Source organism: Umezawaea sp. NPDC059074 (assembly GCF_042738955.1).
Lineage (GTDB): Bacteria > Actinomycetota > Actinomycetes > Mycobacteriales > Pseudonocardiaceae > Umezawaea.
Genome location: NZ_JBHYHC010000017.1, coordinates 1 through 57,671, shown reverse-complemented (window position 1 = coordinate 57,671; position 57,671 = coordinate 1). Strand labels below are relative to the sequence as shown.

Genomic DNA, 57,671 nt, shown 5'->3' with positions numbered 1-57,671 from the left:
TGGTGGGCCACGCGGGGCGCGTCCGCCGACCCGGCGCAGGCGATGCTCTGGGGTCTCGGCGTCGTGGCGGGGGTGGAGCACCCGAGCCGCTGGGCGGGGCTGGTCGACCTGCCGTCCGAAGTGGACGGACGAGCGGCCGACCGGGTCGCGGGCGTGCTCGCCGACGCCGGTGGCGAGGACCAGGTCGCCGTGCGCGCGTCCGGCGTGTTCGGCCGACGCCTGCACCGCGCCCCGGCACCGACCGGCGAGGGCACGCCGTGGCGGACCGACGGCACCGTGCTGGTCACCGGCGGCACGGGGGCGCTCGGCGGCCACGTCGCCCGCTGGCTCGCCGGGCTCGGCGCCCGGCACCTGCTGCTGGCGAGCCGGAGCGGCCACGCCCCGGAGGACCTGCTGCGGGACCTGGACGACCTCGGCGCGCGGGTCACGGTCGTGGCCTGCGACGCCGCCGACCGCGACCGGCTGGCCGAGGTGCTCGCCGCCGTTCCGGCCGACGCCCCGCTGACCGCCGTGTTCCACCTGGCCGGGGTCCTGGACGACTCCGTCATCGGCGCGATCACCCCCGACCGGGCCCGCGGCGTGCTGCGGCCCAAGGTGGTCGGCGCCCGCAACCTGCACGAGCTGACCCGTGACCTCGACCTGTCGGCGTTCGTGCTGTTCTCCTCCCTGGCCGCCACGCTCGGCGGCGCGGGCCAGGCCGTCTACGCGGCGGCCAACGCCTACCTCGACGGCCTCGCCGAGCAGCGGCGCGCGGAAGGCCTGGCCGCCACCTCGGCCGGCTGGGGCCTCTGGGCGGCGGACGGCCTGGCCGGTGGCGCGGTCGGTGAGCGGATCGCCCGCGACGGCCTGCCCGCCATGCCGCCGGAACGGGCGCTCGCCGCGTTGCGGCGGTCCCTCACCCTGGGCGACACGAGGGTGGTGATCGGCGACTTCGACTGGCAGCGCTACGCCCACGTCTACACCACGGCCCGCCCGACGCGGATGTTCGCCGACCTGCCCGAGGCGGTCGTGCCGGACGCCGTGAAGCCCGCGCTGACCGCCGTGGCCGCGGCCGAACGGGACCGGCTGCTGCTGGACCTGGTGCGGAGCACCGTGGCCGACGTCCTCGGGCACGCCGACGCCACCGCGGTCGACGTGCACCGCGCGTTCCAGGACCTCGGGTTCGACTCCGTCACGGCCGTGGAACTGCGCAACCGCCTGGCCGAACGCACCGGCCTCGCGCTGTCGGTGACGCTGGTGTTCGACCACCCGTCCGTCGAAGCGCTCGTCACGCACCTGCGGACCGGGCTGGCGGGCGACGACGAGCCCGCCGCCGCCCCGGTGGCGCGGGAGGCCGCGACCGACGACCCGATCGCCATCGTCGCGATGAGCTGCCGCTTCCCCGGCGGCGTCAGCACCCCGGAGCAGTTCTGGGACCTGCTCGACAGCGGCACCGACGCCATCTCCGACTTCCCGACCGACCGCGGCTGGGACCTGACCGGCCTGTTCGGCGACCGCGCGGGCCAGACGTCCGCGCGGCAGGGTGGGTTCCTGCACGACGCCGCCGACTTCGACCCCGCGTTCTTCGGCATCTCCCCGCGCGAAGCGCTCACCATCGACCCGCAGCAACGCCTGCTGCTGGAGACCGCGTGGGAGGCACTGGAACGCGCGGGCATCGACCCGGAGTCGTTGCGCGGCAGCGACACCGGCGTCTACATCGGCTCCAGCCACCACGAGTACGGCTCGCGGCTGACCGAACCGGCCGAGGAGTACGAGGGCTACCTGGGCATCGGCAGCGCGGGCAGCGTCTCGTCGGGCCGCATCTCCTACGTGCTGGGCCTGGAGGGACCGGCCGTCACGGTGGACACCGCGTGCTCGTCGTCGCTGGTCGCACTGCACATGGCCGTCCGCTCGCTGCGGACCGGCGAGTCGTCGCTGGCCCTGGTCGGCGGGGCGACGATCATGGCCACGCCCACCACGTTCGTCGAGTTCAGCAGGCAGGCCGGGCTCGCCACCGACAGCCGGTGCAAGCCGTTCTCCGCGAGCGCCGACGGCACCGCGTGGGGCGAGGGCATCGGCATGGTGCTGGTGGAACGGCTGTCCGACGCGCGCCGCAACGGCCACCCCGTGCTCGCCGTCGTCAAGGGCACCGCCGTGAACCAGGACGGCGCGTCGAACGGCCTCACCGCGCCGAACGGGCCGTCGCAGCAGCGGGTCATCCGCGCCGCGCTGGCCGACGCCGGGATCACCGCGGGCGACGTGGACGTGGTGGAGGCGCACGGCACCGGCACGAAGCTGGGCGACCCCATCGAGGCGCAGGCCCTGCTGTCCACCTACGGCCGCGACCGCGAGACACCCGTGCTGCTCGGCTCGGTGAAGTCCAACATCGGCCACACCCAGGCCGCCGCGGGCATGGCGGGCGTCTTCAAGGTCGTGCTGGCGCTGCGCCACGGCGTCGTGCCCGCGACGCTGCACTTCGACGCGCCCAGCCCGCACATCGACTGGACCGCCGGGGCGGTGCGCGTCGTCGCCGAACGCACGCCGTGGCCCGCCGTCGACCGACCGCGCCGAGCGGGCGTGTCCGGCTTCGGCGTGAGCGGCACCAACGCGCACACCATCATCGAGCAAGCCCCGGACCTGCCCGGCGTCGTGGAGGCACCGGTCGGCTCCGGGACGGTCGCGTGGCCGCTGTCGGCGCACAGCCCGGAAGCCCTGCGGGCCCAGGCCGCCCGCTTGCTGGACGCGCTGGCGGGTCAGGACCTCGACCCGGCCGACGTCGGGTTCTCGCTGGCCACGACCCGTGCCGCGCTGGAGCACCGGGCGGTGGTCGTCGGCGGCGACCGTGACGAACTGGTCGAGCAGGTGGCCGCGCTCGCCGAGCACGGCGAGGCGTGGGACGGCGTGCGGGCCGTGGCGTCCCGCACGGGCCGCACCGCGTTCCTGTTCCCCGGCCAGGGCAGCCAGCGGTCGGGCATGGGCGTCGGGCTGCACGCGGCGTTCCCCGTCTACGCCGACGCGTTCGACACCGTCTGCGCCGCGTTCGAGCCGCTGCTGGACCGGCCGCTGCGGGACGTCGTGTTCGACCCGGACCCCACGTCCCTCGACCGCACCGAGTACACCCAGCCCGCGCTGTTCGCCGTGGAGGTCGCCCTCTTCCGGCTGCTGGAGCACTGGGGTGTGCGACCGGACTTCCTGCTGGGCCACTCGATCGGCGAACTGGCCGCCGCGCACGTGGCGGGCGTGTTCTCGCTCGCCGACGCGGCCGTGCTGGTCGCCGCGCGCGGGCGGCTGATGCAGTCCGCTCGCGAGGACGGGCTGATGGTGTCGGTGCGGGCAGGCGAGGCCGAGGTGGTCGCTTTCGGTGCCGCCGTCGACATCGCCGCCGTCAACGGCCCCACCGCGACCGTCGTGTCCGGCGACGAGACCGAGGTGCTGGCCGTCGCCGCGCACTTCAGCGGGCTCGGCCGCCGGGTCAAGCGGCTGCGCACCAGCCACGCCTTCCACTCGGCGCACCTGGACCCGGTGCTCGCCGCGTTCCGCGAGGTCGCCGAAGGCCTCGCGCTGCACGCGCCGACCGTGCCGATCGTGTCCAACGTGACCGGCGCCCTGGCCGAGGACATCGCGACCCCCGGCTACTGGGTCGAGCACGTCCGCCGGGCCGTCCGGTTCGCCGACGGCGTCACGACCCTGGTCGGCCACGGCGTCACGACGTTCCTCGAACTCGGCCCGGACGCCCAGCTCACGGCGCTCGTGCCGGAATCGCTGCCCGCCGACGACACCGACCGCGCCGCGATCGCCGTGCTGGACCGGCGGCGGTCCGAGGAGCGCTCGGCGATCACCGCGCTGGCCCACGCCCACGCCAGGGGAATCCGGGTCGACTGGGCCGTGCTGCCCGGTCGCCGGGTCGACCTGCCCACCTACGCGTTCCAGCGCCGCCGCTACTGGCTGGACGCGCCGCCCGGTTCGGGTGGCGCGGTCGCGGTCGGGCTCGACGCCGTGGCGCACCCGTTGCTGGGCGCGGGAGCCGAACTGCCCGAGACCGGCGGGCACCTGTTCTCCGCCCGCGTCGGCACGGCCACGCAGCCGTGGCTCGCCGACCACGGGGTGTTCGGCACCGCCGTGTTCCCGGCGACGGCGTTCCTGGAACTGGCCGTCCGCGCGGGTGACGAGACCGGCTGCCCCCGCGTGGTGGAGCTGACCCTGGAAGCGCCGCTGACCCTGCCGCCGTCCGGTGGGGCCGACCTGCGGCTGACCGTGGCCGCGCCCGACCAGGCGGGGCACCGCACGCTCACCGTGCACGCCCGCACCACGCCCGGTGGACCGTGGACGCGGCACGCGCGCGCGGTGCTCGGCGGGCCGGTGCCCGTGGCGGACGTCGACCTCGCCGAGTGGCCGCCGTCCGGCGCCGAACCGGTGGACGTCTCCGACCTCTACGACCGGCTCGACGCGGGCGGGTTCGCCTACGGGCCCGCCTTCCGCGGCCTGAACGCCGTGTGGCGGCGGGGCGACGAGGTGTTCGCCGAGGCCCGGCTGCCCGAGGACCGGCTGCCGGAGGCCTCGACGTTCGCGCTGCACCCGGCGCTGCTGGACAGCGCGCTGCACTCGCTCTCGTTCAGCGTCCTCGCGGGTCGGGACGGCGGCTGGCTGCCGTTCGCGCTCGGCGGTGTCCAGGTGCACGCGTCCGGAGCGGGGTCGGTGCGGCTGCGGCTGGTGCCGAACGGCCGGGAGTCCGTGGCGGTGCACGTGGCCGACGCGGCCGGTCTGCCGGTCGCCACCATCGACTCCCTGGTCCTGCGGCCGGTGTCGGCCGACCGGGTGCGACCCGCGGTCGTGCTCGACCCGCTGTACCGGATGGTGTGGCAGGACCTGCCGACCGGTGCGCAGGACGTGGCGGACGCGGAAGTCGTGGACCTGCCCCGGATCGCGGACCCCGACGACCTGCCCGCCGCCGTGCACGCCGCGACCACCAGGACGTTGGCGCTGCTGCGGAACCGGCTGGCCGACCGGACGACGACCCGGCTGGTGCTCGTCACGCACGGCGCGATCCCGGCCGAGGTGGGCGACGACGTGCCGGACCTCGTGCACGCCGCCGTCTGGGGCCTGGTGCGCACCGCGCAGACCGAGCACCCCGGCCGGTTCGTGCTCGTGGACACCGACGACGACCCGGCCTCGGACGCCGTGCTGGCCGACGCGGTGGCCTCCGGTGAACCGCAACTGGTGCTGCGCGGCGGAGTCGCGCGGGCGGGCCGCTGGATCCGCTCCGAGGACCCGGCGGGCGACGCGGGCTGGGACACCTCCGGCACCGTGCTCGTCACCGGCGGCACGGGTGGCATCGGCGCCGAGGTGGCCCGTCACCTCGTGACGGCGCACGGTGTTCGGCACCTGGTGCTGGTGAGCCGGAGCGGTCCGGACGCCGAGGGGGCGGCCGAGGTGGCCGCGCTCGACGCGGACGTGCGGATCGTCGCCTGCGACATCGCCGACCGGGAAGCGTTGGCCGCGTTGGTGGACAGCCTGCCCGACGGGCCGCTGGCCGGGGTCGTGCACTGCGCGGGCGTGGTCGCGGACGGGCTGCTGGAGACCCTGACGGACGAGCAGGTGGCGACCGCGTTGCGCCCGAAGGTCGACGCCGCCGCGCTCCTGCACGAGCTGACCGCGTCCCGACGGCCCGCCCGGTTCGTGCTGTTCTCCTCGATCGCCGCGGCGTTCGGCGGGGCGGCGCAGGCCAACTACGCGGCGGGCAACGCGTTCCTGGACGGGCTCGCCCACCGGCGTCGGGCCGTCGGGCTGCCCGCCCTGTCGATCCAGTGGGGCCTGTGGGCCACCAAGCGCGGGATGAGCGGTCAGCTGACCGACGGAGACCTGCGCCGGATCGCCCGCGGCGGCATCGTGCCGTTCACCGTGGCCGAGGGGCTGGCGCTGTTCGACCGGGCCGTCGCCGCGGACCTGCCGGTCGTGGCGCCACTGCGGCTGGACACCGCCGCGCTGGCCGGGCAGGACGTGCCCGCGTTCCTGCGGGGGCTCGTCCCGGCCGTGCGGCGCACCGCCTCCGCCGTGCGGGAGGACACCACCGACCTGGCCGACCGGTTGCGGTCGTTGACGCCCGAACGCCGTCGCCGCGCGGTGCTGGACCTGGTGCGCGTCCAGGTCGGCACGGTGCTGGGCGCACCGGGCGTGACCGTCCCGGCGGGCAAGGGCCTGCTGGACCTCGGGTTCGACTCGCTGACGGCGGTCGAGCTGCGCAACCGGCTCGCCTCGGCCACCGGCCTGCGGCTGCCCGCGACGCTGCTGTTCGACCACCCGACGGCGGGCGCGATCGCCGATCACCTGGTGGCCGAACTCGTGCCAGCCGACGTGGCCGAACCGCTGCCCGCAGACGTGGACGAGCTGGTCAGCGCGCTGGACGTGACCAGCGACGACGAGCTGTTCGAGCTGATCGACAACGAACTCGGCACCTCGTGACGGGTGCCCGCGAAGTGCCGACCGTGAGGACTCCCGTGAACGAGAACAAGCTCCGCGACTACCTCAAGCGCGTGACGGCGGACCTCCAGCGCGCCAAGGCCCGGCTGCGCGAGGTCGAGGACGGCACCGGCGAGCCGATCGCGATCGTCGCGATGGGCTGCCGCTACCCCGGCGGCGTGACCAGCCCCGAGGAGCTGTGGGACCTGGTCGCGGGCGAGGTCGACGCGGTGACCCCGTTCCCCGCCGAACGCGGGTGGGCGATCGAGGGCACGGGCGCGTTCGTCGACGACGTCGCCGGGTTCGACGCGGACCTGTTCGGCATCTCGCCGCACGAGGCGCTGGCGATGGACCCGCAGCAACGGCTGCTGCTGGAGACCGCGTGGGAGGTGTTCGAGCGGGCCGGGATCGACCCGACCTCGTTGAAGACCAGCAAGACCGGCGTGTTCGCGGGCGTGCAGTACCAGGACTACGCGTCCCGGCCGCTGGCCGTGGCCGACGAGGTCCGGCCGTACCTGGGGCAGGGCGGCTCGGACAACATCGTGTCCGGCCGCGTCGCCTACGCGTTCGGGCTGGAGGGCCCGGCGGTCTCCATCGACACGGCGTGCTCGTCGTCGCTGGTCGGCATCCACCTGGCCGCGCAATCGCTGCGGTCGCGCGAGAGCGACCTGGCGCTCGCGGGCGGTGTCATGGTGATGTCGACCGACGCCGCGTTCGCCGAGATGTCCATCCAGGGCGGTCTGGCCGCCGACGGCCGGTGCAAGTCGTTCTCCTCCGGCGCCGACGGCACGGGCTGGGGCGAGGGCGTCGGCCTGCTGCTGCTGGAACGGCTGTCCGACGCGCGCCGCAACGGGCACCCGGTGCTCGCGGTGATCCGCGGGTCCGCGGTGAACTCCGACGGCGCGTCGAGCAGGCTCACCGCGCCGAACGGTCCCGCGCAGCAGCGGCTGATCCGCACGGCGCTGGCCGGGGCCGGGCTCGCACCGGCCGACGTGGACGTGGTGGAGGCGCACGGCACCGGAACGCCGCTGGGCGACCCGATCGAGGCCCAGGCGTTGATCGCCACCTACGGCAAGGACCGCGAACGGCCGTTGCTGCTGGGATCGCTGAAGTCCAACATCGCCCACACCCAGGCGGCGGCCGGGGTCGGCGGCGTGATCAAGATGGTCCTCTCCATGCGGGCCGGGATCGTGCCCGCGACCCTGCACGTCGACGAGCCCACGCCGTCCGTGGACTGGTCCGACGGCACCGTGCGGCTGGTGACGTCGGCCGAGCCGTGGCCCGAGACCGGTCGTCCGCGCCGGTCCGCCGTGTCGTCGTTCGGCGTGAGCGGCACGAACAGCCACGTCATCCTCGAACAGGCACCGGAGGTCGACCCGGAACCCGGTGGCGCCGTGGACGGTTCCCCGGTCGCCTGGGTGCTGTCCGGTCGCACGGAGGCCGCGTTGCGCGGTCAGGCGGGGCGGCTCGCGGAGTTCCTGGGCGACTCGACCGCGCGGGTCGTCGACATCGCGCACTCGCTGGCCTCCACGCGTGCCGCGCTGGAGCACCGGGCGGTGCTGGTCGGCGCCGACCCGGCCGAGTTCCTGGCCAAGCTGACCGACCTGGCGGCGGACTCGCCGTCGGCCGACGCGGTTCGCGGGGTGGCGGCGGGTGACGCGCCGGACGTCCTGTTCGCGTTCCCCGGCCAGGGGACGCAGTGGGCGGGCATGGCGGTCGAACTGCTGGACACGTCCCCGGTGTTCCGCGACCGGCTGGTGGAGTGCGCCGACGCGCTGGCCCCGCACGTGGACTGGTCGCTGCCGGAGGTGCTGCGCGGCGAAGGCCCCGGCCTGGAGCGGGTGGACGTCGTGCAGCCCGTGCTGTTCGCCGTGATGGTGTCGCTGGCGGCGCTGTGGGAGTCCTGCGGGATCACCCCGGCCGCCGTGATCGGCCACTCGCAGGGCGAGATCGCCGCCGCCGTGGTGGCGGGCGCACTGTCCCTTGAGGACGGTGCGAGGGTGGTCGCGTTGCGCAGCAAGGCCTTGACGGCGCTGAGCGGCGCGGGCGGGATGATGTCCGTCGCCCTGCCCGCGGACGAGGTGCCGCTGACGGGAGACCTGTCGCTGGCGGCGGTGAACGGTCCGTCGTCGGTGGTCGTGTCGGGTGACCCGGCCGACCTGGTGGCGCTGCGGGACCGGCTGCACGGCCGGGACGTCCGCGCCACGATCCTGCCGGTCGACTACGCGTCCCACTCCGCGCACGTCGAGCGGATCGAACGCGACCTGCTCGACGCGTTGGACGGCGTGGCCCCGGTGTCGTCGGACATCGCGTTCTACTCGTCGGTGACCGGCGGCCTGCTCGACACCGCCGGGCTCGACGCCGCCTACTGGTACCGGAACCTGCGGCAGACCGTGGAGTTCGAGCGGGCCACACGGGCCGCGCTGGCCGACGGCCACGGCGTCGTGCTGGAGGTCGGCCCGCACCCGGTGCTCACCAACGCGGTGCAGGAGACCGCCGAGGCGGTCGGGTCGGCGGTGGCCCTCGGCTCGCTGCGCCGCGACGACGGCGGCCCGCGCCGGGTGCTCACGACGCTCGGCGAACTGCACGCCGCAGGCGTGGTCGTGGACTGGGCCGCGGTGCACGCCCCGCACGCGCCGCGGGTGATCGCCCTGCCCACGTACGCCTTCCAGCGCAAGCACTACTGGCTGGAGACCGCGCCCGCGACCGGCGACCTCCGCGCCGCGGGGCTGGGCACGCCGGACCACCCGCTGCTCGGAGCCGTCGTGTCCGTCGCGGACGGCGACGGCGTGCTGTTCACCGGGCGGCTGTCCCGCCGCACGCACCCGTGGCTGGCCGACCACGCCGTCGGCGACGCGGTCCTCCTGCCGGGGGCCGCGCTGCTGGAACTCGCGATCCGCGCGGGCGACCAGGTCGGCTGCGGCCGGGTCGAGGAGCTGACGCTCGAAGCGCCGCTGCTGCTGCCCGACGACGGGCCGGTGACCATCCAGGTGGCCGTCGGCACGCCCGACGAGCAGGGTCGTCGACCGCTGACCGTGTTCGGCCGCACCGGCGACGACGACTGGACCCGGCACGCGGGCGGCGTCCTCGCCCCGACCCCCGCCGTCGCACCAGCCACCGCCACGGCGTGGCCGCCCGCCGGGGCCGAGCCGATCGACGTGTCCACGCTCTACGACGACTTCGCGGCCGTGGGGTTCCACTACGGGCCCGCGTTCCAGGGCCTGCGGGCCGCGTGGCGACTGGGCGCGGAGGTGTTCGCCGAGGTCGAACTGCCCGAGGACCACCGCGGCACGGCCACCGCCTACGGCCTGCACCCGCTGCTGCTCGACGCCTCCCTGCACGCCTCCGGCGCCGGGTCGACGCCCGCGGGCTGGCTGCCGTTCTCGTGGTCCGGCGTCACGCTGCACGCCTCGGGCGCGGCGGCCCTGCGGATGCGCCTGACCCCGGCCGGTCCGTACGGCTTCGCGCTCGACGCCCGTGACGGCGCGGGCGCCCCCGTGCTGACCGTCGACTCGCTGCTGCTCCGCCCGACCCCGGCCGGTGGCCTGAAGACCGGCCGCGACCCGGTGCGCGACGCGCTGTTCCGGTTGGACTGGGTGCGGCTGCCCGGCACCGCCCCGGCCGCCGGGTGGGCCGACCTGCCCGACGTGGCACCGATCGTGGTCGCCCGGATCGCCCGACCGGACGCGACCGACGTCGTCGCCGCGACCCACGACGCCGTGCGAGAAGCCCTGGAGCTGGTGCGGACCTGGCTGGCCGACGAGCGGTTCCGCGACTCGCGGCTCGTGGTCGTCACGCACCGGGCCGTCGCCGCGCACGACGACGAGGACGTGCTCGACCTGCCCGCCGCGGCGGCTCGCGGCCTCATCCGCTCCGCCCAGTCCGAACACCCCGACCGGTTCGGGCTGCTCGACCTCGACCGCGACACCGACCTGGCCGTGGGACTCGGCGCGTTCGGCGCGGACGAGGACCAGGTCGCCGTGCGCGGGGGAGAGGTCCTCGTGCCGCGCCTGACCCGCACCCCGGCGGGCGCGCGGGCCGCGTGGGACCCGGACGGCACGGTGCTGATCACCGGCGGCACGGGCGTCCTCGGCGGCATCGTCGCCCGGCACCTGGTCGTCGAGCACGGCGTCCGCCACCTCGTGCTGACCGGACGCTCCGGCGGCGCGGCCGACCTGGTGGCCGAGTTGGCCGAACTCGGTGCCACGGCCACGGTCGTCGCCTGCGACGTCGCCGACCGGGCCGCGCTCGCCGACCTGGTCGACCGGTACCCGCCGACCGCCGTCGTGCACGCGGCGGGCGTGCTGGACGACGGCGTGGTCACCTCGCTCACCGCGGATCGGCTCGGGCCCGTGCTGCGGCCGAAGGTCGACGCCCTGGCGCACCTGGACGAGCTGACCCGCGACCTGGACCTGTCGGCGTTCGTCCTGTTCTCCTCCGGCGCGGGCGTGCTCGGCGGCGCGGGCCAGGGCGCCTACGCCGCCGCCAACGCGTTCGTGGACGGCTTCGCGCGGCACCGCCGGGCCCGCGGTCTGCCCGCGGTGTCCGTGGCGTGGGGGCTGTGGGAGACGCGCACCGGCCTCACCGGCCACCTCGACGACGCCGACCTGCGGCGGATCGCCGCCTCCGGCCTGCCGCCGCTCTCCACCGACCTCGGCCTCGCGCTCTTCGACTCCATTGTGGATGGTCCCGCGTTCGTCGCCGCTATGCCGGTCGACGTGGCCGCGCTGCGCGACCAGCCGGTCGCCCCCGTGCTGCGGGCCCTGGTCCGCACGCCGGTCCGCCGCCCGCTCGCGGCGTTGGCGGGCGACACCGCGTCCGGCCTGGTGCGCGACCTCGCCGCGCTGCCCGTCGACGGACGCGTCCGGCAGCTCTCCGAGACCCTGCGCGGGCACGTCGCCGCCGTCCTCGGCCACGGCTCCGCGGACGACGTCGACGCCCGCCGCGCCTTCCGCGACCTCGGGTTCGACTCGCTGGCCGCCGTGGCGCTGCGCAACCGACTGGCCGCGGCCACCGGCCTGCGGCTGCCCGCGACGCTGGTGTTCGACCACCCGTCCCCGGCCGAACTCGCCGTCCACCTGCTGGAGCGGCTGTTCGAGGACGCGGCCGACGCCCCGGCCGTCCCGACCACCGCCGTGACGGCCGTCGACGGCGACCCGATCGTCGTCGTGGCGATGGGCTGCCGCCTGCCCGGAGGCGCCGACACCCCGGAACGGTTCTGGGGCCTGCTGTCCGACGAGGCCGACGCGGTGTCGGAGTTCCCGCGCGACCGCGGCTGGGACGTCGACGGGCTCTACCACCCCGATCCCGACCACCCCGGCACGACCTACACCCGTGAAGGCGGGTTCCTGGTCGACCCGGCCGACTTCGACCCCGCGTTCTTCGGCATCTCGCCGCGCGAGGCCATGGCCACCGACCCGCAGCACCGGCTGCTCCTCGAAGTCACGTGGGAGGCGTTCGAACGCGGCGGCATCGACCCGGACTCGTTGCGCGGCAGCGACACCGGCGTGTTCGCGGGCGTGATGTCCAACGACTACACGCTCCGCCTCGACCGCGTCCCCGAGGAGGCGGTGGACTTCGTCGGCCTCGGCAACTCCCCGAGTGTGCTGTCCGGCCGCGTCTCCTACACGTTCGGCTTCCAGGGCCCGGCGATCACCGTGGACACGGCGTGCTCGTCGTCGCTGGTGGCCATCCACCTCGCCGCGCAGGCCCTGCGCAACGGCGAGTGCTCGCTGGCCGTCGCCGGTGGCGTCACGGTCATGTCCACGCCGCTGCTGTTCGTGGACTCCAGCCGGACCCGCGGCCTGGCCTCCAACGGTCGGAGCAAGGCGTTCGCCGCGTCGGCCGACGGCGTCGGCATGGCCGAGGGCGCGGGCGTCGTGCTGCTGGAACGGCTGTCCGACGCGGTCCGCCGCGGCCACCCGGTGCTCGCCGTCCTCAAGGGCAGCGCGGTCAACCAGGACGGCGCGTCCAACGGTCTGGCCGCCCCCAACGGCGCCGCGCAGCGCCGGGTCATCCAGCAGGCGCTCGCCTCGGCGGGCCTCTCTGCCGACGACGTGGACGCGGTCGAGGCGCACGGCACCGGCACCCGGCTCGGCGACCCGATCGAGGCGGGTGCGCTGCTGGCCACCTACGGCCGCGGCCGCACGGGCGACCCGCTGTGGCTGGGGTCGGTGAAGTCGAACATCGGCCACTCCCAGGCCGCCGCGGGCGTGTCGGGCGTGATCAAGATGGTGCTCGCCCTGCGCCACGCCACGCTGCCGCGCACCCTGCACGTCGACGCCCCGACGCCTGAGGTGGACTGGACGTCCGGGGCCGTGGAGCTGCTGACCGAGGCCCGTGCCTGGCCACCGAACGGGCGTCCTCGCCGAGCGGGCGTGTCGTCGTTCGGGGTGAGCGGCACCAACGCGCACGTGATCATCGAGGAGTTCCCCGAACCCGCGCGCGTCCCGGCCGCTGCCCCGGACCTGCTGGCGTTCCCGCTGTCGGCCCGCGGTCCCGAGGCGTTGCTGGCGCAGGCCGACGCCCTGCGCGAACACGTCGAACGGCACCCGGACCTGGCTCCGGTCGACGTCGCGTTCACCCTCGCCACCGGACGGGCGCTGTTCGACCACCGCGCCGTCGTGATCGGCGCGAACCGCGACGACCTGCTCCGCGGCCTCGCCGAGGTCGCCGGTCAGGGTCCCGCCACCACCACGACGGGCAGGCCGGTGTTCGTGTTCCCCGGCCAGGGGTCCGAGTGGGCGGGCATGGGGCGTGACCTGGCCGCGGCGCACCCCGTGTTCGCGGCACGGCTGCGCGAGTGCGATGAGGCGTTCCGCCCGCACACCGGCTGGTCGGTGCTGGACGTGCTGACCGAGGTCGACGGTGCGCCGAAACTGGACCACACGACCGTGGTGCAGCCGGTGCTGTTCTCGGTGATGGTGTCGCTGGCCGCGCTGTGGCGCTCGTACGGCGTCGAGCCCGCCGGGGTGGTCGGCCACTCGCAGGGCGAGGTCGCCGCGGCCGTGGTCGCGGGTGTGCTGCCGTTGGCCGACGCGGCCCGGATGCTGGTGCTGCGCAGCACGTTGCTCGCCGCGGAACTGGTCGGCAAGGGTGTCATCGCCGTTGTCGCGTTGCCCGCCGAACGGGTGCGCGAAGACCTGGCGCCGTGGGGTGATCGTGTCGTGGTGTCCGGCATCAACGGGCCGACTGCCACGTCCGTCTCCGGCGACACCGAGGCCGTCACCGCCCTGGTCGCCGGGTGGAAGGCCGCGGGGGAGCGGGCGAGGGTCGTCCCGGCCAGCGGCGCCACCCACAGCCCGCAGGTCGAACCCGTGCGCGGACCGCTGCTCGACGCCCTGTCGTCCCTGCGCCCCACCGACGGCGAGGTGCCGTTCTACTCCACGGTCACCACCGAACCCATGCCCGGCACCGCGCTGGACGCCGGCTACTGGTTCGAGAACGCCCGCCGCCCGGTCGACTTCGTCGGCACCGTCCGGCGGCTGCTCGCCGACGGGCACGACCTGTTCATCGAGTGCAGCCCGCACCCCACGCTGGTCTCGGCGCTCGTCGAGATCGCCGAGGACGCCGGGAGCGACGCGGTCGCCCTCGGCTCGCTGCGCCGGGACGACGGAGCGGCGGACCGGTTCCTGACGTCGTTGGCGGAGCTGCACGTGCGCCGCGGCCCGGTCGACTGGACGCGGGTCGTCACCGGCGGCAGGCACGTGGAGCTGCCGACCTACCCGTTCCAGCGCCGCCGCTACTGGCTCGAATCCGCCCGCACCTCCGGTGATGTCCGGTCGGTCGGGCAGGCCACGGCCGACCACCCGCTGCTCGGCGCGTCGCTCGCGCTCGCCGAGCAGGACGGCCTGCTGCTCACCGGACGGCTGTCCACCGGCACCCACGAGTGGCTCGCCGACCACGCCCTGGGCGGCACGGTGTTGTTGCCCGGCACCGCTTTCCTGGAACTGGCCGTCCGCGCGGGCGACCAGGTCGGCTGCGGCCGGGTCGACGAACTCGTGCTGGAAGCGCCGCTGCTGCTGCCCGAGCGCGGCGGCATGGCCGTGCAGGTCGTGGCAGGCGCACCGGACGGCACGGGCGCTCGCACGGTCCACGTCCACGCCCGCCCCGACGACGCTCCCGACGACTTCCCGTGGACCCGGTACGCCTCCGGCGTCCTGATCCCCGACGAGCCCACGCCGACGGCCCCGTTCAGCGCGTGGCCGCCGCCGGGCGCGGAACCGGTGGACGTGGCCGCCCACTACACCGCCGCCGAAGGCACCGACCACGCCTACGGGCCCGCGTTCCGGGGTCTGCGAGCGGCGTGGCGGTCCGGCGACGAGGTGTTCGCCGAGGTCGCGCTGCCCGAAGGCCTGGTCGGTGAGGCCGAGGAGTTCGGCCTGCACCCGGCGCTGCTGGACGCCGCCGTCCAGGCGACCGCGTTCGGCGACTTCTTCGACGGCGACGACCGGTTCCGGCTGCCGTTCTCGTGGTCCGGCGTGTCCCTGCACGCCGTCGGCGCGACCGCCCTGCGGGTGCGGATCCGCGCGGCAGGCTCGGAGGCCGTCGCCCTCGACGCCGTGGACGAGTCCGGCGCGCCCGTCGTGTCCGTGGACTCCCTGGTGGCGCGGCCGTTCTCGGCCGACCAGCTGAGCGCGGACGACTCGGCACTGCGGGACTCGCTGTTCCGCGTCGAGTGGTCGTCGGCGTCCACAGAGGACACACGGCCGGTCGTGGTCGTCGGCACCGGGCTCGCCGTGCCAGGCGCTCGGGTGCACGCCGCGCTTGCCGAGGTCGTGGACGTGCCCGAGGTGGTCCTGTTGGCCCCGACCGGCGGTGACGTCCGCGACGGCCGGGTGCTCGTGGCGTTGCGGGAGTGGCTGGCCGACGAGCGGTTCGCCGCCGCCCGGCTGGTCGTGGTGACCCGCCAGGCCGTGGCGACCGCCGAAGGCGACGACGTGGACCTCGCCCAGGCCCCGCTGTGGGGGCTGGTCCGGTCCGCGCAGTCGGAGCACCCCGGCCGATTCGGCCTGCTGGACGTCGACGGCGTCGAGGTGCCCGCCGCCGTGGCGGGCTCGGCGGAACCCCAGCTCGCGCTGCGCGGAGGCACCGCGCTCGTGCCACGGCTGGTGCGCGCTGCGTCCGGTGGACGGCTCGTGCCGCCCGGACAGCGGCGGACGTGGCGGATCGAGCACACCGGTCGCGGCACGCTGGAGAGCCTGGCCGTCACGACGTACGCCGAGATCACGCCCGCCGAGGGCGAGGTGCGGATCTCCGTGCGGGCCGCGGGCGTGAACTTCCGCGACGCCCTCAACGCGCTGGGCATGATGCCCGCCGAAGCGGCCGGTCCGCTGGGCGTCGAGGGCTCGGGTGTGGTCGTCGAGACCGGGCCCGGTGTCACGGACCTGCGGCCCGGCGACCGGGTGTTCGGCATCTTCCACGCGTTCGGCACGTCCGCCGTGATCGACCGGCGACTTGTCGCGCCGATGCCGGACGGGTGGACGTTCGAGCAGGCGGCGGTGGTCCCGGCGGTGTTCCTCACGGCCTACTACGGCCTGGTGGACGTCGCCGACCTGCGTGCGGGCGAGTCGGTGCTGGTGCACGCCGCCGCGGGCGGTGTCGGCATGGCCGCCGTGCAACTGGCCCGCCACCTCGGCGCCGAGGTCTACGGCACGGCGAGCCCGGCGAAGTGGGACGCGACCGGCCTGGACGAGGCGCACCTGGCGTCGTCGCGGACCCTGGAGTTCGAGCAGCGGTTCGGGACCGGTGTCGACGTCGTGCTCAACGCGCTGGCCGGGGACTTCGTGGACGCGTCGCTGCGGCTGCTGCCGCGCGGCGGCCGGTTCGTCGAACTGGGCATGACCGACGTCCGCGACGCCGCCGAGGTCGCCGCGACCCACCCCGGCGTCCGGTACCGCGGGTTCGGGCTCAGCGAGGCCGGTCCCGAGCGGACCCAGGAGATGCTGCGGGAACTCCTGTCCCTGTTCGAGTCGGGCGCGCTGCGGCCGTTGCCGCTGCGCACCTGGGACGTCACCCGGCTGCCGGAGGCGTTGCGGCACATCAGCCAGGCCCGGCACGTCGGCAAGGTGGCCGTGCGGCTGCCGCGGCCGTGGGACCCCGACGGCACGGTGCTGATCACCGGGGCCACGGGCGCCCTCGCCGGGCAGGTCGCCCGGCACCTGGTCGCCGACCGCGGGGTGCGGCACCTGCTTCTGCTCTCGCGCACGGCGTCCGCCGCGACGGACCTGCGGGACGACCTGGTCGCGCTGGGCGCGGACGTCGTGCTGGCGGACTGCGACGTGGCCGACCGCGACGCGCTCGCCCGCGTGCTGGCGGACGTCGACCACCCGTTGACCGCCGTCGTGCACACCGCCGCCGTCCTCGACGACGGCCTGCTCGCCGACCTCACGCCGGACCGGCTGGACGTCGTCCTGCGGGCGAAGGCGGACGGCGCTCGACACCTGCACGACCTCACGGCGCACCTGGACCTGGCCGACTTCGTGCTGTTCTCCTCCGGGGCGTCGGTGTTCGGCAGCCCCGGCCAGGCGAACTACGCCGCCGCCAACGCGTTCCTCGACGGCCTGGCCCAGCACCGCCGCGCACGGGGGCTGCCCGCGCGGTCGATCGCGTGGGGCCTCTGGCGGGACAGCGGCGCGGCGACCGGTCTCGACCGGACGCACCGCTCCGGCGTCCGAGCCCTGTCCACGGCCGACGGCCTCGCCCTGTTCGACGCCGTGGTGGACGAGGCGCTGGTCGTCGCCGTGGGACTGGACACCTCCGGGCGGGCCGAGGCCGACGTGCCGCCGTTGCTGCGCGGGCTGGTCGTCGCGAAGCGCCGCCGCAGCACGGGGGCCGCCGCGACGGACCTGTCCGCGTTCGCGCGGAAGCTGGCCGCGTTGACCACCCCCGAGGCCGACCGGCTGCTGACCGACCTGGTGCGGTCCACCGTCGCCGTGGTGCTCGGGCACCCGTCCGCCGACTCGGTGCCGGTCGACACGGCGTTCCGCGACCTCGGCGTCGACTCGCTGACCGCCGTGGAACTGCGCAACCGGCTGTCCGCGGCCACCGGTCTGCGGCTGCCCGCGACACTGGTGTTCGACCACCCGTCGGCCCTCCGGCTCGCCGCGCACCTGCACACGACCGTTCTGGGCAAGACCGCGCTGGGCACGGCCGACCGCGTCGCGCCGCCCACCGCGACCGTCGTCACCGGCGACGACCCGGTCGTCATCGTCGGCATGGGCTGCCGCTACCCCGGCGGCGTGAGCACCCCCGCCGAGCTGTGGGACCTGCTGCGCGCGGGCGGCGACGCCGTCGGCCCGCCGCCCGCCGACCGCGACTGGGACCTCGACGCGCTCTACTCGGGCTCCGACCTGGAACACCGAATCGCCGAAGGCGCGTTCCTGCACGACGCCGCGGGTTTCGACGCGGACTTCTTCGGCATCTCACCGCGTGAAGCGCTCACCATGGACCCGCAGCAGCGGCTCCTGCTGGAGACCACCTGGGAGGCGCTGGAACGCGCGGGCATCGACCCGTCGAGCCTGCGCGGCTCCTCGACCGGCGTGTTCGTCGGCCTGAGCAGCCACGACTACCTGATGCTGGTGGCCAGGTCCGACGAGGCCGCCGCCGGGTTCGTCGCCACCGGCAACTCCGGCAGCGTCGCGTCCGGCCGCATCGCCTACGCGCTCGGCCTTGAAGGTCCGGCGGTCACCGTGGACACGGCGTGCTCGTCGTCGCTGGTTGCGATCCACCTCGCGGCGCAGGCGTTGCGCTCCGGTGAGTGCGTGCTGGCCCTCGCGGGCGGCTCGACGGTCATGGCCGCGCCGGACGGCCTGCTGGAGTTCGGCGAGAAGGGCGGGCTGGCCGCCGACGGGCGGAGCAAGGCGTTCAGCGACCGGGCGGACGGGTTCGGCGTCGCCGAGGGCGTCGGCGTGGTGCTGCTGGAACGGCTGTCCGACGCGAAGCGCCTGGGCCACGACGTCCTCGCGGTGGTGCGGGGGTCGGCGGTCAACTCCGACGGGGCGTCCAACGGGCTGACCGCGCCGAACGGGCCGTCGCAGGAACGGGTGATCCGGCAGGCCCTGGCCGTCGCCGGGCTCACGCCCGCGGACGTGGACGTCGTGGAGGCGCACGGCACCGGCACCCGGCTCGGTGACCCGATCGAGGCAGGCGCGCTGCTGGCCACCTACGGCCAGGACCGCGACGGCGACCCGCTGTGGCTGGGATCGGTCAAGTCGAACATCGGGCACACGCAGGCCGCCGCCGGTGTGGCGGGCGTGCTGAAGATGGTGCTGGCCCTGCGGCACGAGGAACTGCCGCGGACGCTGCACGTGGACGAGCCCTCGTCCGAAGTGGACTGGACGGCAGGCGCGGTGTCGCTGCTGGCCGAGCCGGTGGCGTGGCCGCGGTCGGCACGCCCTCGCCGCGCGGGGGTGTCGTCGTTCGGCATCAGCGGCACCAACGCGCACGTGATCATCGAGGAACCACCCGTCGCGGACGAACCCGCCGTGGTGTCCGGAGTGCTGCCGTGGGTGCTGTCCGCCCGCAGCGCCGAGGGGCTGCGGCAGCAGGCACGGCAGCTGGCCGACTGGTCCGGTGAGGCGAGCACCGCCGACATCGGCCTGTCGCTGGCGGCCGGTCGGACGGCGTTCGAGCACCGGGCCGTGGTGGTCGGCCGCGACCGGGACGAGCTGCTGGCCGGGGTCGAGTCGATCGCGAGCGGTGGACTCGGGCCCGGTGTCGTGAGCGGAACGGCGTCCTCGCACGGCCGGGTGGTGTTCGTGTTCCCCGGTCAGGGGTCGCAGTGGGTCGGCATGGGTGTGGAGCTGCTGGAGTCGTCGGCGGTGTTCGCGGAGCGGATGGCGGTGTGCGAGCGGGCGTTGGCGCCGTTCGTGGACTGGTCGCTGCGCGACGCGCTGGCCGACGAGGTGCTGCTGCTGCGGGTGGACGTGGTGCAGCCGGTGCTGTGGGCGGTGATGGTGTCGCTGGCCGCGGTGTGGCGTTCGGTCGGAGTCGAGCCGTCGGTCGTCGTCGGCCACTCGCAGGGCGAGATCGCGGCGGCCGTCGTCGCCGGGGCGTTGTCGTTGGACGACGGCGCACGGGTGGTCGCGTTGCGGAGCAAGGCGATCGGGCGGTTGGCGGGTCGGGGCGGAATGGTCTCGGTGGCGGCTTCGCTCGGCGAGGTCGAGACGCTGCTCGGTGAAGGCGTGTCGGTCGCGGCGGTCAACGGGCCGACGTCCGTCGTGGTGTCGGGCGAGACGGCCGCGTTGGAGGAGTTCGTCGGCCGGTGCGGGTCGTCGCGAGTGCGGCGGATCGCCGTGGACTACGCCTCGCATTCCGCCGTGGTGGAGGAGATCCGCGACGAGCTGGCCGAACTGCTGCGGGACGTGACGCCTCGCGCGCCGGAGGTCGCGTGGCGGTCCACGGTCACCGGCGACTGGGTGCGCGGCGCCGTCGCCGACGGCGACTACTGGTACCGCAACCTGCGCGACCGGGTGCGGCTCGACCACGTGGTCCAGAGCCTCGTCGGTGACGGGTTCGGCGTGTTCGTGGAGCCGAGTCCGCACCCGGTGCTGGTGCCCGGCATCGAGGAGACGGCGTTCGGGCTGGGGCGTGAGGTCGCGGTCACCGGCACGCTCCGGCGCGACGAAGGCGGCCGGGACCGGCTGCTGGAAGCCGCCGCGCAGGCCTGGGTACGCGGCGTCGCGGTGGACTGGACGAGCGTGTTCGGCGGCCAGGGCAGGCGCGTCGAACTGCCGACGTACCCGTTCCGGCACAAGCACTTCTGGCTGCGGGCGATCCCCGTAGCCGACCCGGTCGACGACGCCTTCTGGCACGCCGTCGACCGCGAGGATCTCGCCGAGCTGACCGACACCCTCGACACCCCCGCCGAGACTTTGGCCCCAGCGCTGAAAGCGCTGTCGACGTGGCGGCGGAGGAGCAAGCAGTCCTCCACAGTGGACGGCTGGCGCTACCGCGAAGCGTGGCGCCCCTTGCCCTCCAGGGCCGCCACCCGCGTCACCGGCACGTGGCTGGTCGTGGTGCCCGCCGGGCTCGACGCCTCCTGGGCGCTCGCGGCCTTCGACACCCCGGTCGTCGTGGAGGTCCCCGGCGTCCCCGACCGGGCCGCGCTCGCCGCGCTCCTGCCCGACGAGCCGGTCACGGGCGTGCTGTCCCTGCTCGCGTTCGCCGACGGCCACCACCCGGAGCACCCGGCCCTGCCGTCCGGGCTCGCGCTGACCGCCGTCCTGCTGCAAGCACTGCTGGACTCCGGCATCGAAGGTCCACTGTGGACCGTGACGCGGGACGCCGTGGCGCGGGGTTCGGAGGACGTCGACCCGGCGGCAGCCGCTGTGTGGGGCATCGGCCGTGTCGCGGCGTTGGAACACCCGCGGCTGTGGGGCGGTCTGGTCGACGTGCCCGCGGACTGCGACCCAGCGCTCCTCGCCCACGCCCTCACGGCGGGGGGCGACGAGGACCAGCTGGCCGTGCGCGACGGGGGAGTGCTGGTCCGGCGGCTGGTGAGGGCGTCCGCGTCCCCGAAGCGCCGGAAGTGGCGCCCGTCCGGCACGGTCCTGGTCACGGGTGGCACCGGCGCGGTCGGCCCGCACGTCGTGCGCTGGCTGGCGGACGCCGGGGCCGACCACGTGGTGCTGCCCAGCCGTCGCGGTACGACCTCCGACCTCGACGTGCCCGTCCGGATCACCACCGCGGCCTGCGACGTCGCCGACCCGGTCGCGGTGAAGGCGCTGGTGCGCCGCCTGGCCGACGAAGGCACGCCGGTTCGCGCGGTCGTGCACGCCGCCGCCGCGATGGAACTCGGCTCGCTGGCCACCACTCCGCTCGGCGACCTCGCCCGCGTCTTCGACGCCAAGGCGAGGGGCGCGGAGCACCTCGCCGACGCGCTGGCCGACACCGACCTCGACGCGTTCGTGCTGTTCTCGTCCATCGCGGGCGTCTGGGGCAGCGGTGACCACGGCGCTTACGCCGCCGCGAACGCCTACCTGGACGCCTTCGCCCGCCGCCGCCGCGCTCGCGGGCAGGTGGCCACGTCCATCGCCTGGGGCGTCTGGGACTCGCCGGGTTTCACCGACGACCTCGTCCTGCCCGGTGGACTGGACCTGGCCCGCCTGCGCGGCCAGGGTCTGCCGTTCCTCGACCCCGACGTGGCCGTCGGCGCGCTGGCACGGTGCCTGGACGACGACGAGACCACCATCGCGGTCGCCGACGTGGACTGGGCGCGGTTCCACGACGTGTTCACCTCCGCCCGCCCGTCGCCGCTGTTGGCCGAGATCCCCGAGGTCGCGACCGAGGTGGCCGAACCGCCGGTCGTCGAATCGGAGCTGCTGCGCCGACTGGCCGGGCTGAGCACCGCCGAGGCCGACCGCGTGCTGCACGACCTGGTCCGCGCGCAGGCGGCCGAGGTGCTGGGCCACACCGACGGCGACCTCGACCCGTCCCGCGCGTTCCGGGACCTCGGGTTCGAGTCGCTCACGGCTGTGGACCTGCGCAACCGCCTCACCGCGCTCACCGGCCTGCGGCTGCCCGCCGCCGTGGTGTTCGACTACCCCACGGTCACCGGGCTGGCGCGGCACCTGCGGGAGCTGCTGCGCGGCGACCAGGCCGCGGCGGAGGTCCAGGCCGCCCCGGTGTCCGTGGACGAGCCGATCGCCATCGTCGGCATCAGCGGTCGCTTCCCCGGCGGTGTGCGGACGCCCGACGACCTGTGGGCCGTGCTGGCCGAGGGCCGGGACGTCATCACCGACTGGCCGACCGACCGCGGCTGGGCCCTGGACGGGCTCTACGACCCCGAACCCGGCCTGCCGGGCAAGTCGTCCACGCGGCGCGGCGGGTTCCTGCGCGACGCGGGCGACTTCGACGCGGACTTCTTCGGCATCTCGCCGCGCGAGGCGTTCGCGACCGACCCGCAGCAACGGCTGCTGCTGGAGACGTCGTGGGAGGTCATCGAGAGCGCGGGCATCGACCCGACGTCCTGCCGCGGCACGCGCACCGGCGTGTTCGTCGGCTGCGCGGTCAACGGCTACACCCCGCGTCCCGGCGACACGTCCGGTGTCGTGGACGGCCACTCCGTGACGGGCGGCTCCGGCAGCGTCGCGTCCGGCCGCATCGCCTACGCGCTCGGCCTCGAAGGCCCGGCGATGACCGTGGACACGGCGTGCTCGTCGTCGCTGGTGGCGATCCACCTCGCGGCACAAGCCCTGCGCAGCGGCGAGTGCACGCTGGCGCTCGCCGGTGGTGTCACGGTGATGGCGAACCTGGCCGGGTTCGTCGGGTTCAGCCAGCAGCGCGGACTGGCGCCGGACGGCGTGTGCAAGCCGTTCGCCAACGCCGCCGACGGCATGAGCATGTCCGAGGGCGCCGGGATGGTGCTGCTCGAACGGCTGTCCGACGCGCACCGCCTGGGGCACACCGTCCTGGCCGTGGTGCGCGGCTCCGCGGTGAACTCCGACGGCGCGTCCAACGGGCTGACCGCGCCGAACGGCCTCGCGCAGCGCCGGGTCATCGGCCAGGCCCTGGCCGCCGCCGGGCTGACCGCGGACGACGTGGACGCGGTCGAGGCGCACGGCACCGGCACGACCCTGGGCGACCCGATCGAGGCCGACGCGCTGCTCGCCGCCTACGGCCGCGGGCGCGACCCGGAACGGCCGCTGTGGCTGGGGTCGGTGAAGTCGAACATCGGCCACGCCCAGCTCGCGGCCGGTGTCGCCGGTGTGCTGAAGGTGGTGCTGTCGCTGAAGCACGGCCTGCTGCCGCGCACGCTGCACGTGGACGAGCCGACGTCCGAGGTGGACTGGTCGACCGGCGCGGTCTCGCTGCTGACCGAGCCGGTGGCGTGGCCGCGCACCGGACGTCCGCGCCGGGCGGGCGTGTCGGCGTTCGGGATCAGCGGCACCAACGCGCACCTGGTCATCGAGGAGGCTCCCGCCGCGGCGGTCGTGCCGCCGGTGCCGGTGCCCGCCGTGCTGCCCTGGGTGTTGTCGGCCAAGACCGCACCCGCGCTGCGGGCCCAGGCCGCTCGACTGGCGGACCTCGACGCCGATCCGGCCGACGTCGGCCTGTCGCTGGCCGGGCGGACGGCGTTCGCCCACCGCGCGGTCGTGATCGGCCGCAAGCGCGACGAGCTGCTGGCCGGGCTGGACGACGCCGTGAGCGGCACGGCCGCGTCCGACGGCCGGGTGGTGTTCGTGTTCCCCGGCCAGGGGTCGCAGTGGGTCGGAATGGGCGTGGAACTGCTGGAGTCGTCGGTGTTCGCGGAGCGGATGGACGAGTGCGAGCGGGCGTTGGCGCCGTTCGTGGACTGGTCGCTGCGCGAAGCCCTGGCCGACGAAACCCTGCTGCTGCGGGTGGACGTGGTGCAGCCCGTGCTCTGGGCGATGATGGTGTCGCTGGCCCACGTGTGGCGTTCGGTCGGGGTCGAGCCGTCGGCCGTGGTGGGGCATTCGCAGGGTGAGATCGCCGCCGCCGTGGTCGCCGGGGCGTTGTCGTTGGACGACGGCGCACGCGTGGTCGCGTTGCGCAGCAAGGCGATCGGTCACCTCGCCGGTCGAGGTGGGATGGTGTCGGTCGCGGCCCCGGTCGCCGACGTCGAGGCGCTGCTCGCCGACGGGGTGTCCATCGCGGCGGTCAACGGACCGGCGTCCGTGGTGGTGTCGGGCGAGACGGCCGCGTTGGAGGAGTTCGTCGGCCGGTGCGGGGCGTTGCGCGTGCGGCGGATCGCCGTGGACTACGCCTCGCACTCCGCCGTGGTGGAGGAGATCCGCGACGAGCTGGCCGAGCTGCTGCGGGACGTGACGCCGCTCGTGCCCGTGATCCCGTGGCGGTCGACGGTGTCCGGGGAGTGGGTGCGCGAGGCGGACGCCGATGGTGGCTACTGGTTCCGCAACCTGCGGGAACGCGTGCGGCTCGCGGACGTCGTGGATGGCCTGGTCGGTGACGGATACGGCGTGTTCGTGGAGCCGAGCCCGCACCCGGTGCTGGTGCCCGGCATCGAGGAGAGCGCGTTCGGGCTGGGCCGCGAGGTCGCGGTGACCGGCACGCTCCGGCGCGACGAGGGCGGTCTGGAGCGGGTGCTCGAATCCGTGGCGCGCGCCTGGGTGAACGGGGTCGCGGTCGACTGGACGAGCCTGTCCGGCGGCACCCGGATCGACCTGCCCACCTACCCGTTCCAGCACGAGCGGTACTGGCCGGACGGCCCGGTCACGACGACCGGCGACGTGTCCGGGGCGGGCCTGCTCGACCTCGACCACCCGCTGCTCGGCGCCGGGGTCTCGCTGGCGGGTGACGACGGGTACCTGTTCACCGCCCGGCTGTCCCTGGCCGCGCAGCCGTGGCTGGCCGAACACACCCTGCTGGGCGTGGTCGTCGTGCCGGGCGCGGCGCTGGCCGAGACCGCGATCCGGGTCGGTGACCAGGTCGGGTGCCCGCACGTCGAGGAACTCACCCTCCAAGTGCCGGTGGTGGTGCCGGAGTCCGGTGGGCTCACGCTGCAGGTGCGGGTGGACGAGCCCGGTCCCGACGGGACCCGGCAGGCGCGGATCTTCTCCCAGGCCGCCAACGACGGCCCGTGGCAGCCGCACGCGACCTGCGTGCTGGCCCCGGACGAACCGCCGCTACCGCACGAGTACCGCACGCTGGCGGGGGAGTGGCCGCCTGCGGGGTCGTCCACCGTGGACATCACGCGGCTGTACGACGACTTCGCCGCCACCGGGTACGACTACGGGCCGCTGTTCCGCGGGCTCACGGCCGCGTGGCGTCGTGACGACGAGGTGTTCGCCGAGGTCGTGCTGCCCGGCGAGCCCGGCGCGTTCGGCATCCACCCCGCGCTGCTGGACGCCGCGCTGCACGCGTCCTGGTTGGACGCGGCGGGGTCCGGGGGCACGAAGGTGTCCATGCCGTTCTCCTGGACCGGTCTGCGGCTGCACTCGACCGCCGCGACGGCGGTCCGGGTGCGGCTGGCCCCGACGCCGGACGGCGGAACGCGGGTGCTGCTGGCCGATCCCACCGGAGCGCCGGTCGCGTCGGTGGACTCCCTGGTGGCCCGGCCGCTGCCCGACCCGAGGTCCGGGTCCGCGCTGGACGCCCTGTTCGTGCTCGACTGGCCGGAGGTGCCGCCCGCCGCGGCGCACACCGAGCCCGTCGTGGTCCGGTTCGACCCGGCCGACACCGACGTGCGCGCTGCCGTCCGGCGGGCGTTGGAGGCGGTGCGGGAACGGCTGGAACGGGACGAGACCGACGAGTCGCCGCTGGTCGTCGTGACCCGGCGGGCCGTCGGCGTGGACGACGAGGACGTGCTCGACCTCGCGGGTGCCGCGGTGTGGGGGCTGGTCCGCACCGCGCAGGCCGAACACCCCGGCAGGTTCGTGCTCGTCGACACCGACGGGACCTCGGAGGACGTCCTCGCCGCGGCCGTTGCCACCGGCGAACCCCAGATCGCCTTGCGCGACGGGAAGATCCGCGTGCCACGACTGGCGCGGGCCGGGGAACCCGGCGTGACCGGGGCACCGCGGATCGCGGGCGGGACCGTGCTGGTCACGGGCGCGGGCGGGGTGCTCGGCGGAGCCGTCGGCAGGCACCTGGTCACGGCGTGCGGGGTGACCAGCCTGCTGCTGGTCGGCCGGAACGACCCGGCGGGCGACCTGGTGGCCGACCTGCGGGCTCTCGGCGCCGACGTCACGTTCGCCGCGTGCGACGTGGCCGACCGGACGGCGTTGGCCGCCGTTCTGGCCGCCATCCCGGCCGATCGACCGCTGTCCGGGGTGGTGCACTGCGCCGGGGTGATCGACGACGCCCTGGTCACCGCGTTGACCGCCGACCAGGTCGACCGCGTGCTGCGGCCCAAGGTCGACGGCGCGCTGAACCTGCACGAGCTGACCGCGCACCTCCCGCTGCCGGTGTTCGCGCTGTTCTCCTCGGCGTCCGGCACGACCGGCTCGCCGGGGCAGGCGGCCTACACCGCCGCGAACGCGTTCCTCGACGCCCTGGCCCGACGCCGTCGAGCAGGCGGCCTGCCCGCGCAGTCGCTCGGGTGGGGCCTGTGGGCCCGACGCGGCGCGATGACCGGCGGTCTCGGTGAGGCGCGGGTCGCTCGCGGGCGGCGGGACGGCGTCGGCGAGCTGTCCGACGCCGAAGGGCTCGCCCTGTTCGACGCGGCGCTCGCCCGGCCCGAGCGGGCGTTGCTGCTGCCGGTGCGGATCGACTTGCGCGGCGTCCGACCCGGCGACGAGCCGCCGCTGCTGCGCGGACTCGTCACCGGCAGGCGGCCCCGGCGGAGCGCGGCGGGAGCCGTTCCCGCCGATGGCGGAACGGATCTGCGGCGGAGGCTGGCCGCGCTCGACGCTGAGGGTGTCGAGTTGCTGCTGGACGAGCTGGTGCGGACCCAGGTGGCCGCCGTGCTCGGCCACGCCGGACCGGCGGCGGTCGACCCCGGCCGGGCGTTCGGCGAGACCGGGTTCGACTCGATCACGGCCGTGGAGCTGCGCAACCGGCTCGGCGCGGCCACCGGGTTGCGGCTCCCGCCGACGCTGGTGTTCGACCACCCGACCCCCGCCGCCGTGGCCGCGCACCTCGCCGTCCGGTTGGCCCCGGCCGTTCCGGTGGCGGCGGTGGCCGCGGTGGGCGACGGGGAGGTCCGGGACCTGCTGCGCACGATCCCGGTGGACCGCCTGCGGGCCGCCGGGCTGCTGGACGGCCTCCTGCGGCTGGCGGACGACCCCGTGCCGACCGGCGCGCCGAAGGACCTCAGCGAACTGGACGCCGACGAACTGGTCCGGCTGGCCCTGGGCGGCCCCGGTCTCCCCGACGACGAGTGACGGAGCGACCGATGGCTGTGCCTGACAAGATCGTCGAAGCGTTGCGGAAGTCGTTGCAGGACAACGAACACCTCCGCGTGGAGAACCGGGCGCTGGTCGAGGCCGCGCACGCCCCGGTGGCGATCGTCGCCGCGGCGTGCAGGCTGCCGGGCGGGATCGACACGCCCGAGGCGCTGTGGCGGCTGCTGGACGAGGGCGGTGACGCCGTCGGACCGCTGCCGACCGACCGCGAACGGCCGGTCCTCGACCACTTCCGCGGCGGGTTCCTGCGCGACGCCGGGCACTTCGACGCCGCGTTCTTCGGCATCTCGCCCAACGAGGCCCTGGCGATGGACCCGCAGCAGCGGTTGCTGCTGGAGACGTCGTGGGAGGCGTTCGAACGCGGCGGCTTCACGATGGCGGCGCTCAAGGGCAGCCGCACCGGCGTCTACGCGGGCGTCATGGGCACCCACTACGCCCACGCGTCCGCCTACGACCTGCCGGAGGGCGTGGCGAACTTCGTCACCATGGGCACGCAGCCCAACGTGGCGTCCGGACGGCTGGCCTACGCGTTCGGGCTGGAGGGCCCGACGGTCACGGTGGACACGGCGTGCTCGTCGTCGCTGGTGGCGCTGCACCTGGCCGCGGGCGCCCTGCGCGCGGGCGAGTGCGACCTCGCGCTGGCGGCCGGGGCCACCGTGCTGCCCGACCCGTCGGAATACCTGAGCGCGGCGGCAGCGGCGGGCGCGCTCGCCCCCGACGGTCGCTGCCGGTCGTTCGCGGACTCCGCCGACGGCACCGGGTTCAGCGAGGGCGTGGTGGTGCTGCTGGTCGAACGGCTGGCCGACGCGCGACGCCTGGGCCACCCCGTCCTGGCCGTGGTGCGCGGCTCCGCGGTGAACTCCGACGGGGCCAGCAACGGCCTCAGCGCGCCCAACGGCCCGTCGCAGCAACGGGTCATCGCGAGCGCGCTGGCCGACGCCCGGCTGCGACCGTCCGACGTGGACCTGGTGGAGGCGCACGGCACCGGCACCACCCTCGGCGACCCGATCGAGGCCCAGGCCGTGCTGGCGGCCTACGGCCAGGACCGCGTCGACCGGCTGTGGCTCGGCTCGCTGAAGTCGAACATCGGCCACACCCAGGCCGCCGCCGGTGGCGCCGGGGTGCTGAAGGTCCTGCTGGCCCTGCGGCACGAGACCATGCCGCGCACGCTGCACGTCGACCGGCCCACCAGCCGGGTCGACTGGACCGAGGGCGCCGTCTCCCTGCTCACGGCCGGTCGCCCGTGGCCGCGGGGTGGCCGTCCCCGCCGGGCCGGTGTGTCGTCGTTCGGGGCCAGCGGCACCAACGCGCACGTGGTCCTGGAGGAACCGCCCGCCGAGGAGCCGGTCGAGGACGGGCCGCGTCCCGCCGTGGTGCCGTGGCCGTTGTCGGCCCGCACCGAAGGCGGCCTGGCCGACCAGGCGGCACGGCTGGCCCCGCACACGACCGGGGACGCCGTCGCCGTCGGGTCCGCGCTCGCCCTGACCAGGACCCACTTCGAGCACCGCGCCGTCGTGCTCGGCCCGGACCACGCGGGCGGTCTGGCGGCGCTGGCGGCGGGCGGCCGGGCCGCGAACCTCGTCACCGGACGCGTCCGGCGAGGTGGGCGGACGGTGTTCGTGTTCCCCGGCCAGGGGTCGCAGTGGGCCGGGATGGGCGCCGACCTGCTCGCCACCTCACCCGTGTTCGCCGCTCGCCTGGCCGAGTGCGAGGCGGCGTTCGTGCCGCACCTGGACTGGTCGCTGACCGACGCGCTGCGCGACGGCCGACCGCTCGACGTCGACGGCGTGATCCAGCCCGTGCTGTTCGCGGTCATGGTGTCGCTGGCCGAGGTGTGGCGCTCGCACGGGCTGCGGCCCGCCGCGGTCGTCGGGCACTCGCAGGGCGAGATCGCCGCCGCCTGCTTCGCGGGCGCGCTGACCCTGGAGGACGCCGCCCTGGTCGTGGCCCGCCGGGGTCGCGAGCTGACCGCGTTGGCCGGTCTGGAGGGGATGCTGTCGGTGTCGGCCACGCCGGACGAGGTGGCCCGACGCCTGACGGGCAGGCCCGAGCTGTCCGTCGCGGCCCTCAACGGTCCCGAGGCCGTCGCGGTGTCCGGGCCGTTGGCGGAACTGGGGAACCTGGCCGCCGAACTGGCCTCCGACGGCGTCCGCACCCGTCGCATCCCGATCGGGTACGCCTCGCACTCCCCGCAGGTGGACCAGATCCGCGACCGGCTGCTCGCCGTGCTGGCCGACATCCGGCCCCGCACCCCGCGGATCCCGTTGCGCTCCACCGCGACCGGGCAGTGGGTGCGCGCCGCCGACCTGACCCCGGACTACTGGTTCGCCAACGCCCGTCAGCCGGTCGACTTCCTCGGCGCGACCAGGGACCTGCTGGACTCGGGCCACCGGACGTTCGTGGAGTGCAGCCCGCACCCGCTGCTGGTGCCCGCCGTGCTCGCCACCGCCGAGGACGCGGGCGAGGACGTCGTGGTCGTCGGCTCGCTGCGCCGCGACGACGGCGGCGAGGCGCGGATGACCCGCTCGCTGGCCGAAGCCCACGTGCGGGGCGCGCCGGTCGACTGGACGCCGATCTACCCGACCGCCCACCGGGTCCCGTTGCCCACCTACGCCTTCCAGCGCGAGCGCTACTGGCTCGGCCCGGTCACGACCGGACCCGCCGACCTCACCGCCGCCGGACTCGACCCGTCCGGGCACCCGCTGCTCGGTGCGCGGGTGGACCTGGCGGGTGGTGGCACGGTGCTGACCGGCGTCCTCTCCCCGGCCACCAGCCCGTGGCTGGCCGACCACGCCTTCGGCGCCACCGCCGTGCTGCCCGGCGCGGCGTTCGTCGACCTGGCCGTCCACGCGGGCGACGGCGCCGTGCTGGACGACCTGACCGTGCGGACACCGCTGGTGCTGCCCGCGTCCGGCGACGTGACCGTGCAGGTGCGCGTCGGGACGCCCGACGCCGACGGCGTCCGCGACGTCGAGATCGACTCCCGCCGCGACACCGCCGTCGGCTGGACCCGGCACGCCACCGGCACCCTGTCCACGGCCACCCGAACGCCGGAACCCGCGGGGGAGTGGCCGCCCGCGGGGGCGGAGCCGATCGACCTGGCCGGGCGGTACGAGGACTTCGCCGCGAGCGGGGTCCACTACGGTCCGGCGTTCCGCGGCCTGCGGTCCGCGTGGCGGCTCGGTGACGACGTGGTCGCCGAGGTCGCGCTCCCCGAGGACCAGTACCGCCACGCCGCCGGGTGCGCCGTGCACCCGGCGCTGCTGGACGCGGCGCTCCAGACCGTGGGCCTGCTGCCGCCCGGCGCGGTCGAGGACGGCGCGCTGCCGTTCGGCTTCGGCGGCGTCGCCGTGCACGCGACCGGAGCGACCGCGCTCCGCGTCCGCACCCGGTCCACCGGCCGGGACGAGGTGAGCATCGAGGCGACCGACGTCCACGGCGACCCGGTGCTCACCGTCGAGTCCCTGGTGGTCCGCAAGTCCGGGGCACCGTCCACGACGGACTCCCTGTTCCGGCTGGAGTGGACCAGGATCGCGGCGGGGGAGACCGCCGGACCGGTCGACGTCGAGGTGCTGTCGCTCGCCGACCGGCCGGTCGGCGACCTCGCACGGGACGCGCACGACGTCGTGCACGAGGTGCGGGCCGCCCTGCGCGACTGGTTGGCCGACGAGCGCCACGACCAGTCCACGCTGGTCGTCCGCACCAGCCGGGCCGTCGCCACGACCGACACCGAGGACGTCCTCGACCTGCCCGGCGCGGCCGCGTGGGGCCTGGTGCGCGCCGCGCAGTCCGAACACCCGGACCGGTTCGTGCTCGTGGACACCGAGGACGAGCGGGTCGTGGCCGCCGCCGTGGCCACGGGCGAACCGCAGGTCGCCGTCCGAGCGGGCGACCTCCTCGCCCCCCGGCTGGTCGCCGCGCCCGCCCCGAGCGGCACGACCACGTTCCCGCCCGGCGGCACCGTGCTCATCACCGGCGGCACGGGCGCGTTGGGCGCGCACCTGGCCCGGCACCTGGTGTCCTCGCACGGCGTGTCCCGGCTGTTGCTGGCCAGCCGTCGCGGGCTCCCCGCACCGGACCTGGCCGACCTCGACGCGCACGTGGACGTCGTCGCCTGCGACGTCGCCGACCGGGAGGCGCTGGCCGCCCTGCTCGCCACGATCCCCGCCGAGCACCCGCTGACCGCCGTCGTCCACGCCGCGGGTGTCCTGGCCGACGGGCTGGTCGAGGACGTCGACCCGGACCGCGCGGACCTGGTGCTGCGCCCGAAGGTCGACGCCGCGCTGCACCTGCACGAGCTGACCGGCGGCCTCGACCTGACCGCGTTCGTGCTGTTCTCCTCGGCCGCCGGGGTGTTCGGCAGCCCCGGCCAGGCCGACTACGCCGCCGCCAACACGGTCCTGGACGCCCTCGCCCACCACCGCCGCGCCACCGGTCTGCCCGCGCGGTCGCTGGCCTGGGGCACCTGGGACGTCGAGGACGGCGTGGTCGGCGACCTCGACACCGCGCGGCGGGAACGCCTGCGCCGGTTCGGCAAACCCCTCGGCCCGGCGGAGGCGCTGGCGCTGTTCGACACCGCGCTCGACGTCGACGCGCCGCTGCTCGTGCCCGCCCGGCTGGAGGTGCCGAGGACCGACGACGTGCCGCCGTTGCTGCGCGCCCTCGTGCGGAAGTCCCGCCACACCACCAGGAGGCCGCCCAAACGGGTCACCGCGCTGGACGGACCGGCGCTGCGGGACGCGGTGTTCGGCCAGATCGCCGAGGTCCTCGGCTACCCCGGTCCGGAGACCGTGGTGGGGGACCGGGGCTTCCTGGAACTCGGGCTCGACTCGTTGACCGCGGTCGAACTCCGCAACGGCCTCAGCCGCGCCACCGGCCTGCGCCTCAAGGCGACGATCGCCTTCGACGCGGGCACCCCCGACGAACTGGTGCGCGTGCTCACGAAGGTCGCCCGGCCCGCGCCGCCGCCCACGGCCAGCGACCCGATGGACGCGCTCGACGGGCTGTTCCGCCACGCGCTGAGCGTGGGGCAGCGCAAGACCGGCCAACGGCTGATGCGCGAGGCTGCCCGCCTGCGCCCGATGGCCACCTCGCCCGACCAGTGGCCCGCGCTGCCGCGCCCCGTGCGGCTCGCCGACGGTCCGGACGGCCCGGCCCTGGTGTGCTTCTCGTCCATCGTCGCCATCGCGGGCGCCCACCAGTTCGCCCGCTTCGCGGGCCAGTTCCGCGGGGTGCGGCCGTTCCTGGCGTTCGACGTCCCCGGATTCAACGCCGGGGAACTGCTGGCCGCGGACGTGGACACGCTCGTCGGGGCGTACGCCGACGTGATCGCCGAGCAGGTCGGCGGGCCGTTCGTGCTGCTCGGCAGCTCGTCCGGCGGCTACCTCGCGCACGCCACCGCCACCGCCCTGGAGGCCCGCGGCATCCGCCCGACGGGCGTGGCGCTGCTGGACACCTACCTGATCGGCGACCCGACGATCATGAACGACCGGGTCCAGGAGCACCTGATGGGCGGCATGTTCGACCGCGAGGACCAGTACGTCCGGGTGGACGGCGGCCGGTTGTCCGCGATGGCCTGGTACGGCGGCATGTTCGAGGACTGGACGCCCGGACCGTGCGCCGCGCCGCTGCTGCTGGTGCGCGCGTCCGAACCGATCGACGGCATGACCGACGACCCGGAGTCGGACGACTGGCGCGCCCGCTGGGACGACGCGCAGACCGTCGTGGACGTGCCGGGCAACCACTTCACGCTCGCCGAGCAGCACCTGGAGCACTGCACCGCCGCGGTGGAGAAGTGGCTCCGCACCCTCGACCCGGTACCGCCGGGCGGCCGCGACGACGTCGACAAGGAAGAGGCCACCGCATGACCGACACCCCGTCCGTGCCCGATCTCGCCATCCGGCGGGGCTGCCCGTTCGGCGAACCCGACGGCAACGCCGAACTCCGCGAGGAGGGGCCGGTCACCCGCGTGCGGCTCGGGTCCGGGAAGGAGGCCTGGGCCGTGTGGACGCACGCCGCCACCCGTGAACTGCTGCTGTCGGACGCGTTCAGCGTGGACCGCAAGCAGCCCAACTACCCCTCGCTGGTCCCGTACAACGCCGACGTCGGGTTCCGCGCGTCCATCGGCGAGATGGACGCGCCCGAGCACGGGGCCGCGCGCCGCGCCATCAACGGCGAGTTCACCCAGCGCCGCGTGGACACCATGCGGGAAGACATGCGGAAGGTCGTCGACGAGCTGATCGACGCGATGCTCGACGGCCCCAACCACGCGGACCTGGTGCCCGCGCTGGCGTTGCCGGTGCCGACGACGCTGATCTGCGACCTGCTGGGCGTTCCCGACGCCGACCGCGACACGTTCCGCGTCCGCTCGGCGACCATGATCGACCTGTTCACCCCGCCGCAGGACCGGATGGCCGCGATCGGCGCGCTGCTGGGCTACATCGACCAGCTCGTGACCGCCAAGGAGGACGAGCCCTCCGACGACCTCCTCGGCCGCCGCATCCGCAAGGCCCGCGAGGACGACGACGGCACCGACCACCAGGCGCTGGTGGAACTCGCGCTCACGTTGCTGGTGGCGGGTTTCGAGAGCACGGCGAACCAGATCTCGCTCAGCATCGCCGCCCTGCTCCAGCACCCCGACCAGCTGGCGCTGCTCCAGCGGGAACCCGAGCGCTGGCCCGCCGCGGTCGAGGAGCTGCTGCGGTACTGCAGCATCCTCAACCCGGTGTCCTACCGGGTGGTCAAGGACGACGTCACGATCGCGGGCGTGGCCATGAGCCGCGGCGAGGGCGTGGTGGCGCTGGGCACGGCGGTCAACCGCGACCCCGAGGTGTTCGCCGACCCCGACCGGCTCGACGTCACCCGCACCGAGGGCAGGCACCTGTCGTTCGGCTACGGCGCGCACATGTGCATCGGCCAGCACATGGCCAGGACCGAGCTGCTGATCGTCTTCGAGACGCTCTTCCGCCGGGTGCCGACGCTGCGGCTCGCGGTGCCCGCGGAGGAGCTGTCGTTCAAGGACGAGGCCGCCGCGTACGGGCTCAACTCGCTGCCCGTCACCTGGTGACGGGGCCACCGCGCAGATATCGGGACGCTACGGCGCCCCGCGAGACTCGTGCCCATCAGCGAACCGACAGGGGAAGAACATGGAATCCACCGGCGGTCCGGCGGCGATCAACGCGTTCATGGACACCGTCAGCCGGTTCAACGGTCCCAGCGAGTCCGCGGTGCTCGACACCGAGGCCAGTGACGAGTTCAAGGGCCACTCGATCTGGCTCTACAACATCGCGGCGTTGATGGCCGCGCGCGGTGAGATCTGGAACTGGGGGATGGACGACCCGGTGCTTGCCAAGGAGATCGACGAAGTCCTCCCCGGCAGTCTGGACTTCTGCACCGACGGCGTGTCCGAGCAGCTCTACTTCCGCGCCCTGCGGGAGTTGCCGCTCGCGCTGGGCGACTACGCGGGCAGGACCGTGCTGGAGATCGGCAGCGGCGCGGGCGAGGGGCTGAACTTCCTGTCCCGCGCGGCACCCGGCGGCCGGTTCCTCGGCGTCGAGCTGTCCCCGATGGCCGTGCGGCGGGCCAACGCCCTGCTGGCGCGCGGCGACGACCTGCGCTACATCCAGGGCGACGCCGAGTCGCTGCCGCTGGATGACGTGTCGGTCGACGTGGTGATCAGCGTGGAGAGCTCGCACAACTACCCGCACCCGGACCGCTTCATCGCCGAGGTGGCCAGGGTGCTCAAGCCCGGCGGGTACTTCTCCTACCTCGACGGCTTCACCGAGCACCGCTACGACCTGACGACGTTGCTCAAGCGGGACGTGCCGGGCTTCGAGTGGCTGTCCGAAGAGGACATCTCCGAGTTCGTCCGCGCGGGCATCCGCAAGAGGATGGCTCCGGGCAGCCACTTCCGGAAGGTGTCCGAGGTGGGCACGAGCAAGCTCAAGCGGCACGTCGCCTTCCAGATGCAGGCGACCACCATGGGCAGCCCGTTCATCGGCATGGAGACCAGCCCGGCCGTGCGGGCGTTGCAGAAGATGGGCAGGTTGCCCTCCGCGTGGACGCTCCCGGTGGAGAGCTACGTCCACAGCGTCGCCCGCAGGCGCCCCGAGTAGACGCGTCCCGACCCGACCGAGGAGACGAACAGGCATGGATGCTCTCGCAGCGGCCGCGGTGCGCGGCGCGAACGCGGACGAACTGCTCGGGCACGCGGTGCCCGAGCGGTACCGGGCCGCGCACACGCGCGCCGAGGACGTCGACATGTTCCAGGGCGTCGCGGAGAAGGACGTCCGCGAGTCCATCCGGGTCGGTGACGTGCCGATGCCCGAGCTCGCGCCGGACGAGGTGCTGGTGGCGCTGATGGCCAGCTCCATCAACTACAACACGGTGTGGTCGGCGACGTTCGACCCGGTGCCGACGTTCGCGTTCCTCAAGCACTTCGCCCGCGAGGGCGGCTGGGCGCGGCGGCACGACCAGCCGTTCCACGTGCTCGGCTCGGACGCCTCCGGCGTCATCGTGCGCACGGGCGTCGGCGTGCGGCGCTGGCAGGTCGGCGACCGGGTCGTCGTCACGCCGGTGCACGTGGACGACCAGGAACCGGCCGTGCAGAACGACGGCATGATCGGCAACTCGCAGCGGGCGTGGGGCTACGAGACCAACTACGGCGGCCTCGCCGACTACGCGGTCGTGCGCGCCAGCCAGCTCGTGCCGAAACCCGCCCACCTCACGTGGGAGGAGGCCGCCAGCACCCCGGTGTGCGCGGCCACGGCCTACCGGATGCTCATCAGCGAGCGCGGTGCCCGGATGAAGCTCGGCGACGTCGTGCTCGTCTGGGGCGCCGCGGGCGGGCTCGGCGCGTTCGGCGTGCAGATGGTCAAGCAGGCCGGTGGGATCGCGGTCGGTGTGGTCGGCTCCGACGACAAGGCCGACCTGGTGCGCAAGCTCGGCTGCGACGTCGTGATCGACCGGTCGGAGATCGGGCTCGGCGACCCCGGCGACCCGCGCGCGGTGCTCCAGGCGGGCAAGAAGATCGGCTCCATCATCCGCCGCGAGACCGGCGACGACCCGCACATCGTGTTCGACCACGTCGGGCGGGCCACGTTCGGCATCTCGATGTTCGTCGCCCGCCGCGGCGGCGCGGTGGTCACCTGCGGGTCGAGCACCGGCTACCAGCACACGTACGACAACCGGTACCTGTGGATGAAGCTCAAGCGGCTCATCGGCAGCCACGGCGCCAACCTCCAGGAGCAGTGGGAGTCCAACCGCCTGTTCGACCTCGGCCTGGTGCTGCCGGTGCTGTCGGAGGTGCACGCGCTCGACGGCGTCGGCGAGGCCGCCCGGCTCGTGCAGACCAACCGCCACGTCGGCAAGGTCGGCGTCCTGTGCCTCGCGCCGAACGCGGGCATGGGCGTGACCGACCAGGCCAAGCGCGACCGCCTTGCCGCCATCCGCCCACCGGTGATGGAGCCCAAGGTCACCGTGTGACCACGGGGCCGCTCCCGTCCGCCGGTGGTCGGGAGCGGGGTGGTGGGCTGGTCAGCGGGTGGTGTCGAGGGTGCGCACGGCGTGGTCGGCGAGCAGGAGTTCGCACATCTCGGTGCTGCCCTCGATGATCTCCATCAGCTTCGCGTCGCGGTAGGCGCGGGCGACGACGTGGCCGTCGTGGGCCCCCGCCGAGGCGAGCACCTGGACCGCGGCGGCGGCACCCTCGGCGGCTCGGCGGGCGCTCTCGTTCTTGGCCAGCAGGGTCGCGATGACGGACTCCGGCGAGCCGTCGTCCCAGCAGCGGCTCGCGTGCTCGCACAACCTGGTCGCGACCTGTTCGCCGGTCACCAGGCCCGCGAGGTGCCTGGCCACGAGCTGGTGCTCGGCCAGGGGTTTGCCGAACTGCGAGCGGGTGGCGGCGTGGCGGGCCGTGGCGTCGCGGCAGGCGCGGAGGATGCCCACGCAGCCCCACGCCACCGACTTGCGGCCGTAGGCCAGCGCGGACGCGACCAGCAGCCCCAGGCCCGCGCCCGCGCCGAGGACCGCGGACGTCGGCACCCGCACGGAGTCCAGCACCACGGCGGAATGCCCGGCGGCGCGGCAGCCCAACGGGTCCGCGACCGGTTCGACCCGCACGCCCGGCGCGTCCGAGGGCACCACGACCACCGCCCCACCGCCCTCGGTGTGGCGGCCGAACACCACGAGCAGGTCCGCGTAGCGCGCGGCGGTGACCCACACCTTGCGCCCGTCGACCACGACGGTGTCGCCGTCCGGGCGGATCGTCGTGGACATCGCGGCCAGGTCGCTGCCCGCGTGCGGCTCGCTGAACCCGACCGCGGCCAGCTCACCACCGGTCAGCCGGGGCAGGTACGCCGCCCGCTGGGCCCGGTCGCCGAGCCGCCGCACGGTCCACGCCGCCATGCCCTGCGACGTCTGGACACTGCGCACCGAGCCGCACAGGCTCCCCGTGTGCGCGGTGAACTCGCCGTTGACGACGCTCGACCAGCCGAGCCCGCCGTGCTCGACGGGCACCTCCGCGCACAGCAGCCCGTCCGCGCCGAGGCCGCGCAGCAGGTCCACCGGGAGCACCCCGGCCCGGTCCCACCCGCCCGCCCGGTCGCCGACCAGGTCCGTCAGCCTCCTCGCGTGCTCCGCGGGTGTTCCGCCCGCGGTGTCGTGCCTGCCGGTCGTCTCGGCGGTCGTGCTCATGCCAGGCCCTCTTCGCGGAGTGGGGGAGTGGACGGGGGCGTCACCAGCCGAAGCTCGGCGAGCCGATCAGCCGCCACCGGTTCTCCAGGTGGCTGTTGTGGTGGGAAATCCGGCCCGACACCTGCTCCGGCACCTGCGGTCGGGTGTGCTGGGGACCGCCGTCGGTCCGCAGGATGAGCCGCTGCACGTGCCGCAGCTCGTGGCCCGGCTCGCTGCCGAGTTGCTCGATGAGCAGGTTCCGGGTGTGCAGGAACGCGGCCAGCGCGTCGGACTGGCGGCCGGCGCCGTGCAGCGCGAGCATCAGCTGCGCGGTCAGCGTCTCCCGCAACGGGTGCGCCCGCACCAGGTGCGACAGCTCGGGCACCAGGCGCGCGTGTCTGCCCAGCCCCAGTTCCAGGTCGATCCACCACTCCAGGGTCTGCATCCGCAGCTCCAACAAGGGCGGCACCTCCATGTCCTGCAACGTCGGCGACGGCACGTCCAGCAGCGGCGCGTCGCGCCACAGCGCCAACGCCGACGACAGCGCGGACGACGCCTCGCCGGTCCTGCCGTCCGTCGCCAGGTCGACCGCGCGGCCGTGCAGGTCGAAGAACGTGGCGAGGTCGCTCTCGCCGGGACCGACGTTGATCATGTAGCCGGGAGCCTTGGTGATGATCCGCTCCGCCACCCGCGGACCGAGGGTGCGCCGCAGGCGCATCACGTACGTGCGGATGGTCGGCACCGCGCTCGGAGGCAGGTTCTCGCCCCACAGGAACCACGCGATCCGATCGATCGACACCACCCGGTTGTTGTAGAGCAGGAGGCCCGCGAGGATGATCCGCTGCTGAGCGGCCGGTATGGCGACCTCCACGTCGTCGACGACGGCCTGGGTAGGACCGAATATCCCGAACCGGATTCGTGCCCCGTGTGGACGAAGGTCCCGTGCACGGCCCATGGAAGCGGCCTCCCTTTCCTGTTGTCCACGTGCGGACTCGCCGAATGCGCTTCTATCGTGATGTGTCGACACCACGGAGATCAATGGTGCTTCGGTGAACGTCGCGCACTCCGGTCGGCTCTCTTTTGCTTGCCGTCTCATCACCCTTGACCCTCGCGGTGACTCAGATCGACGTCATTTGGTGGAACGCCGTGACTCAGAGTTTCGGGCGTTGGTCTGTTCGGGTCGTCGATTCGGTCCTCGGTAGGAGTTTCTTCGATATCACTGGTCCAGTCCGTAGTGTTGACCGTATAAATCGTGACTGGCAATGCGGCCCCAAGTGACACAGGTCACAAAATTTGAGGCTTCAGTCATGGCAACTTGTGGAGCGTTGGGCGTAGTCCGATTGCGACTCCTGGTCGCTATTGGCGAGATCGCCGTCGTGGGCGATCTTTCGGAGCTGTCCGGTCAACGCAAAATGCGGGCTTCGACTCTTTTCGCAAGTGTCTTTACGAATAGCTCGAGAGGTGCGCACCTGCGGCTGACCTCCGACTACTTGCCTGGTGAACGGGCTGAATCAGCGAGTTCGCCCCATGGTGCCGATCACCTCCGGCGGTGGGTGAACCGGTCGAGCGACGCGGCTCGCGCCCGCTTCCCGGTGGAGTCCGCTCGTGAAGGAAGCGTGGTCGAGTCGATGCCCGGTTCCATTGCCTTCTCGCCCGGTTCGTGCCCGAATGGCTCCGATACCGCGAAATATTGGTGACGACGACTGCCGCCGGCTGAGGTCGGCCGGTCATGTCCTCGGGTTCTACCGCACCGATCGGTTCACCGCTCCAGCAGCGTGAAACCGTTTTTACCGAATCGGTAAATCCGGGCGTGTGCGGCCGGGAATGGCAGTCGGATGTGCGTGCGGATCGCGAACATGGGTCGTCACGTCATTGCGGTGTGGTGACCGATCAGATTAGTCGGGTTCGAGCACCGGTCCCGCAATGTTTCCCGGTGGTGATTTACCCGAGACGTCGGGTCAAAGCGTCAGGTCGTGCGAACCCGCCCTGGTAATGCGCCACGTGGGAGTCGAGCATCCGGTCCGGGTACTCCGGACCGCCCGACAGCGCGAACGACGGCAGTACAGCGCACAGCCGCCCGGTCGACCCCCAGAGGTGGTAGCGGCCCGCGTCGCTGTGCCGGAACCCGAACTCGGCGGTGACGACAACCCCTTCTCCTCCGCGAGCCGCACGAGTTCCGCCGCGTACCCCTGGACCGCCTCGCCGCGAACCGGTCGGTGAACGGGACCGCGCGGGCCCGGTCCCGGCAGGCGGTTGCGGTGACCACCACCCCCGGCGTGCTCGCGAACGCCGAGCACCCCGACCCGCGCGGGCCTCGCGCTCATCGGACGGCTCCCGTCGCGATCGGGTCGGCCCGCGGTCCGCCGACCAGGCTGTGCAGGCACGCGACCAGGCTGCGCGCCTGCACGTTCACGTAGTGGCTGTGCCGCAGCAGCCCGACCACCTGGTCCACGGTCATCCACCGGTAGCGCGACGGGCCGACGGCCTCGAACGGGTCCACCTCGACGACCAGGTACCGGTTGACCGCCAGGAAGAACCGGCCGCCCTCCTCGGACAGCAGGGTGTCGAACCGGATCCGGTCGGCGGGCGCGTCGAGCACCAGGTCCAGGAACGGCGGCCGAGCCCCGGCGGGCAGGTGCTCGTAGTTCTCCGGCGTGCACTGCACGGTCGGCGCCAGCTCGACGAAGTCCAGGTAGCCCGGCTCGACCCTGGCGTTGACCAGCACGTGCAGCACACCGGAGAAGCGCGCGGCCAGGAACGCGACGACGCCGAGCCCGTGCGGTGCGATGATCGGCTGCGTCCAGCCCTGGACCTCGCGGTCGCCACCGCTCACCGCGACCGCCCGGATGTCGAAGAACGCGCCGGTCTCGTGCTCGATCCGGTCCGCGCTCCGGTGCCAACCGCGGACGTCGCGCAACGGGACGAGCGTGGCCTCGACCTCCCGCCTCGACCTCAGGTCGGTCACCCAGCTCAGTATCTCCCCGTCGGTGTGCAGCGCGCCCCAGGTCGACCCGGTCGAGCGCACCAGCGCCGCCCGGAACCCGTCGGTGCCGCGACCCAGTTCCCGCACCAGGTCGGGTCCGGAGAACGGCAGGCAGGACAGCACCGTCCGCGAGTTCATGTTGACCAGGTTGTCGAACGCCAGCAGCTCGTGCAGTTGCCCCAGCGTCAGCCAGCAGAACCCCTCGCGCACCTCGACGTCGTCGACCGCCTCCACCACGATGTTGCGGTTGCGCTTGCGGTGGAACCAGGACCCCTGCTCGGACTGGAGCACGTCGGCGAGCACCGACTCGGGCCTGGCCGACAGGAACAGGTCGAGGTAGGGCACGGAACGGCCCCGGTGCACGGCGGTGTAGTTGCTCCTGGTGGCCTGCACGGTGGGGGACAACTGGAGCACCCCCGCGTTGCCGGGCTCGGCCTTGGCCTGCATCAGGCAGTGCAGGACGCCGTCGAACTCCTTGACCAGGATGCCCAGCACGCCGGTCTCGGGCTGGTTGATGATCGGCTGCGACCAGGCCGCGACGGGACCGTGGTCGGTGGTCACGGCCAAGCCCTGGACGGAGAAGAACTTCCCGCTGTCGTGCACCAGGTCGCCGCGGGCGGGGGCGAAGCCCCACCCGACCAGGTCGGCGAAGTCGATCCCGGTGACCGCCGTGGTCCGCGCGAGGTCCAGTCGGTCGGCGAACCAGCCGTGGAAGTCCGCGGTGGACCGAACGACGCCGTGCCTGGTCAGCGCCGAGCGCGCGAGGCGTGACGGCAGACCGGAGACCTGTGTCCGAAGTGGACTTCCAGGGGTGATCGGGGACGGTGTCACGACGCCTCCGCGGCTCGCCTGGTCGGGGTCAGCGTCCGGTGGCGGCGTAGGACTCGACGACGTCCGCTGCCTCGCGGACGCCCCGGTCCCCGCGCACGGCGCCGGCCAGCGCGAAGGCCCGGTCGGCGATCGCCGGGTCGTCGACCGCCGCGCGCACGGCGGCGGCGAGCGAGGACGCCGTGAGCCGGGAGTAGGGGACGGGTGGCGCGGCGACGCCGAGCGCGGCCATCCGGGCCGCCCACATCGGCTGGTCGGCGTAAGTGGGCACGATGACCTGCGGCACACCCGCGGACACCACGGCGGCGGTCGTGCCCTGACCCCCGTGGTGCAGCACGGCCGCCGCCCGCGGCAGCAGCCAGGTGAAGTCCGCGCTCTCGCTGCGGATCGCGTCGACGTGGTCGGGCAGGTCGCCGACGGGTCCGCCGACGACCACGAGCCTGCGTCCGGTCTCGGCCGCCGCGGCCACGCTCGCCGCCAGCAGGGTCTCACCGCCCACCAGCCAGGCGCTGCCGAACGCGGCCACCAGCGGCGGCTCCCCGCGCTCGACGAACTCGGTCAGCTCGGCGGGCTGGTCCCAGCGCACGTCGTCGGACCAGTAGCCGGTGACGTGGCAGCGCGCGGGCCAATCCGGCGGCGGGGGGAACACGTGCGGGCTGAACTGGTACAGGATCGGCCGCACGACACCGTCGTCGCGGAACGGCGATCCGAGGCCGAACTTCGGCAGGCCCGCGGCCGCGCGGCCCGCGTTGACCTCCGGCCGGTACAGCAGCCACTCCAGCGCGCTGGAGGCCTGGTGGGTGAGGCGGTTGTAGCGCCCACCCAACGGCAACGCGGGCGCGCCCATCGCAGGCCAGGTCGCGGTCGCGGTGATGGGCCACGAGGCGACCGAGCACCAGGGCGCGGTCGACCGGGTCAGCGCGCCGATCCGGGTCAGCGTGGTGTTGACGATCATGTCCACGCCCTCGGTCGCCGCCACCAACTCGTCGGTCAACGCCCGCCGGTCGGCACGAGGCGGCCTCGGGACCGCCGCCGCCATCCGGTACAGCGAGGGTCCCTTCCGCAACGCGGCCCGCACCCCCGGATCGGTGAGCACGGAGGTTGCGTGGTCGGTGCCGATCGTGTCGAGCGCCCGAAACCCGATCCCGGCCCGCTCCGCCATGCCCCGGAAATCCGCGCCGCTGACCAGGACCGGCTCGTGCCCGCGCCCGCGCAGTTCCGCGCCGAGCACCACGAACGGCTGCACGTCTCCGCGCGAGCCGATGGTCAGCAGTGCGATTCGCATGGTGCTCCTCCTGTCGGCGGCACCGCTTGGCGGTCGACCAAGGGAAGCGGACGAGCCGGGGAGGCCCTGACGCTAGGTCGCCGCCGTAGCGTGCTGATATCGCCTGCCCGGCCTGCTCTCCGACCGGAGCGCCCACGACGGCGCGCGGAGTGGACTCACGACCCCGCACCTCGGATGGCGAGTCCACGACACCGAGCGGCGGCGACCTCGCCGTGGACGAACACGAAGCCGTTGTCCGTTCGCGGGGATGGGGCTACAGGGAGACCCGCTGCTTCGATCGGCCCGACGTCCATGGCGCTCACCCTCGGCCGGCTGAGGGCAGGCCGTCGAACCAACGTCCACGATGGACACTTCCGGTGTCGCTCCGAGGCGGCGGAGTCAGGTGAACTCTGCGGTCCACCCGGAATGCTCTGGAAGCCCGTGCCTGCCTTGCCGTGCACCCCAGCCGCGCGAACCCGTAACTTGAATCCGCCCTGGCCATCCGGGGCCGCGGCACCCGCCGCACCACTGCTGCGGTTCGTTCGGTCGGATTTCATCAGTTGAGACGTCGACCTGCGGGTCGTGATAGTCGCCGATCGACAGGCTAACCGCGCCATCGCGCAGAAGCCCGTAGTCCCGGAGCCAACGGGCTCTCAGTACGGCAGTGTTGCGTGGCGGAGCAGTTGTGGCGCGGGTGGTACTCCCTGTCCCCTTCCAGAGCGTCAGCCTCTGTGCAAATTGGGGGCGCTTTGAGGCGGTGGTTCCGGGACAGGCCGACAGCCTGTCCCGTGCTCTCGCGTGGTGTTTTCGCTGGCTGAGCCTTCACTGCGAACGTAAGAGGCCCGTCCCGGATGACCATCACAGGACGGGCCTCAAGCGAGAATCGGGACGGGTGGGCTTACTCAGAGCCAGGAAAGGCTATGCGGGTGAGTAGTGCGCAAGTCCGGCTCGGTCACATCGTTACCCCACGGATTTTCTCGAGTTGATCAGGAAAGTCCGTGGGGTCTTTTCTGCCCTGTGCCCCGTCGCGCCGGGGCCGGGGTTGCGGTTCTGTTCCATGATCCCACCATGATGACGTCGATCACCTGGTGTTTCCGGCACCAACTGGTGACGTGATCGAGGCCGACGCGGTCGACGAACGCGCACGGTCCGGAGCCGACGTGAGGCATGCCGCGGATCACTGCCGGGCTCGGACTCGGATTGGGAATCGGCTGTCACGACCGGATCATTCGATGCCGGCGCCGCTGACATGTGCTGGAACTCCGCACCGTGTTGGCTTGGGTCCGTGATCTGAAGGAGGGTGGCGATGCGGTGGAGCAGGTGGCTTCGCGGAGGCAGAGGTTCCGCGCAGCGTCGGCGGGACGTGGCGTGGTGCTGGAGTGTCCGTGCCTGCACCGGTAAGCGGAGCGGGCGTGGACTTGGTGGGAGTCCATGTGCCGACCACGCCGCCCACAGTGGATCCGGCCGGATAGCGCGTACGAGTACTTGATGCCGTGTGCGTTGGGTTTATGCGCTCGAACGGTCTGAGCGGTGAGGAAGTCCTGCTCGGAGACAAGCGCTGGGTGGGCGAGGCGGGTGGAGATGGCCCATTCATGCTGCTGATTGCGGGTGGTGGAGCGTCGACCGGTGGAGGAGCGGAGGGTGAGGTCCCAGCTGGCGCGGTTCCAGACCGCGCGTCCGGTGTAGCGGGGGGTTGCGGACGATCTCGATTACGGACCGCAGCGACCAGCCGTGAACGTGGCGGTGCGAGTTACGGCCTGGGTCGGCGCCTGAGGGGCTGGGGATGCCTTGTTCGTTGAGTTGGCGGGCCGTGGGCTCCGTGCTGAGCTGGTTCGCCGTCGGCAAGGCCCACAGCGTCTCCAAGGCGGGGCTGTGGATGGCGACGCCGATGCAGGCGGGCAGCGACACGGCGGGCATGAACAAGCCGTACGACGTCGCCACCGCCGTCTTCGACGCGCTGGAGGCGGGTGAGGACGAGGTGCTGGTCGACGAGATGACCAGGAAGGTGCACTCCGCGCTCGCCCTGCCCGTCATCGCCCTCTACCCGGCTCTCGCCTCGCGGTAGTCGGGCGACCGCCCGGTGCGCCCGCTCTCCCCGCGGCCCACCTGGCCGGAGGCCGATCACCGGGGGTGACCGGTCGCCGCACCGCCGGATGAAGCGGTGTGTGGTCGTGTGAACGGTGGCCTGGGCGCTTGTTGGGATGCCGGCGGCTGAACATGCTGGTTCCAGTGGTGACATCGGGTCACGACGCAGGCGAGAGGAAGAACCATGCCGAACGACTTCGCGGTGTACTGGAAGGAAGACGCCACGATGAACGACATCCAGAGCATGATCAAGGAGTTGGAGAAGATCGGTCCCGGGCCGGTCTCGCAGGAGGACGACTACCTGGAGGCCACTCTCGACTGGGGGACCAGCGCGAGGGACGTGAACAACCTCAAGGGCAGGCTCAACGGGGTGTCCCACAACAAGGTCGAGAGCATCGACGTGATCACGGCCGGTGCCGTGCCGGAGGTCGGGCAGGAGGCGGGCACGCGGTAGCCAGTCAGGCTCGTGAGGAGACCGCTCGGCGAGGGCCGTTCGCGGGCTGTCCGATTCGGCGAGCAGGACGTCGCGCTCGTCGGAGGAGCACCGGAAGAACGCGCAGGTCGTGACGTGCGCTCCTGGGCGTTCTTCGGCGTCACGGTCGGGCCGTCGTCGGTCGCGTGGTCGGCGGGCCTCCGGGGTCGCACCCGGTCGTCGTGCGCGGGACTGGTCAGGAATCGAGAAGCACCTGCCGCCGGGTCGCTCCTACCGTGGTGCCCATGACCCACATCGACTCCGTCACCCTCGACGTCTCCGACCCCGCCGCCGCGGAACGCTTCTACGCCAACGCTTTCGACCTGGACGCGGAGGTCCGCTTCAGGGCGTCGGACGCTCCCACGACCGGCTTCCGCGGGTTCACCCTCGCATTCACGGTCGCCCAGCCCTCCACCGTCGACAGCTTCGTCGAGTCCGCCCTCGCGGCGGGCGCGACGACGCTGAAGCCCGCCGCGAAGTCGCTCTGGGGCTATGGCGGCGTGGTCCAGGCCCCGGACGGGGCGATCTGGAAGGTCGCGTCCTCGTCCAAGAAGAACACCGGCCCGACCGTCCGCCGGATCGACGACCTCGTGCTGCTGCTCGGTGTCGCGGACATCGTCGCGAGCAAGCGCTTCTACGTGGAGCGGGGTCTCACCGTGGGGAAGAGCTTCGGCCGGGTGTACGTCGAGTTCGCCGCGGGGGAGGGGCCGGTCAAGCTGGCGCTCTACCGGCGTCGCGCCCTGGCGAAGGACCTCGGTGTCCCGTCCGAGGGCACCGGGTCGCACCGGATCGTCGTCAGCGGCGGCGCGACCTTCACGGACCCGGACGGGTTCGCCTGGACGGCGCGGGTGGGGCAGTCCGCCGAGCGGTGACCGACGACGGGCGTGCCCTGGCCGAGGTGTCCACAGTGGACAATCGGGCCGCGTTGGGTCGAACGGTCCATCGGGGCGGGAGACTCGGCCCCACGCGTTGCTCCGCGTGATCGTGTTCCGGTGGTGTGGACAAGGTGCCCGGTCATCCCAACGACAAGACCCGGCGCGACCGCGGGATCGACCTCGCGGGTGACGTGGAGGCGGTTCCCGGTGTCGACCGGCTCACGTCGGTGCCGTTCCACGACACGGCGGTGAGCCGGTTGGACCGGTCGCCGGCCGCGACGGCGTTCGCGGACCTGCCCGAGAACAGGCAGGCGGTGCTGTGGCACCTGGAGGTGGAGGGCCAGACCCCCGCCCAGGTCGCCCCGCTGCTCGGCCTGACCGCCAACGGCGTCTCCGCGCTGGCGTACCGGGCCCGCGAGGGGCTGCGGAAGGCCTACGTCCAGGCACACGTGGCGCGCGACCCCGCCGAGTCCTGCCGTGCCACGCGGCCGGGTGCTGGTCGGGCTGGACGGCGCGAAGCGCACCGTGGGATGCCCGGCGGGCGAGGACGCGGTGGTCTGCACCGCCGACGGCACCCTGGCGCACGGCCAAGTGGATGGGTCGGTAGGGACGAGGAAGGCGAAGGTGTCGTTGGCACGGTGACGCGTTGCAAGGCACAGCTGTCGGCGGTCCTCGACCGCGAAGAACACGTCGTCCTCGCGCAACGGGCGGTCCGAGCAGGGGACCAACGCGACAGCGTCCGGTATTCACCCGATCCACCGTCCACAGCACCGTCGATCGGCCACACTGTCCCCATGATCAGACTGCCGGGGGCCGTCGTGCTGGTCGCGGTTCTGACCGCGTGCACGGCGCAGACCCCCGCGACACCACCGCTGTCCAGCACGCCACCAGCACTGTCCGGTCTGGAACCGTGCGAGCTGGTCAAGGAGTCTGACTTCCAATCACGCGGCTTCGGCTCGTTCTCCGCCACTCCGACTCCGTACCCGGAGATCCCCGGTTCGTGCGGCTTCACCTTCGGCAAGGCGTCGGCCGACGACCTCGTCGTCATCACGGGCGTGATCGACACCGGTTACGAGTCGGAGAAGGCCAAGAACCCTGGCGGCCACGAGGGCCTGATCGAGGGCCACACGACCTACTTCTACTGCGGCGGCGCCAAGGGTGACATCGCGTGCGCCGCGTGGGCCGCGGTCGCCGAGAACAAGACGCTGACCATGGGGCTGCGCCAGCCGAACGCCGACGAGTCACGGCTGCTCCTCGCCACCCAGGGCGGCATCACGGAAGTGCTCCGCCGCCTGTCACAGGTGTCGTGAAACCGTGCGAAGACCACCTGGTCACCCGTGACCACTCGCGGTGATCCCGCCGGTGGCGGGTCCGTGATCGGGAATTGTCGGTGCGGCCGGCTACCGTGCTCCCATCGCGTCGCCGGGGTCCCTAGGAGAGATCAGAATGACTGCTGCCACCACGTACCTGGAACTGTCCGAGACGGATGGCGGTGCGCACAAGTTCTACGAGGTGCGGGTGGTCGACACGAAGGTGACGATCACCTACGGGCGCATCGGGGAGACGGGGACGATCCGCGACGCCACGTACCCGGACGCCGCCAAGGCGGTGAAGGCGGCCGAGAAGAAGATCGGCGAGAAGGTGCGCAAGGGGTACGCGCCCGCCGTGAAGGGCGTGCGGCAGCGGCGTGCGGTCAGCAGGCGGCAGATCGCCAGCGTCGTGTCCACCGCGCACCAGGCGCCGGTGCTGTGGCGGTTCGCGTCCGGCGCGCCCGCGTTCGGCATCTTCGTGGGCGAGGACCAGGCCTGGGTGGGCAACGAGAAGGGCGACGTCTTCACGCTCACCCACGACGGCGCGGTCACCGGGCGGTACGGCCTGCCCGACGGCGTGAAGTGCATCGTCGCGGACGACTTCTGGATCTACGCGGGGTGCGACGACGGCCGCGTGTACGACCTGGGCGGCAAAGTGCCCAGGGTCGCGTACGAGATCGCCAGCAACGTCGACATCTACTGGCTGGACATCGACGACGGCGTGCTCGGCGTGTCCGACCGGCAGGGCGGCATCACGATCGTCGACCACGAGGACGAGTTCCAGTGGTCGCGACCCAGCGGCGGCGACAGCGCGTGGATGGTCCGCTGTGCACCGGAAGGCGCTTTCCACGGGCATTCGCGGGGCGTGACGCACTACGCGGCGCGCAGCGGCGACCGGGTGTGGCACACCAACACCATCGGCGGCGTGCTGTTCGGCTGGCAGGAGCCGACCGAGGTGTTCGCCGGGACCAGCCACGGGTGGGTGCACCGGCTGGCGAAGTCCACCGGCGTCGAGGTCGCGCGCTACAAGTGCGACGCGGCCGTGTTCTCCTGCGCCACGTCGCCCGACGGCGAGTACGTGTTCGCCGGGGACAGCCACTCGTCGGTGTACTGCTTCGCGGCCGACGGGACGCGGTTGTGGAAGCTCGGCACGGGCTGCGGGTCGGCGTACTCGATGCAGTACCGGGACGAGCGGCTGTACATCGTGACCACCGACGGATCGTTGGCCTGCGTCGACGCCAGCCCGGCCGCGGTGGGCGCCGCGGAGCAGGGGCGGGTGCCGACGCGGAGCGACGTCAAGGCGGACGGGTGGAAGCGGGTGGAGGCCACCGCCGAGGTCGAGACGGTGGCCGCGACCGGTGGTGGCATCGTCGTGGAGTGCGTGCAGGTCGGCGGGCGGTTGCGGGTGCGCGTGGTGTCCGAGGGGTACGACCGGGAACGCGGAGTGCAGTTCCCGAAGGAGATCCGGGTGGCCGGGGCGAGGTACGTGGTGACGGAGATCCACAGTTCCGCCAGCGGCGGGTTCTACCGGGCTCGAGGGGAGATCAAGCGGTTGCTCTGAGACAGGGGGAGGCCGGTGGTCGGTCGCGATCTCGACACCGGGTGCGGTGGGAATCGTGGCCGGCACCGGCTCTGCCGGTGTTTCCGGACCGCGATCAGGACTGCGCACCGCGTTGTGCGCCTCGGCGGCGTTCCTTGCTCTCGCCGGGCCTCCCGTCCACCTGGCGGGCCGCCGGTTCATCGACGAGTCGATCGCGGAGCCGCTGCCGTACCGGAACGCCTTGTTGCGGGCTGCCCACCGGACGGCGGTCGGCGGGGAGTCGGCGATGCATGGTGGGATTCGTCCCGCGCAGTTGCCGAAGGACCTGCCGACGTTCAGCGGCCGGGACGCCGAACTGGCCGGGATGAGAGCGTCGCTGCGCGACCGGGACTACATGGGCGACGTCGACTGGGCGACGCGCTGACCGGTTCCGGCGACCGCGGTGCGGCACGCTCGGCGTGGTCGACGGCGGCGGACCTCGTCGAGAACGGCCGCACGTCCCGCGTCGGACCGTCGCTGTTCTCGGTCGACGACGTGCGGGACAGGAGCGCCCGACTCGACGAGGTCCGACCCGGAGATGGCGCGGGACAGGGGTAGGCGTTCCGCCGGGGCACGCCGAAAACCCGCCCGCGCTCGGTGCTAGCCGACCGCGGTGAGCCGGTAGCGCACCGACGTCGAGAAGTTGCCCGACGCCCCTTCGACCCGCAGCTCGTGGTCGCCCGCCGGCAACGGCGGCACCCACGCCCACAGCCCGCACGCGTACGTCTGCGTGACCCCCGCGGCCACCCCGAGGGCGTTGTTCTTCGTAGCCGTGAAGGTGATCGGGACCGGCGCGAGCCGCTCCAGTGGCACCGGCTGCCCGTCGAGCGTCACGGAGCCCGACGCGTCGGTCAGGAAGGAGCCGCAGTCCGCCTCGGGTCCGTACCGGTTGAGCGCGGGTCCGACGAGTTGGCGGCCCGCAGGGACCTGGCACGTCCGGTTCGCCGTGCCGCTGAACGTCCCGGCGAAGAACCACAGGTCCTCGGGCTGGTTCTCGCCGCAGAAGCTCCCGGTCGTGTCGGTGACGGGGTTGCGATCCTCCGGACTCGACCCCGCCCACGTCCACCACCGCTCTTGCAGGACCTGGTTGGACGGCCGTTTCCAGACGGTCGCCATGGCGGCCTGGGAAGTTGGGGCTGCGGGCGGCGCCGTCTTGAAGGCGGAACACCCGGCCAGGAGCACGGCGACGCAGGCGATGATCACTCTCAGCACGAGCGACATCGTCGCAGTACGACCTCCGCCCACCGGCACCAGCTACCGCAAGTCCGACGGCCTCCCCGAAAACCGGGACCTGTGGTCGGGCCGTCGCGACCCCGTTGGCCGAACGAGCGATCCGGCCGAGGCCGCGTCCGACTTGCGCAGTGCGCCCAGCAGGTCGCAGACGTGCAGGACCTGGGCGCGTTCCTGGCTCGCGAACGCGATGTGGTGCGGCCTCGGGCCGTCGCCGCCCGTGAGGGCCACGTCGTGCACGGTCGACTTGCGGAACATCCACGCCGCGCAGACGGTGCCCTCGTCGTCCTGGAAGTCCTCCCGAGACGCGGAAACCCAAGGCCTCGTAGTACTTTCGCGCTGCCGGGACGCCCGGGGTGGCCAGGTTGGAGTGGTCGAGTCGGGACAGCGCGCCCGCGCCGTGCAGGTCGTAGCGCTAGGTGAAGTGCTCGGTGTGCTCCGCCTCGCCGATGCCGCGGGTGGCGCCGGCCGGGCGGGTGCGGGCGCTGGAGTGCCCGTGGCGGCACCGGTAGCCGGGACGATTGTGCACTCGGTGGGCGTCCATTCGTCGCCCGCAGAGTCCAAACCGGAGCCGCCCAGTCAGCTGATAGGTGTGCTGTTTGCCTTCCCTATTTGGTTTTCTGAGCCTGAATGGCCTGGGCGGCGAGGAAATTCTGCTCGGATGCAAGGGGTTGGTGGGCGATGCGGGTGGAGATCGCCCACTCGGTCCGGGGATTGCGGGTGCTGGGGCGTCGTCCGGTGGGGGAGCGGTCGGCGCGGTCGCAGCTGGAGCGGTTCCAGACCTGGTATCCGGTGTAGCGGGGGTTGCGCAGGATTTCGGTGACCGTGCGCAGCGACCAGCCGTGGTGGGTGCGGTGCGGGTTGCGGCCGGGGTCGGCCCCGGACGGACCGGGGATTGATCGTTCGTCGAGCCGGCGGGCGATGTGCGCGGTGCTGCGCCCGGCCAGGCGTTGGGCGAAGTTCCACGCCACATGCCGCGCGGTGGACGGGTCGGGTGCCAGGCGCTGGAGCCGGCTGCCGTTGTGGTGAGTCGGCTTGTTCGTGTTGCTGGGCAACGGTTTCTCTTGGATCTGGTGCGATGACCGGGAGGTGGGTGCCAGGCGCTGCTCGTCCGGATCGATCGTGAGTGGCTGGTGGACGCGTTCGAGCGGATGGTCCGGCAGTTCGATCTCGGGGGGATCGGGCTGCCGGACCTCCGACGGTGGGTGGGGGTCGTCGTGCGGCTCGACCGTGTCCGCTGAGCGGGACGGACGTGTCGCGGGGCGGCAGGATTCGCGCCGTCGGCGATCCCGATCGGACCCGTGACCCGGTCCGGCTACTCCGAGGGCTGCATGACGGGGCGGTCGACGGCCATCAGCCAGCGGCCGTCCTCGCCCCGGCGCAGCACGTCGGTGCAGCTGCCGATGAGCTTCCGCTTCACGCCGTCCTCGTCGGTGCGCTCGATCACGAACGTCACGCCGATCAGCGACACGTCACCGGCCACGTAGGCGTGCGTCAGCGTCGCCTCGAGGTGCGGGCGGGGCGCGAGGAACGCCTCGAACCACGCCTTGCGCTCCGCGCCGGTGAGGGGCGCGCCGGAGAAGTTCGAGATCGCGTCCGGGCGGTAGAGCCGGTCGAACAGCGCGCCGTCACCGGAGTTGAACACGTCGATGAAGATGTCGTTCTGCGTGTCGATGTCGTCGGTGAGGTCTGGGAAGTTCGGGTCTACTTGGAGTGCAGCGGACATCTGTCCGTCCCACTTTCTGTTGGTGCGGCGAGCGCCGCAGCGCTGGTTCCCATGCGTTCGAAAAGCTATCCCGCGCCCTTTCACGAATGGCTCACAGACCGGTAATCGAGTGGTGATTACTCGATCGTGAGAATTGGCCGACCGGCCCTGGCTACAGTTTCGACGAGTTCGGATCCGGCGCCGGGAGAACAGCGCGTCCTGGAGTTCGAGCAGCCAACAACCGATCGGTGAGGGGCAAGGTCCGATGCAGGGAATCGAGAGGGATGCCAGGGCCGTGGTCGACGCCGTCCGCGACCTCGTGCCGCGGCTGCGAGCCAACGGTCCCGAGGCCGAGGAACGGCGGTGGATGCCGGAGGAGAACATCAAGCTGCTGGAGCAGGCGGGCGTGTTCCAGGCCGCGGTGCCGCGCAAGTTCGGCGGCTTGGACTTCAGCGTGGCCGAGCAGGTCGCGATCGTGACCGAGGTCGGCCGCGGCTGCGGGTCCACCGGCTGGGCCGTCAACGCCTGGATGTCCAGCGCGGGCATCATCGCCGCCTACCCGGACAAGACGCAGGAGGAGGTGTTCGCGGGCGGCTCGGTGCGGGTCTCGGGCGGGTTCACCCCCACCGGCACCCTCACCCCCACCGAGGGCGGCTACGTGCTCGACGGCAGCTGGAGGTTCAACACGGGCATCCGCGGCGCGGACTGGAACATCGTCGCGGCCATGGTGGAGGTCCCCGGCAACGAGGCCGAGGAGTTCTACGCCGTGGTGCCCGCCTCGGACTTCACCATCGCCGACGACTGGCACGTGTCCGCGGCGGCGGGCACCGGTAGCTGCACCACCAGCGTCAAGAACCTCTTCGTGCCGTCGCACCGCGTCGTGGACGGGATCGAGGTGCTGGAGGGCACGACCGGCGGCCGCTGGAACGCGGGTCTGCACGGCCGCGACTACGGCCTGATCCCGTACGTCGTCGCGCTCTCGGCGGGCGTCTACACGGGCTTGGCCAAGGCCGCGCTGGAGCTGTTCGTCGAACGCGCGCCCGGCCGCGGCATCGCCTACACGAACTGGACCGAGCAGGCGGAGCACCCGCACGTGCAGATCCAGCTCGGCACCGCCGCCAACAAGATCACCGCGGCCGAGGGCCTGACCGACCGCGTCACAGCGCTGATGCAGGACCGCGCCGACCGCGGCGCGGCGGTCACCACCGAGGAGAAGGCGGCCATCCGCGGCCAGGTCGGCTACGCCGTCCAGCTCGCCAAGGAGGCCGTGGAGATCGTTTACGGGCTCTCCGGCGCGTCCGTCATCCAGAAGTCCGTGCCGATCCAGCGCGTCTACCGCGACACCGTCGGCCTCGCGCTGCACGGCCTGCTGGCGCCGGTCACCAACCTCGAGGTGCACGGCCGCGTCCTGCTCGGCCTCGACCCCGACACGTTCTTCCTCTGATCACCGGAAAGCACCCCCAACCCCCACCACGCCAGGGAGCGCAGTCGTCATGACCGCTAGTGCCACCGTCCAGCTCACCGACGACCCCACCAAGCACACCGAGCACTACGTGCGGGTCTTCAACTCCAACGACCCCGCGGCCCTCGACCAGATGTACACCGCCGAGGCCGTCGCGGTGTGGGAGCCGAACCTGCCGCTGTCCGGAGACGCCCGGCGGGAGTACGCGAAGGAGTTCCTGTCGCGCAACCCGAAGATGACCGCGAAGGACCGCGAGCGCTTCATCACCGGGGACACCGCGCTGCTCATCGTCGACTGGAGCATCGAGATGACCGGTGTCGACGGGAAGCCCGAGCACCTGGAGGGCGTCGGCGTCGACGTCATCCGCAAGGGCCCGGACGGCAAGTGGCGGCACGCCGTGGACGACGCCTTCGGCCACCAGGCCTGACGTCGTCCGGCACGACCGCGCTGTCCTCCTCCGGCGCGCGGTCGTGTCCCGGCCGTCACCGGTCGACCAGCACCTCCTCGGGGGCGGACCGCGCGTCGTACTCGGCGCGCGCGCTCCCGATGGCCTCCTGGTGGGTCTCGGTCCAGTTGACCAGGGCCTGGATGGTCTCGTGCAGCGTCACGCCCATCGGGGTCAGCTCGTAGTCGACCCTGGGCGGCACCACGGGGAACACCGTGCGCTTGACCATGCCGTCGCGCTCCAGTTGGCGCAGCGTGACCGTCAGCATCCGCTGGCTGATGCCGTCGATCGCCCGACGCAGCTCGGAGAACCGCAGGACGCGGCGGTCCAGCAGCGAGATCACGAGCAGCGACCACTTGTCCGCGATGCGATCAAGGATCTGCCGAACTTCGCAGTCGACCCTCGTGTCCCACTGGCGGACTCCGTAGTCCTCGGTTCCCACGCAGAGACTGGGTGACTTCAAAGTGCCTTCTTCCATGACTCTGCATGGTGACTGATCATGCGTCTACGTACAAGAGGGAACGGGGTACCGAAAAGTAACCACCCAGCCGGGTGGTCGGCGCCGCACCCTCCGGGGCTTGTCACATAGGAGCTGTAGAAGTGTCCACGACACCGCAAAGTCCATCGGCCTCCGGTGGTCTCACCCGCATGAACGGCCGCGCACGCGCCTTGCTCTTCGTTTTGTGCGGCTCGATCTTCCTCGAGGGCGTCGACATCTCCATGCTGGGTGTCGCCCTGCCTTCCATCAAGGCGGACCTCGGCATGACGACCGGTGAGCTCCAGTGGGTGGTCAGCGCCTACGTGCTCACCTACGGCGGCTTCATGCTGCTCGGCGGCCGGGCCGCCGACCTGCTGGGCCGCCGCAAGATGTTCATCTTCTGGCTCACCGTCTTCCTGATCTTCTCCGGCCTCGGCGGCTTCGCGACCGAGAGCTGGATGCTGATCGCGTCCCGGTTCATCTCGGGTCTGGCCGCGGCCTTCATGACGCCCGCGGGCCTGTCGCTGATCACCACCAGCTTCGCCGAGGGGCCGCTGCGCAACCGCGCGCTGCTCTGGTACGCGGGCACCGCGGCGGGCGGCTTCTCGCTCGGCCTCGTCGTCGGCGGCCTGCTGACCGCGCTGGGCTGGCGCTGGGTGTTCTTCGCGCCCGTCATCCTGGCCGCGATCATCCTCGTGATGGCCGTGAAGCTCATCGAGGACAACGAGATCCCCGACCCCGCGAACCGGAAGTACGACGTCCTCGGCGCGGTCACCGTGACGCTCGGCGCCGTCGGGCTGGTCTTCACCGTGGTCCGCGCGCCCGACGCGACCGTCTCCGAGACGGTGCTGACCGCGGTCGTCAGCCTCGCGCTGCTCGTGGCGTTCGTCGTGGTGGAGAAGAAGCACCCCGCGCCGCTGGTGCGGCTGGGCATCTTCCGCAACGCGAGCCTGCTGCGGGCGAACATCGCCACGGTGCTGTTCGCGGGCTCGTTCTTCGCGTTCCAGTTCATCACCGTCCTGTACCTGCAGGACCTGCGCCACTGGACCCCGCTCCAGACCGGTGTCGCGCTGCTGGTGATCGGCATCGACTCGGTGCTCGCGCCGACGCTGACGCCGAAGCTGGTCGACCGGTTCGGCAACCACAAGGTCATGTTCGTCGGCGTCGCCCTCACGGTGGTGGCCTACGCGCTGTTCCTCGGCATCCCGGCGGACGCGGGCTACTGGCAGTCCATGTTCCCGACGATGCTGCTGCTCGGCCTGGCGTTCACGCTGGTCTACGGTCCGCTCACGATCGTGGCCGTCGAGGGCATCGCCGACGAGGAGCAGGGGTTGGCGGGCGGCATCTGGAACACCTCGTTCCAGTTCGGCGCCGCGCTCGGCCTGGCGGTGGCCACGCTGCTGAGCGTGCCGAAGTCCGCCGGTGAGGAAGGCCTCCTCGCCGGGTTCCACGCCGCGTACGTCCTGCCCGTGGTGGCGGCCGCCGTCGCGGTGGTGGTGGTCGGCACCGGCCTGGTCGCGAAGCCCGCGGTGGCCCCGGTGGACCAGCACGCGACCACCTGACCCGACGTCCTGTCGGGACACCCGAGGCCCCGGAATCGTGCGCAACGGCGCGCACGGTTCCGGGGCCTCGGTTCTTTTCGCGATTGTCGGGCGATTGTCGGGCGGTTACCGGTCCATGACCGCCTCGACCGCGCGATTACCGAACGAAAAGCGATCGCCGTCGTCACGCCTCTAGGCTCGACTTCGTCACCGAGAGCAATTCTTTCTCGGTGAAATCGCAGTCAGTGCCGCTGAGGAGGCAGGAATGACGACGATCGACAGGAATGTCGACGTTTCGACGATTCTGGACGCGGTGGCCGACATCGCGCCCGCGTTGCGCGAGAACGGTCGCCAGGCGGAACGGGAACGGCGGGTGCCGACCGAGTCCATCGCGCTGCTGGAGAAGGCGGGCGTCTTCCGGCTCACCACGCCCCGCCGGTTCGGCGGGCTGGAGGCCCCGCTCGCCGACCAGGCCGCGGTCTACGAGGCCATCGCCAAGGCCGACAGCGCGACCGGCTGGGCCGCGATGATCCTGCAGTCGAGCGCGTGGATCTACACCACGTACTCGGACCAGGCGCAGGAGGAGATCTTCGCCAAGCCCGACGTGCGGGCGTCCACCGGATTCAGCCCCACCGGCACCGTCGAGCCCGCCGAGGGTGGCTGGGTGGTCAACGGGACCTGGAAGTGGTTGTCCGGCATCAACCACGCCGACTGGGTGACGCTGGCCGCGCTGCACATGACGCCGGAGGGCCCGATGCCCTACGCCGCCGTGGTCCGCGCGTCGGAGCTGACCGTCCTCGACGACTGGGACACCTCGGCCGCCGAGGGCACGGGTTCGGCCTCGGCGAGGGCCGACGGGGTGTTCGTGCCCGCCCACCGGGTGCTCTTCCTGATCGACATGCTCGGAGCGGGAGCCCCGGACCGCGCGAACTCCGGCGCCACCGGCTCCAACTACGCGTTCCTGCCGCTGGTCATGATCGGGGCGGCGGCGTCGTACATCGGCATCGCCAAGGGCGCTTACGAGACGCTGCTGGAGCGGCTGCCCGGACGCCCCATCACCTACACGTCGTGGACCGAGCAGGGCCAGTCGCCGGTGACGCAGATCCAGGTCGCCACGGCGGAGAACAGGATCGCCGCCGCGGAGGCGCTGGCCGCCGCCGTGGTCGCGGTGCTCCAGGGCCACGCCGACGCGGGCACCTACCCCGAGATGGAGGAGCGGGCCCGGCTGCGCGGCCGGGTCGCCATGGTCGTCGAACTGGCCAAGGAGGCGGTCGAGGTCCTGCACACCGCCGCGGGCGCCTCGGCCATCGCCCGCGACGTGCCGTTCCAGCGGTTCCACCGGGACATGCTCGGACTGGCGAACCACGCGCTGTTCCTGTTCAACACCAACATGGAGGTCCACGGCAGGGTGCTGCTGGGCATCTCGCCCGACACCCCCTTCCTGTAGGTCGCGCACCGCGGCACCGCCTCCTCCCCGTCC

General features: G+C 73.2%; 25 protein-coding genes and 2 pseudogenes (1 of these 27 running past the window's edge). 16 read left to right on the top strand and 11 right to left on the bottom strand.

The window, feature by feature from the left end:
* The 6 genes from ACFWW9_RS10790 to ccrA all read left to right on the top strand — a co-directional run.
* A protein-coding gene (locus tag ACFWW9_RS10790) for a type I polyketide synthase (protein ID WP_390374436.1) crosses the window boundary here: on the top strand, window positions 1–6,438 show its 3' portion. It extends 7,554 nt beyond the left edge of the window; the window shows 6,438 of its 13,992 coding nt (coding positions 7,555–13,992); the start codon falls outside the window, past its left edge; its stop codon occupies window positions 6,436–6,438.
* Between the two features lie 23 nt (window positions 6,439–6,461).
* Entirely contained in the window at window positions 6,462–27,242 is a 20,781-nt protein-coding gene (locus tag ACFWW9_RS10785; protein WP_390374434.1) for a type I polyketide synthase, read from the top strand.
* An 11-nt stretch (window positions 27,243–27,253) separates the two neighbouring features.
* Window positions 27,254–33,130 carry an SDR family NAD(P)-dependent oxidoreductase gene (locus tag ACFWW9_RS10780; RefSeq protein WP_390374432.1) on the top strand — a complete coding sequence of 1,959 codons (5,877 nt, stop codon included), beginning with the start codon at window positions 27,254–27,256 and terminating at the stop codon, window positions 33,128–33,130.
* Window positions 33,127–34,329 carry a cytochrome P450 gene (locus ACFWW9_RS10775; protein ID WP_390374430.1) on the top strand — a complete coding sequence of 401 codons (1,203 nt, stop codon included), beginning with the start codon at window positions 33,127–33,129 and terminating at the stop codon, window positions 34,327–34,329. The genes ACFWW9_RS10780 and ACFWW9_RS10775 overlap by 4 nt, the downstream gene beginning before the upstream one ends.
* 79 nt (window positions 34,330–34,408) lie before the next feature.
* Entirely contained in the window at window positions 34,409–35,377 is a 969-nt protein-coding gene (locus ACFWW9_RS10770) for a class I SAM-dependent methyltransferase (RefSeq protein ID WP_390374428.1), read from the top strand.
* A 34-nt stretch (window positions 35,378–35,411) separates the two neighbouring features.
* Complete coding sequence (ccrA, locus tag ACFWW9_RS10765) at window positions 35,412–36,746, top strand: crotonyl-CoA carboxylase/reductase (protein WP_390374426.1); 1,335 nt, start codon at window positions 35,412–35,414, stop codon at window positions 36,744–36,746.
* Between the two features lie 51 nt (window positions 36,747–36,797).
* On the opposite strand, the gene ACFWW9_RS10760 is transcribed toward ccrA, so the two are convergent.
* The 6 genes and pseudogenes from ACFWW9_RS10760 to ACFWW9_RS10735 form a co-directional block, all read right to left on the bottom strand.
* The gene (locus ACFWW9_RS10760) at window positions 36,798–37,955 is read right to left on the bottom strand and encodes an acyl-CoA dehydrogenase family protein (protein ID WP_390374424.1); all 1,158 of its coding nucleotides are present in this window, start codon (window positions 37,953–37,955) and stop codon (window positions 36,798–36,800) included.
* A gap of 40 nt (window positions 37,956–37,995) precedes the next feature.
* The gene (locus tag ACFWW9_RS10755; RefSeq protein ID WP_390374422.1) at window positions 37,996–38,805 is read right to left on the bottom strand and encodes a BTAD domain-containing putative transcriptional regulator; all 810 of its coding nucleotides are present in this window, start codon (window positions 38,803–38,805) and stop codon (window positions 37,996–37,998) included.
* A gap of 1,449 nt (window positions 38,806–40,254) precedes the next feature.
* Window positions 40,255–41,748: an NDP-hexose 2,3-dehydratase family protein gene (locus ACFWW9_RS10750; protein ID WP_390374420.1), complete on the bottom strand. Its 1,494-nt coding sequence runs from the start codon at window positions 41,746–41,748 to the stop codon at window positions 40,255–40,257.
* A gap of 28 nt (window positions 41,749–41,776) precedes the next feature.
* A complete protein-coding gene (locus tag ACFWW9_RS10745) occupies window positions 41,777–43,030 on the bottom strand; it encodes a glycosyltransferase (protein WP_390374418.1) in 1,254 nt (417 codons plus the stop codon).
* Window positions 43,031–44,223: 1,193 nt separating this feature from the next.
* Window positions 44,224–44,688, bottom strand: a pseudogene (locus tag ACFWW9_RS10740) (hypothetical protein); the annotation flags it as partial.
* Window positions 44,600–44,854 (bottom strand): recombinase family protein, encoded by a 255-nt coding sequence (locus tag ACFWW9_RS10735; protein WP_390374416.1) that lies wholly within the window; start codon window positions 44,852–44,854, stop codon window positions 44,600–44,602. The pseudogene ACFWW9_RS10740 and the gene ACFWW9_RS10735, both read right to left, overlap by 89 nt.
* On the opposite strand from ACFWW9_RS10735, the gene ACFWW9_RS10730 reads away from it, so the two are divergent.
* From ACFWW9_RS10730 to ACFWW9_RS10705, 6 genes are all read left to right on the top strand, one after another.
* Window positions 44,793–45,074, top strand: a complete 282-nt coding sequence (locus ACFWW9_RS10730; protein WP_390374491.1) for a hypothetical protein — start codon at window positions 44,793–44,795, stop codon at window positions 45,072–45,074. The two genes, ACFWW9_RS10735 and ACFWW9_RS10730, sit on opposite strands and share 62 nt — an antisense overlap.
* A gap of 204 nt (window positions 45,075–45,278) precedes the next feature.
* On the top strand, window positions 45,279–45,548 hold the full coding sequence (locus tag ACFWW9_RS10725; RefSeq protein ID WP_390374414.1) for a hypothetical protein: 270 nt from the start codon (window positions 45,279–45,281) through the stop codon (window positions 45,546–45,548).
* Window positions 45,549–45,811: 263 nt separating this feature from the next.
* Window positions 45,812–46,438: a glyoxalase gene (locus ACFWW9_RS10720; protein WP_390374412.1), complete on the top strand. Its 627-nt coding sequence runs from the start codon at window positions 45,812–45,814 to the stop codon at window positions 46,436–46,438.
* Between the two features lie 134 nt (window positions 46,439–46,572).
* Window positions 46,573–47,751 (top strand): RNA polymerase sigma factor, encoded by a 1,179-nt coding sequence (locus ACFWW9_RS10715; RefSeq protein ID WP_390374410.1) that lies wholly within the window; start codon window positions 46,573–46,575, stop codon window positions 47,749–47,751.
* Window positions 47,752–47,887: 136 nt separating this feature from the next.
* A complete protein-coding gene (locus ACFWW9_RS10710; RefSeq protein ID WP_390374408.1) occupies window positions 47,888–49,312 on the top strand; it encodes a WGR domain-containing protein in 1,425 nt (474 codons plus the stop codon).
* A 55-nt stretch (window positions 49,313–49,367) separates the two neighbouring features.
* The gene (locus tag ACFWW9_RS10705; RefSeq protein ID WP_390374406.1) at window positions 49,368–49,715 is read left to right on the top strand and encodes a hypothetical protein; all 348 of its coding nucleotides are present in this window, start codon (window positions 49,368–49,370) and stop codon (window positions 49,713–49,715) included.
* 215 nt (window positions 49,716–49,930) lie between these two features.
* Here the strand turns inward: ACFWW9_RS10705 and ACFWW9_RS10700 are convergent, their stop codons facing one another.
* The 4 genes and pseudogenes from ACFWW9_RS10700 to ACFWW9_RS10685 form a co-directional block, all read right to left on the bottom strand.
* A complete protein-coding gene (locus ACFWW9_RS10700; RefSeq protein ID WP_390374404.1) occupies window positions 49,931–50,542 on the bottom strand; it encodes a hypothetical protein in 612 nt (203 codons plus the stop codon).
* A gap of 120 nt (window positions 50,543–50,662) precedes the next feature.
* Window positions 50,663–51,032 (bottom strand): annotated as a pseudogene (locus tag ACFWW9_RS10695) (VOC family protein); the annotation flags it as partial.
* Window positions 51,033–51,168: 136 nt separating this feature from the next.
* Complete coding sequence (locus ACFWW9_RS10690) at window positions 51,169–51,615, bottom strand: recombinase family protein (protein ID WP_390374402.1); 447 nt, start codon at window positions 51,613–51,615, stop codon at window positions 51,169–51,171.
* Window positions 51,616–51,875: 260 nt separating this feature from the next.
* The gene (locus ACFWW9_RS10685) at window positions 51,876–52,286 is read right to left on the bottom strand and encodes a YybH family protein (protein WP_390374400.1); all 411 of its coding nucleotides are present in this window, start codon (window positions 52,284–52,286) and stop codon (window positions 51,876–51,878) included.
* Window positions 52,287–52,530: 244 nt separating this feature from the next.
* Here ACFWW9_RS10685 and ACFWW9_RS10680 point away from each other — a divergent pair, with 244 nt between their 5' ends.
* Complete coding sequence (locus ACFWW9_RS10680) at window positions 52,531–53,709, top strand: acyl-CoA dehydrogenase family protein (RefSeq protein ID WP_390374398.1); 1,179 nt, start codon at window positions 52,531–52,533, stop codon at window positions 53,707–53,709.
* 49 nt (window positions 53,710–53,758) lie between these two features.
* A complete protein-coding gene (locus ACFWW9_RS10675) occupies window positions 53,759–54,154 on the top strand; it encodes a YybH family protein (protein WP_390374396.1) in 396 nt (131 codons plus the stop codon).
* 55 nt (window positions 54,155–54,209) lie between these two features.
* Here ACFWW9_RS10675 and ACFWW9_RS10670 read toward each other — a convergent pair whose 3' ends face one another.
* Complete coding sequence (locus ACFWW9_RS10670; protein WP_390374394.1) at window positions 54,210–54,650, bottom strand: winged helix-turn-helix transcriptional regulator; 441 nt, start codon at window positions 54,648–54,650, stop codon at window positions 54,210–54,212.
* Between the two features lie 170 nt (window positions 54,651–54,820).
* Here ACFWW9_RS10670 and ACFWW9_RS10665 point away from each other — a divergent pair, with 170 nt between their 5' ends.
* Complete coding sequence (locus ACFWW9_RS10665; RefSeq protein WP_390374392.1) at window positions 54,821–56,212, top strand: MFS transporter; 1,392 nt, start codon at window positions 54,821–54,823, stop codon at window positions 56,210–56,212.
* 244 nt (window positions 56,213–56,456) lie between these two features.
* Window positions 56,457–57,638, top strand: coding sequence for an acyl-CoA dehydrogenase family protein (locus tag ACFWW9_RS10660; RefSeq protein WP_390374390.1), 1,182 nt, complete (start codon window positions 56,457–56,459; stop codon window positions 57,636–57,638).
* The last annotated feature ends 33 nt before the right edge of the window (window positions 57,639–57,671 follow it).

Coding starts and splice junctions, on each gene's coding strand:
- ACFWW9_RS10780 (WP_390374432.1), top strand. CDS start 27,254: ATGGCTGTGCCTGACAAGATCGTCGAAGCGTTGCGGAAGTCGTTGCAG.
- ACFWW9_RS10775 (WP_390374430.1), top strand. CDS start 33,127: ATGACCGACACCCCGTCCGTGCCCGATCTCGCCATCCGGCGGGGCTGC.
- ACFWW9_RS10770 (WP_390374428.1), top strand. CDS start 34,409: ATGGAATCCACCGGCGGTCCGGCGGCGATCAACGCGTTCATGGACACC.
- ccrA (WP_390374426.1), top strand. CDS start 35,412: ATGGATGCTCTCGCAGCGGCCGCGGTGCGCGGCGCGAACGCGGACGAA.
- ACFWW9_RS10760 (WP_390374424.1), bottom strand. CDS start 37,955: ATGAGCACGACCGCCGAGACGACCGGCAGGCACGACACCGCGGGCGGA.
- ACFWW9_RS10745 (WP_390374418.1), bottom strand. CDS start 43,030: ATGCGAATCGCACTGCTGACCATCGGCTCGCGCGGAGACGTGCAGCCG.
- ACFWW9_RS10730 (WP_390374491.1), top strand. CDS start 44,793: ATGCCTTGTTCGTTGAGTTGGCGGGCCGTGGGCTCCGTGCTGAGCTGG.
- ACFWW9_RS10725 (WP_390374414.1), top strand. CDS start 45,279: ATGCCGAACGACTTCGCGGTGTACTGGAAGGAAGACGCCACGATGAAC.
- ACFWW9_RS10720 (WP_390374412.1), top strand. CDS start 45,812: ATGACCCACATCGACTCCGTCACCCTCGACGTCTCCGACCCCGCCGCC.
- ACFWW9_RS10710 (WP_390374408.1), top strand. CDS start 47,888: ATGACTGCTGCCACCACGTACCTGGAACTGTCCGAGACGGATGGCGGT.
- ACFWW9_RS10685 (WP_390374400.1), bottom strand. CDS start 52,286: ATGTCCGCTGCACTCCAAGTAGACCCGAACTTCCCAGACCTCACCGAC.
- ACFWW9_RS10680 (WP_390374398.1), top strand. CDS start 52,531: ATGCAGGGAATCGAGAGGGATGCCAGGGCCGTGGTCGACGCCGTCCGC.
- ACFWW9_RS10675 (WP_390374396.1), top strand. CDS start 53,759: ATGACCGCTAGTGCCACCGTCCAGCTCACCGACGACCCCACCAAGCAC.
- ACFWW9_RS10670 (WP_390374394.1), bottom strand. CDS start 54,650: ATGGAAGAAGGCACTTTGAAGTCACCCAGTCTCTGCGTGGGAACCGAG.
- ACFWW9_RS10665 (WP_390374392.1), top strand. CDS start 54,821: ATGAACGGCCGCGCACGCGCCTTGCTCTTCGTTTTGTGCGGCTCGATC.
- ACFWW9_RS10660 (WP_390374390.1), top strand. CDS start 56,457: ATGACGACGATCGACAGGAATGTCGACGTTTCGACGATTCTGGACGCG.